Raw genomic sequence first — 56397 nt, 5'->3', positions numbered from 1 at the left:
GTCGATCCGCCGTTCGACGCGAATTTTTGGGGCAGCGTACTGCCGGTACTGACGACGAAGCTGTCCGCGAACGGCTGGCTGTATGTCGAATCCCCGCACGCGGCCGAGGCTGCGCCGCCGCCGGAATGGGCCCTGCATCGCGAGGGCAACACGCGCGAGGTGCGGTATGCGCTCTACCGGCGACGGGCCGAAACCGCTGTTCACCCCGGCACCGCTGCTACACTGGCGTCCAATCCGGCCGGGCCAGCCGCGATCGCCTAATTCTGAGCGAGCCAACTCCGAGCGAACCCCCCGCGAATGACCGCCCGCAACCGCATTGCCGTCTATCCCGGCACTTTCGATCCGATCACCAATGGCCACGTCGACCTCGTCGATCGTGCCGCGCCGCTGTTCGAACGGATGATCATCGGCGTCGCCGCCAGTCCGGGCAAAGGCCCGGCGCTGCCGCTGGAACTGCGCGTCGAGCTCGCGCGCGAAGCCGTGGCGCATCACGCCAACGTCGAAGTCCGCGGCTTCGCCGGCTTGCTCGCGCACTTCGTCGCCGAAGTTGGCGGCGGCGTGCTGATGCGCGGCCTGCGCGCGGTGTCCGACTTCGAGTACGAGTTCCAGCTCGCCAGCATGAACCGGCATCTCATACCCGAGGTGGAGACGCTGTTCCTCACGCCGGCCGAGCAGTACGGCTTCATTTCCTCATCGCTGGTCCGCGAGATCGCCCGCCTTGGCGGCGACGTCTCCGGTTTCGTACCGCCGGCGGTGGCCTCCGCGTTGCAGGCGCAGTGGCAACGCAATCCAGCTGCATGATGCATCTGCAGTAATCAATCACGCACACAACCACGCATTACCAAGACTGGGGAACGCCCGATGAAGATCTCGACCCGACTGCTGCTCACCGCCTGCCTCGTGCTGCCCTTCCTGGGCGCGTGCAAGAAGGAAGAAGCCGCGCAGGCAACCGCCAAGGCGGCGGTGGCGATGCCGGCCACGCCGACCGACGAGAATGCCTGGAACGCCTATCTGACCGATGTGGTGACCCGCAACCTCGACGGCGCCACCACGCCGCTGGTCTACACCCTGCCGGCCGACACGACCGAAGACTTCCAGGGCTTCTACGACCGCCAGCTGGAAAAGGCCGAGTCCGACATGATGCGTGGTGGCGTGGAAGGCACGCTGCTGGCCTTTGGTGGCCCGAACTCGGCCAAGACCGCCGATCTCGCTGCTGCCGCGTTCGCCAAGGCCTCGCCTGGCACCATGAAGGGCGTGAAGGTGCTCTTCATCGGCGCCGCGGCGGACAGCGACCGCGTCAAGGCGGCGGTGGAGCCGTCGGGCGCGAGCTACAAGTTCGTTGAAGCGAAGTGACGATCTGCCGCGCCCGCAGAGCGGGCGCGGCTTTGCCGGATCCGGCAAGCCGGAATCCATTTGCTCTTGCTGTTGCTATCGCCGAAGCAGGATCAAAATGGATTCCAGCACCGGCTGGAACGACGGAATTCCGTCGATAGAGGAGTAGAGGCGGCTAACCGCCCGATTTGAACCATGGCGCTGAAGATCAACGAGCTCTGCGTCAATTGCGATGTCTGCGAGCCGGCCTGTCCGAACCAGGCGATTTCGCAGGGCGAAACCATCTACGTGATCGATCCCGCGCGCTGCACCGAGTGCGTGGGCCACTTCGACGAGCCACAGTGCGTCGTCGTCTGCCCGGTCGAGTGCATCGATCCGGATCCCGCCTTCCCCGAATCCAACGAGCAGCTGCTGGCCAAGCTCGCGCGCCTGCAGGCGCAAGGCTGAGGTTCTCGCGTTGATCATCGGCGGAAGGAGCTGACACCGAAAGGAACCTGCCGATGCCGTTGCGTACGCTGCTGCTGTCCCTGTTGTTGCCGTTTGCGATGATGGATGTTGCCGTCGCGGCGCAGGCTCCGGCGTCACAGCACCCGCCGGGTGCGGCCATCGCCAGCGGTCATGCCCTTGCAACGCAAGCCGGCATGGACATGATCCGCGCCGGCGGCAATGCGTTCGATGCGGCGGTGGCAGTGTCCGCGGCGCTGTCGGTGGTCGAGCCGATCAGCTCGGGAATCGGCGGTGGTGGTTTCTTCCTTCTGCACGATGCGAAAACGGGCAAGGACATCTTCGTCGACGCGCGCGAAACCGCGCCCGCGTCCGCCACGCCCGCGGCCTATCTCGACGAAAAGGGCGAACTCAACCGCGATCGCGCCATGAATGGCCCGTGGTCCGCCGGCATTCCCGGGTTGCCCGCCGCGCTCGTGCATCTGGCTCAGCGCTACGGCCGCCTGCCGTTGACGACCACGCTGGCGCCCGCGATCCGCCTGGCGCGCCAAGGCTTCCCGATCTATCCGCGCCTGGAAAAAGGCTACGCCTCGCGCCGTGAAGTGATGGAGCGCTACCGCGGTACCCGCGCTGTCTTCCTGGCAGACGGTACCCCGCCGATGACGGGCGAAGTCCTGCGCCAGCCCGAACTTGCGCACACGCTCGAACTCATCGCGCAGAGGGGCTTCGACGGCTTCTATCGCGGTGAAACCGCTTCGAAGCTGCTCGCTGCGGTCAAGCAGGAGGGCGGCAAGTGGCGCGCCGATGAGCTCACCGGTTACCGGGTCAAGGAGCGTGAGCCGCTGCGGTTCCGCTATCGCGATTGGAACGTCACCACCGCGCCGCCGCCGTCGTCCGGCGGGATCGCGTTAGCCGAGATGCTGCAGATGCTCGAGGGTTGGGATCTGGCCAAGCTCGATGACGCCCACCGCCACCACGTCATCGTCGAAGCAATGCGACGCGCGTACCGCGATCGCACCATCTATCTGGGCGATCCGGACTTCGTGAAGGTGCCGGTGCGTCGGCTGATGGACGCGGACTATGCCGCGGGCCTGCGTGCGACGATCCATCCGGACAAGGCCACGCCGAGCTCGTTGCTGCCGGGCGTTCCCGCGCCGCTGGAAGACGACGAGACCACGCACTTCTCCATCCTCGATGCCGAAGGCAACCGCGTTTCGGCAACGCAGACCGTGAACCTGCTGTACGGCTCGGGCATGGTCGCGCCCGGTACCGGCGTGCTGCTCAATAACGAGATGGACGACTTCGCGCTGCGTCCGGGCACGCCCAATGCGTTCGGCGTGATGGGCTTCGCCGCCAATGCGCCGCAGGCCGGCAAGCGCATGCTGAGTTCGATGACGCCGAGCTTCATCGAGTCGAAGGACAAGCTAGCGCTGGTCGGCGCGCCGGGTGGCAGCCGAATCATCACCGAGGTGCTGATCGGCATCCTCGGCTACGACGCCGGACTCGGGGCGCAGCAGGTCGCTGCGCTCCCGCGCTTCCACCACCAGTGGCTACCGGACGCGATTTCGGCGGAGAAGGGCGCGATCGATCCCGCGACCGTCGCGACCCTGCAGGCAATGGGTCACACGGTGAACGCCGGCGAAGCGACCTGGGGCAATCTGCAGACCGTGTTGTGGGACAAACGCACCGGCCGACTGGAAGGCGGGAGCGATCCGCGTAACTCGGTGGGTAGTGCGGAAGTGCTCCAGAGCGACGATCACTGAACCTCCTGGATGCCGTGATATGCGGCGTCCACTTCGCGCATGCGCCGATCGGCGCGATAATCCTCACATGGCCACATTGGAAGCGCGGCAATGAAACTTTGGTCCCTGCTCGGCAACAGCCAGAAGCTCGACGGTGGTGCGATGTTCGGCAACGCACCGCGCGCGATGTGGGAAAAGTGGTCGCCGCCCGACGCGCAGAACCGCATCGACCTGGCCTGCCGCGCGCTGCTGGCGACGCCGCTGGCCGGCAAGACCGTGCTGTTCGAAGCCGGCATCGGTGCGTTTTTCGAACCGAAGTTGCGTGAGCGCTATGGCGTCAACGAAGAACGCCACATCCTGCTCGACTCGCTGACCGCAGCCGGATTCAAGCCGGAAGACATCGATGTCGTGGTGTTGTCGCACCTGCACTTCGACCATGCCGGTGGCGTGCTGGCGAAGTGGGAGGAGGGCGTCGCTCCCAGGCTGGTGTTCCCGAATGCCAGTTACGTCGTCGGCCGCGAGCACTGGGAACGCGCCCGCCAGCCGCATCCGCGCGATCGCGCCAGCTTCGTCGCCGAACTGCCCGGCTTGCTGGAAGCCACCGGCCGTCTCGAACTGGTCGACGGCGCGCATTCGAAGACTTTGGGCAATGCCGTGCGTTTTCATTTCAGCGACGGCCACACGCCCGGGCTGATGCTGGCGGAAATCGTTGGTCCGGATATGGTCAATGGCGAAGCGCATGGTGGCGTGGTGTTCTGCGCCGATCTGATTCCCGGCCGGCCGTGGGTGCATGTCCCGATCACCATGGGCTACGACCGCAACGCCGAACTGCTGATCGACGAGAAGAAGGCCTTTCTCGAGGACAAGCTCGCGCGCAACGTGCATCTGTTTTTCACCCACGACCCGGGCTGCGCATTGGCGCAGGTTGTGCGCGACGAGAAGGGCAAGTTCGCAACCGCGCACGAAGTCGCCGAGTTGCACGCGAGGGCGCTGGCGGCGTGAGCCCCTGGTTTGTCACGCCGAACGCAGCGAGGGGCCTGCTTTGCTTCACCTCCATGGTGAACAGCAGGTCCCTCGCTGCGCTCGGGATGACGACGGTATTGGCTCTCGCTCCGCTGGCCTCGGTGTGGGCACAGGCCGAGCCGGAAGGTTTTCCCGATCCCGGCCCCGCGCTGGTCGATCCGGATTTCAGGGTCAATACGCATGAGTTCGGCCTGGATCGTCGCGTCGAGATGTATCAGTGGCGCATCAGCGACCAGGGTTACGAGCGCGTGTGGCACGGCGCGCTGATCGATTCCGCAGGATTCGATACCGCGCACCAGAATCCATCCGGGTTCCCGCTCGATAACGAGCGCTGGTGGGCACCGCAACCGACGCTGGACGGCAAGCCGCTCGACGCCGATGTACTGCGCAGCCTGGGCGAGTGGCGCGTGTTGCGTCCGAACTTCTCACGCCTGCCGGCGAACCTTGCGGCGTCATTCCAGCCCGAAGGCGATGGGCTGGGCAGTGCCGAGAATCCGCTGGATCCGCAAATCGGCGATCTGCGCGTGAGCTGGCGCGAACTGGTGCTGCCGTCACTCACGGGCAAGGTGATGTTGCGCGAGGGGCAATGGCGGCGCGTGGAGGAGGCTCCGGAAGTGGCGCCAACCGAGGAGCCCGCATCCGCGCCCGCCAACCCGCGGCACCCTGAGCGCACGCAGCGGCTGTGGCCGGTCTTCGGTACAGGTCTGGCTGTGCTCATCGCGATCGTCGTGACGATACGGCGACGACGGCATCGGCGCGAATAAGTACAGCGCACCTGTGGATTTGCTGGCGACGGAAGGCAAACAGCTCGCGCGCCGCGGCGTGTTTGGGATCCCTGGCTGATTGGTCCTATCGCGGCGCGGTGCCGAAGATCTTGTCGCCCGCGTCGCCCAGGCCCGGGAGGATGTAACCGACTTCATTCAGGCGTTCGTCGATGGCGGCGGTATAGACCTCGACATCCGGGTGCCTGGCTTCCAGTGCGCGCAGGCCTTCCGGCGCAGCGACCAGGAACAGTCCCTTGATGCGCCGGCAACCTGCGGCCTTGAGCATGTCGATGGTCGCGATCAGCGTGCCGCCGGTGGCGAGCATCGGATCGAGGATAAGCGCGGTGCGTTCGTCCATGCGGCCGGTGAGCTTTTCGTAGTAGCCAATCGGCTGCAGGGTGCGCTCGTCGCGCTGCAGGCCCACGACACCGACTTTCGCGGCCGGAATCAACTCGAGCACACCCGGCAGCATGCCCAACCCCGCACGCAGGATCGGCACTAGGGTGACCTTTGCGCCCTTGATGCGCTGGATCTTTACCGGGCCGGCCCAGCCTTCGATGACGACTTCTTCGGTCTCGAGATCGGCGGTGGCCTCGTAGGTCAGCAGCGTGGCGACTTCGGAAGCGAGCTCGCGGAATTCCTTGGTACTGATGCCGGTCACGCGCATCAGGCCGAGCTTGTGCTTCACCAGCGGGTGGCGGACTTCGGTGATTTTCATGGGCGGCTCCTAGCGTGGGGCAAGCATGCCTGCTTTCGCGGGAGCGATACAAAGCCCTGACGGCACTAGGCTTGTAGAGCGGAGCTTGCTCCGCTGCTCCTGCGCTTTTGCCTTGTAGCGCCGCGCCTGCGCGGTGTGCTCTTTGTTTTTCGGGCAGATCGCACCGCGCAGGCGCGGCGCTACGAAAGCAGCGGAGCAAGCTCCGCTCTACAAAGCGATGAGGCGGAAAAGCAAAAGGCCGGCGAGAGCCGGCCTTTTGCTCGCGCGGAGGAGGGCGCTTACGCCGCGACCGCCTGCTGCGCGCGCGGACCTTCCTGCAGAGCGCGCTTGACCATGCCAACCACCAGGTCGATTTCCTCGCTGGTGATGGTGAAGGTCGGGGTGAAGCGCAGCGAGTTGACGCCGCCGTGGATCACGCCGATGCCGTGTTCGCGCAGCCACTCTTCGGTCGAACCCGTGCCGTAGCACTTGAAGTCGCTCGACAGTTCGCACGAGAACAGCAGGCCGGTGCCCTGGACCTTGGTGATCATGCCGCCGAGTTCCGCCTTGAGCTTCTCGAGCTTGTCGGTCGCTTCCTTGCCCTTGGCGCGGATGTTCTCGCGCAGCTCCGGCGTGACCTGCTTGAGCACCGTCACGGCGACGTCGAGGGCGCGCGGGTTGGTGGTCATGGTGTTGCCGTACAGGCCCTTCTTGTAGATCTCGCCGGCGCGCTTGGTCACCGCGAGCACCGACAGCGGGTACTGGCCGGCGTTGAGCGCCTTGGAGTAGGTCTCCATGTCCGGCGCTTCGACGTTCTCGAAACCGGGGTAGTCGATGATCGAGAGCACGCCGTTGGCGCGCAGGCCGGCCTGGATCGAGTCGACCAGCAGCAGGCCGCCGTGGGCCTTGGTCAGTTCGCGCGCGGCGTTGTAGAACGCGACCGGCACGCTGCGACCCGGGTCGCCTTCGCCCATCACCGGCTCGAGGAACATCGCTTCGATGAACCAGCCATTGGCGTCGGCGTCGGCGAAGGCCTTCTTCAGCGCGTCGACGTCGTAAGGCTCGACCGTCAGCACGGTGTCTTCGCCGCGGAAGCTGGCGAGGTGCTGCATATAGGTCTTGCGGGTGGAATCCGAATACAGCGCCGGACGCTCGGTGCGGCCGTGGAAGCTGCCCTTCACCACCAGGCGCTTGATCGCGCGGCCAGCGTGCTTGGCACCCGTGTCGGTCATGGTCTTGGCGTTGGCATCGACGATGCGCGAGGCCAGCGAGACCGATTCCGAACCGGAGTTCAGACACAGGAACTTCTCGTACGGGCAGGCGCCACGGTTCAGGCCGATGGCGGCGCGAATCGCCTTCTCAAAGCGCAGTTGCGACAGCGAGGCGGTCATGATGTTCGCCATCGCCTGCGGCTTGGCCATCGCGTCGATCACGGCCTTGGGCGTGTGACCGAAGCCGAGCATGCCGTAGCCGCCGGAGTCGTGCAGGACCGCGCCCTTGAGGGTGACGACCCAGGGGCCGCGGGCGACGAGGGCGACGTACGGATTCACGCCGTCGTCCGGGTAGAAGTTGACGTAGCCGGCCTGCACGGCGCGCAGCTGCGCGTCTTCGTCCAGGTCGAGCAGGTCGGCGAAGTCGGCCTTGATCGCCTGGTATTCGGCGACAGCGGCATCGATCGCTTCGACCAGGGCCGGGTGGGTGGCGGCGAACTGGGCGATGACGGCGTCATCCAGGCCCACGGTGCGGCGCTTGCCGGCATGGGCGCGCAGGGACGCGAGTTTGTCGGTAACGGCCATGGGAGTCTCCTGAAATGGGGCTAATCGGCCTATTATCGGGATAATTTCGTCGATCGGTAGTGGGTGTTTGGACGAAATATTCTTGTATTTCGTCAAAATGCCGAAAATAATTAGGCATTATGAAGATCACCCCCGCCGATCAGCAGCTCCTGACCGTCCTGCGCGAGAACGCCCGCGCCTCCACCGCCGAGATCGCCAGGCGCCTCAGGCTATCCCGCACCACCGTGCAGAGCCGGATCGAGCGGCTGGAGCGGGAAGGGGTGATCAGCGGCTACACCGTCCGGATCAACGACGATGCCGAACGCGGCCACATCCGCGCCCACATCATGATCACCGTGCTGCCCAAGCAGATGCCGGCCGTGGTGGACGCCCTGCGCGCGATGCCCGAGGTGCGCGCGTTGCATTCGGTCAGCGGTCCATTTGACCTGGTGGCGATGGGCGTGGTGCCGACTGTGGCCGAGATGGACGAACTGACTGACCGCATCGGCGCGATCGACGGGGTGGAGCGGACCACATCCTCGATCATCCTGTCGGCGAAGTTCGAGCGCTGAAATAAACGCTGACGTATGGATCGCGCTTAACGAGTTTCGTATGGACTTGGAATTTTGCGTGCCGTAGATTCGGCCTTGCGACCGGTTTGGTCGCCTAACCAAATGGATTGGATATGTCTCAGAACGTTGAGCAGCGCCTGTTGGGAAGGATGGTGGCAATGGATGTGACCCAGGACGCTGAGTCCGCATCGATCGAGCAAATGGCTGCGTCCACTTACGGCTACACGTGGATTGGCGGCTTTAGGGAAATCGATCGCGCCGATAACGGCGATCAAATTCCCTGATCGAGACGCAAAAGACCGAAGGCCACTCGCGTGGCCTTCGGTTCTTTTTATTCCTGTAAAAGAAACAGGTGCGGCAGCGGTACGTGCTCGGGACTGTCGTCCGGCGGAACATCCTTCACCGCATCAGAAGCCAGGAACTCGGCAAAGCTGCAAACGGGTTTGCCCGCTTCGTACTGGAACCGCCGATTTCGGCTGTGAAGGAACCGGGTGAAGCAATCGAGTAGGGGAACGTCCGGATCCTCCTGTTCCAGCCAGAGGAACTGCCCCATTTCATTGATCTCGAGGAAGATGTAATCGCCCTCTGGGGTCACGATCACGTCGATGCAGCCGAACACCAGACCCATGCGTTCGACCAGGGCCAGGCACTGCTGCTCGATATGTGCAGGCAATTGATGCCGCCGGGATCGGATCGGATTCCTCGAAACGTTGGCGCGCCAGTCGGTCAGGTAGTAACCGTCCTGTTGCGAGTCGATTCTTGACGCGAAGATGGAGCGTCCCATGACCGTGATCCGCAACTCATAGTCTTTATCCACCAGGGACTGGTAGATGCCGGGGGCCTGGGAAAGCGATATGTCGTGTTCGAGCAGAGCTTCGTTCAGGGGCGAAGTAAACGTCGAATACATTCCTCCATCGCTGTTCCAGACTGCGGGGACGTAAGGTTTGTAGATGACGCGCCCATCGTGCGCATTGAAGAACGCCCTGATGCGTTGTGGGTCGTTGGAAAGCAGGGTCTGGGGTATGCTGAGCCCGACCGCTTTTGCCTGCATCAACTGCACGGCTTTGCGATCTGCGCGGCGTTTGGCCTGCAGCGGGTTGATCCAGAAGCGATCATCCATATCCAGCACGTCCATCATGGATCGGACGTACTCGCCGGCTTCGCCTTTTGCGAATCGTATGTCGGCCGGATGCAGGTCAGATGAGGCCGACGGGTGGTACCAGCGGCGCAGCCATACCGCGTCGATATCCCTCACGTTGAAGGTGCGATAAGTGCGGGCGCAATACAGATCGACGTTGGCGGGCTGCGCTGCAGGCAGGCTATCGATCTCGATGCTGGCCGAATGCTTCTGCGGGAAATCGTGCGTGTACCAGAACACGCTGGGTTTGCCGAGTTTCTCCAGCCCCCATGCGGCTGCGCGCGCATGCACGTCCCAGGGGTCGGCTACAAACAGTGTTGTCATGGCAGTATCCATCGCCAGCGTTTTTAGGTAAGGGCGATCATGCCAGAGGTTTCGATTACCCTTCCACTGTCCGCATTCGACAACTGACGGCATTCAACAACTCAATGAGTCACCAGGGATGAGTCTGACAAGTGCGCCCGCATGGACGACGGCACGGCTGATATTCCGCCGGTTGCTTCCGACGTTATGGGCCTATCGGGGGCGCGTGCTTCTCGCGTTGGCACTGCTGCTGGCTTCCAAGCTGGCGGCCATTGCTGTGCCAATGCAGTTGAAGTGGCTCGTGGATCGCCTCGGTGCCAAGCCTGGGGTGGTTGAGCTCCCGCTCATGCTTGTGTTGGCCTATGGTGCAGCGCGGCTCTCGACGTCGGTTTTTGTCGAATTGCGTGGAATAGTGTTTGCCCGCGTAACCGCGCGGACGACCCGTCACGTCGCTTTGCAGGTCTTTTCGCATCTGCACGCACTGTCACTGCGCTTTCACTTGAATAAGCGAACGGGAGCCGTATCGCGGGACCTCGAGCGAGGCGTTTCCTCTATTTCGGATCTGCTGGAATGGACGCTCTATTCGATCCTGCCTACGCTCCTGGAGGTTGTGATCGTCTGCGGCATCCTGGTTGTGCGTTACGACGCAAGCTTCGCCTTGATCGCTCTGGGAACCATCGCTGCCTATGTGATCTTTACGATCGTTTCAACGCAGTGGCGTATGCGCATCTACCGCGCCGCGAATGAAGCCGACACGGAAGTGAGTGCTGTCTCGGTGGACTCGTTGATGAACTACGAGACCGTAAAGTATTTCAACAACGAACGTTACGAGCTCGAGCGCTATGACCAGCGTATGCGCGCGCTGGAAACTTCGATTGTCAGGAACTTGCAGTCTCGTGCCGTTCTCAATATTGGCCAGGAGGTCATTGTCGCGACCGGGCTGGCGTTGCTGCTTTGGCGAGCATCTGCAGGGGTCGTGGCCGGAACCATGACGCTTGGCGACTTCGTCCTCGTCAACGCATTCTTGCTGCAGCTCGCTGCGCCACTCAATTTCCTGGGGTTCGTTTACCGTCAGATACGCGAGACGTTGGGCAATCTGGAGCGGATATTCGCCCTGGTGGACGAGCCCTGCGAGGTTGTGGATTCAGTCACGGCAACCGAACTCGAATTGCATGGCGGCACGGTGCGGTTTGAGGACGTTGGGTTCCGCTATGAGGCCGGCCGTGGAATCCTGGACAACGTCAATTTCTGCATTCCCGCGGGCCACACTGTCGCAGTCGTCGGGCCAACCGGGGCTGGCAAATCGACGTTGGCTCGGCTGTTGCTCCGTTTCTACGATCCGACAGCAGGGCGCATTTCGATTGATGGGCGAGATGTTCGCGATGTAACGCAGAGCTCGTTGCGCAAGGCGATCGGCGTCGTGCCGCAAGACACGGTGCTGTTCAATGACACCATCTACTTCAATATCGCCTACGGACGCCCCGATGCGTCTCGCGATGAAGTGATGGCCGCAGCACAGGCAGCGCACATACATACCTTCATCGCGTCTCTGCCTGAAGGCTACGACACGCTGGTCGGCGAGCGCGGCGTGAAGTTGTCGGGGGGCGAGAAGCAGCGCGTCGCCATTGCCAGAGCGCTGTTGAAGAATCCAGCCATTCTCATATTCGACGAGGCTACGTCGGCGCTCGATACCCACACGGAACAGGTCATTCAGGAAGAACTGGCAGCGATTTCCCGTAGCCGCACTACATTGGTGGTCGCCCATCGTCTGTCGACCATCGTTGACGCCGACCTCATCCTCGTGCTGGCCAATGGCCATGTGGCTGAGCAAGGTACCCATCTGCAACTTCTGGAAAAGCAAGGCTTGTATGCCAAGTTGTGGGCCCTGCAGCGGCGCGAGCAAGTCAGGAGCGAGCACGAGCCGGAGATTGCCTGAGTTCAAGCGCCGCGGGCGCCAATGCCGAATCCAGGCGCCCTAGGGGCGTAGCGATTAAGATGATGGGCCGCCTGAGTTCGCTTCCCCCCCCTTGAAAAAGTCCGATTTCCACTATGACCTCCCGCCCGAGTTGATCGCCCAGGCGCCGTTGCCCGAGCGTTCGGCCAGCCGCCTGCTGGTGGTGCCACCGGGTGATGCGCCGTTCGCCGATCGTTCCTTCCGCGACCTGCCTTCGCTACTGCGCGAGGGCGACCTGCTGGTGTTCAACGACACCCGAGTGATCCCGGCGCGGTTGTTCGGGCAGAAGGCTACGGGCGGACGCGTGGAGATCCTGATCGAGCGGTTGCTCGGCGGATTCGACGCGCGCGTGCAACTGGGCGTGAGCAAGTCGCCGAAGGAAGGTGCACGCATCGCGCTGGATGCCGGCGGCGAGCTGGAAGTGCTGGGGCGCGAAGGCGAGTTCTACGTAGTGCGCTTCCATGTGCCCGAATCGCTGGAGCAGTGGCTGCTGCACGCCGGACGCCTGCCGCTGCCGCCGTACATCCAGCGCGAACCCGGTGCGGACGACGACGAGCGCTACCAGACCGTGTTCGCACGCGAGGTCGGCGCAGTGGCTGCACCGACGGCGGGGCTGCATTTCGACGATGCGTTGCTCGCGAGTCTGCGTGAGAAGGGCGTGCAGTTCGGGCATGTGACCCTGCATGTCGGCGCAGGCACGTTCCAGCCCGTGCGTGTGGACGACCTCGACCAGCACGTGATGCACAGCGAGTGGCTCAATGTCGGCGCGGAATTGATCGAACAGATCCGGCGCACGCGCGCCGCGGGTGGACGTGTGGTGGCCGTGGGCACGACCGTGGTGCGCGCACTGGAAAGTGCGATGTGCGATGGCGAGCTGCGGCCGTTCGCGGGCGAGACCCGCTTGTTCATCCTGCCTGGCTATCGGATCCGTTCAGTCGATGTGCTAATCACCAATTTCCATCTGCCGGAAAGCACGCTGCTGATGCTGGTATCGGCGTTCGTGGGCAAGGGGCGGATGTTCGCAGCGTACGAGCATGCGATTCGCGAGCGGTACCGGTTCTTCTCGTATGGGGATGCGATGTTGCTGCATCCGCAAGCCGAGGGCGCGGAGGCGCGCGCATGAGCGGGCCTGCCGATTGCCGGATGTCGTTCCAACTCCTGACAACCGATGGTGCTGCGCGCCGCGGCAGGCTTACCTTCCCCCGCGGCACCGTGGAGACCCCGGCGTTCATGCCGGTCGGCACCTACGGCTCAGTGAAGGGCGTGCTGCCCGAGCAGGTGCGCGAACTCGGCGCGGAAATCATTCTCGGCAACACCTTCCACCTGTTCCTGCGGCCCGGACTCGACGTGATCGCCGACCACGGCGGCCTGCACGGTTTCGCGCGATGGAACGGGCCGATCCTCACCGACTCCGGCGGTTTCCAGGTGTTCTCGTTGGCGCACAAGCGCAAGATCACCGAAGCCGGCGTGACCTTTGCAGCGCCGACCGATGGCAGCAAGGTCTTCCTGGGGCCGGAAGAGAGCATGCACATCCAGAAGGTGCTCGGCTCCGACATCGTGATGATCTTCGACGAGTGCCCGCCGGTGCATGTCAACGGCGTGGCGGTCACGGCCGACGTGGTGAAGCGGTCAATGGAGCTGTCGCTGCGCTGGGCCGAACGCAGCAAGCGCGCACATGAAGGCAATGATGCGGCTCTGTTCGGCATCGTCCAGGGCGGCGTGCACCACGACCTGCGCACGCGTTCGGCAACCGGCCTGAAGGAGATCGGCTTCGACGGTTACGCGATCGGCGGCCTCGCCGTGGGCGAAACCGAAGCCGAGCGCAACCGCATGCTCGATCACACCGCGCCACAGCTCCCCGAGGACCAGCCGCGCTATCTGATGGGCGTGGGACGGCCGGAAGACCTGGTGGAAGCGGTCGCGCGCGGCGTGGACATGTTCGACTGCGTGATGCCGACCCGCAACGCGCGCAATGGCCACTTCTTCACCGCGACCGGCGCGGTGCGCATCCGCAACGCCGTCTACGAGCGCGACAACCGCCCGATCGAAGAAGGTTGCGACTGCTATACCTGCCGCAACGGCTTCAGCCGCAGCTATCTGCGGCACCTGGACCGCTGCAACGAGATGCTCGGGCCGGTGCTGGGGACTTTGCACAACCTGCGCCATTACCAGCGCCTGATGGCCGGGATGCGCGAGGCGATCGCGGCGGGAACCTTCAGCGCGTTCCGCGAGTCCTTCTACGCCGCCCGGTCCCTGCCGGTCCCCCCGCTCGGGGCCTGACCCCAGCCCCGTGGCATAATCCGCCGTTATTTCGTTCCCGGACGTCCCTAGATGAACCTGCTCGACTTCCTGATCTCTCCTGCCTACGCCCAGACCGCGGCTCCGTCGCAGGGCGGCGGCCTGATCACCTTCCTGCCCATGATCGGCCTGATCGCGGTCATGTATTTCCTGATGATCCGCCCGCAGATGAAGCGGCAGAAGGAACATCGCGCCATGCTCGACAAGCTGTCGAAGGGCGACGAAGTCCTGACCAATGGCGGCATCGCCGGCGTGGTCACCGACATCGGTGAGAACTTCGTCACGGTGGAAATCGCCGACAACGTGCGCATCCGTATCCAGAAGGGTGCTGTTGCCAATGTCCTGCCCAAGGGCACCTTGAAGTCGGCCTAAACCGCCGCCACCACGCTTTACAAGTTGGCGGCCGGGGAGCTGCCACGGGATCTCTTCGATGCTGACTTACGCGCGCTGGAAATACGTCGCTTTCCTGATCGTCCTGCTACTGAGTGCCGTGTATGCGGTGCCGAACCTGTTTCCGCAGGATCCGTCGGTGCAGGTCACCGCCAACCACGGTGCTCCCGTCGACGAAGCGCTGCGCAAGCGCGTCGAAGATGGCCTGAAAACGGCCGGTATCGCCGTCAAGCAGGTTGAAATCGACAAGAAGAAAAACAACCTGCTGGTCCGCCTGACCAATCCGGACTTGCAGGTGAAGACGGCGGACGCACTGCGTCCGCAGCTGGGCAGCGATTACATCGTCGCGCTCAACATCGCCTCCACCGTGCCGGACTGGCTGGAGCAGATCGGCGCGCGGCCCATGTCCAAGGGTCTCGACCTGCAGGGCGGCGTGCACTTCCTGATGAAGGTGGACCAGAAGGCGGCGCTGGAGAAGCGGCTGGATGCCACCGCCGAAGACCTGCGTGTGCTGCTGCGCGACAACCACATCGCCTACACCTCGGTCGATCGTCGTCCCGACAACAGCCTCGCGGTGACGCTGCGTGACACGACTTCCGCCGGTACAGCAGCAGGCCTTATCACCAAGAACCAGCCGACCCTGCAGCAGCAGGCGCAGGGCAATCAGATCGTTCTTCAGGCGCCGCCGGCCGAACTGCAGAAGTACGCCGCCGACGCGATCGAGCAGAACGTCACGACCCTGCGCAACCGCGTCAACTCGCTCGGCGTCGCCGAGCCGGTGATCCAGCGCCAGGGCAACGACCGCATCGTGGTCGAGCTGCCGGGCGTGCAGGACACCGCGCAGGCCAAGCGCATGATCGGCGCGACCGCCACGCTGGAATACCGCGCCGTGGTCGAAGGCAATCCGATCGAAGCCGTCGAAAGCGGCAACATCCCGCCGGAAGCGCGCGTCTATTACCGTCGTGAGCGCGCTCCCGACGGCAAGCAGATTCCGATCCTGCTCAACAAGCGCGTGATCGCTTCGGGCGACCAGCTGGTGGGCGCGACTACCGGCTTCGACCAGAAGAGCGGGACGCCGACCGTGTCGGTGCGCCTGAACAGCGCCGGCGGCCAGCGCATGTTCGATTTCACCAGCGAGAACGTCGGCAAGCCGATGGCGGTGGTGTACATCGAGCGCCTGCCGGAAGTGAAGGTCGTCGACGGCAAGGAAGTGCGCAGCACTCGCATCAGCGAGGAAGTGGTATCGGTTGCCACCATCCAGGGCGTCTTCAGCAACGAATTCCAGACCACCGGTCTGAGCATGCAGGAAGCCGCCGATCTCTCGAAGCTGCTCAAGTCCGGTTCGCTCGCCGCGCCGATGGACTTCGAGGAGGAGCGCACGGTCGGCCCGAGCCTGGGTAAGGAGAACGTCGAACGCGGCCTGAAGGCGGTGCTGTTCTCGTTCGCCTTCGCGCTGGTGTTCTTCCTGGTCTACTACCGCATGTTCGGCGTGATCACCTGCATCGCGCTGCTGCTCAACCTGGTGATGGTGTTCGCGCTGATGTCGTTCTTCGGCGCGACGATGTCGCTGCCGGGTCTGGCCGGCATTGCGCTGACCGTGGGTATGTCGGTCGACGCGAACGTGCTGATCAACGAGCGTATCCGCGAGGAGCTGCGGTTGGGATTGCCACCGCAGACTGCGATCGCCACCGGTTATGACCTCGCGTCCGGCACCATCCTCGACGCCAACGTCACCGCGTTCCTGGTGGGTCTGGCCATGGCAGCGTTCGGTACCGGTCCGCTGCGCGGCTTTGGTATCACCACCATGCTGGGTATCGCCACGTCGGCCTACACGGCCGTGTCCGTCTCGCGCGCCATCGCCACGCTGATCTACGGTGGCCGTCGCAAGCTGAAGTCGATCTGGATCTGAGTCGGGGAAACTTTCGATGAAACCTTTCAATGTGTTCCCGTACGACAGCGCGATCCACTTCATGCGTGCACGCGTGGTGTCGCTGGTCATCGCGGCGCTGCTGATGTTCGCCGCGATCGGTGCGATGGCGGTCAATGGCTTCAACTTCGCGCTGGACTTCACCGGTGGCGTGGGCGTTGAGCTGCGCTTCGCCAAGCCGGTCGAGGTCGAGAGCGTGCGTTCGCGCCTGGCCGCTGCCGGTTACGACAATGCGCAGGTGCAGAGCTTCGGCACCGGTACCGACCTGCTGGTGCGCCTGCAGAAGAAGGAAGGCGGCAGCAGCGCCACGACCAGCATCGCGCAGGACGTCAAGCAGGCCGCATCCACTGCGGACAACCCGGCCGAGGTGCGCAGTAGCGCCGAGATCAGCGCCCAGGTCGGCAAGGAGCTGCGCGACAACGGCATCCTGGCGCTGGTATTCGTGGTCCTGGGCTTCCTGATCTACATCTCGTTCCGCTTCGAATGGAAGTTTGCTGTCGCCGCGATCATTACCACGCTGCACGACGTGGTGATCGTGGTGGGCTGGTTCGCGCTGAGCGGGCACGAGTTCGATCTCACTGTCCTGGCCGGTGCGTTGTCAGTGATGGGTTATTCGGTCAACGACACCATCGTGGTGTTCGACCGCGTGCGCGAGAACTTCCGTTCGATGCGCGCCACTCCGTCGGAAGTACTGAACGCCTCGATCAACCAGACGCTGTCGCGTACGGTGATCACCTCGTTCGTGGCCTTCCTGACCGTGCTGGCGTTGTACATCTACGGTGGTGCGTCGCTGCGCGGCATGGCCGAATCGCAGATCATCGGCATCATCATTGGTACCTTGTCCTCGATCTTCGTGGCCTGCCCGCTGCTGATGTGGCTGGGCGTGACCAAGCAGGACCTGATGCCGAAGGCGCGCGACGAGGCGGCGCTGGCGCGTCGTCCGTAAGCCGGTTCTTCAGCAACATTCGCTTCAACAAAAAAGGCCGCGCACTGCGCGGCCTTTTTCTTGGCTTGTAGGGCGGATCTTGCTCTGCCGCTTTGGCTTCTGTAGATCCGCGAGGTGCCCCTGCTTCGGTGGAGACGCCGAGCAGGCTCGGCGCTACGCAAGCGCAGCGGAGCAAGCTCCGCTCTACAAAGAACGATCAATCCAGCGCGTTCGCGTAACCGGTCACCACGATCTTGTTCTGCAGCGCGTCGCAGATCTTCAGGTTGCCGGCCACCAGCGGGCGACCCATCAGGCCGCGGGTATCCATGGGGCCGGTGGAGCGGCCACGGTAGTCGACGACCTTGCCGCCGGCTTCGCGCACCATCAACACGCCAGCGGCGATGTCCCACGGCTTCACGCCGGACTCGAAGTAGGCGTCGGCGCGGCCGCAGGCCACGTAAGCCAGGTCGAGTGCAGCCGAGCCGGTACGGCGGATGTCCTCGACATCCAGCAGCAGGTTGTCGATGCACTTGAGCTGGGCGCTGGCGTTCTTGCGTTCGCGCGGCGGGAAGCCGGTGACCAGCATCGCGCCGTTGAGATCCTTGCGCTCGGCGACGCGGATCTTCTTGTCGTTGAGGGTCGCGCCGCTGCCGCGGCTGGCGGTAAACAGGTCGTTGCGCAGTGGATCGAAGATCACGCCATGGATCGGTTCGCCGTTTTCGACCAGGGCGATCGAGACGCAGAAGTGCGGGAAGCCGCGCAGGTAGTTGCTGGTGCCGTCGAGCGGGTCGATGACCCAGGTGAAGCGACCCGAGCCCGACGCGCCGCCTTCCTCGCCGAGGATGGCGTAGTCGGGGGTGGCGCGGCGCAGCTCCTTGACGATCACGGTTTCGGCCTGGCCGTCGACTTCGCTGGCGTAGTCCAGCCGGTCCTTCTCGATCACGTTCAGCGCATCGAGCTTGTGCATGTTGCGCAGCAGGACGTTGCCGGCCGCGCGGGCGGCCTTGATCATGAGGGTGACGGCGGGTTTCTGCATGGCGGTACGAGCCTCTTGATCAGGGCGGGGGACGGGCTGGCGGTGCGAAAGAGCGTTCCCGGCGTCGGGGCCGGGGGCGCGGAGTTTACCATTGCCGCGCATGAGTACCGATTCCATGAGCAGTAATTCGAACAGCCCTTCGATGGCCGCCCCACAGATGAACGTCGCCGACCGCATCCGCATTGTCCTGGTCGGCACCCAACACCCCGGCAACATCGGGTCCGCCGCCCGCGCCATGAAGACCATGGGCCTGTCGCGGCTGGTCCTGGTGGCGCCCGAACGCGTCCCGGACGCGGACTCCTACGCGCTCGCGGCCGGTGCCGACGACGTGCTGGCCGCCGCCGTCACCCACGAGACCCTGGCCGAGGCGGTCGCCGACTGCCGCCTGGTTCTGGGCTGCACCGCGCGTAGCCGACGCATCCAGTTAGAGGAGCTGGAGCCGCGGGCCGCCGGGGCGCGCGCCGTGGCCGAGTCCGGCACAGGCGGGGAGATCGCCGTCGTCTTCGGCCGTGAGCGCACCGGTCTCACCAATGACGAATACGAGCTGTGCCATGTAGCCGTGCACATCCCGGCCAACCCCGAGTACAGCTCGCTCAACTTGGCCATGGCCGTGCAGGTCCTTAGCTACGAGATCCGTCTGGCCGCGCTGGCCGGCGCGACGCCGCAGGGCGAGGAGGAACTGCGCGAATCTCCCGCTTCCCACGCCGAAATGGAAGGCTTCTTCGCCCAACTGGCCGATACCCTGGACGCGATCGACTTCCACAAGGGCAGGGCGCCCGAATCGGCGATGCGCAAGCTGCGCCGGCTGTTCCTGCGGGCCCAGCCGGATCCCCGTGAGGTCCGGATCCTGCGCGGCGTACTGGCTGATGCGCAGCGGATGGCCCGGATCGCCGGTGAGAAGGGCGCTTGAATCCCCGGCCGGCGGGGTGGGAGTTCGGCAAGTTCCTTACCCCCGGCTTTTGCTTTAGTCTGCGGGTCGTCTTGACGCAGGTTTCACTCGTTTGAGCACTTGCCTCACCGCCCCTCTGCGACGTCTCGCCGTCCTGGCGTTGGCTTTCGTGCTCCTGCTGCCCCTGCCGGCCCTGGCCGGCGACCAGGGCGTCCTGGTGCTCGGGCGGATCAGCGACGACCCCAAGGCCCATTACGAGCAGCTCAAGTCGCTGCTCGACTACGTCGTGCCGCGGATGAAGGACGTGGGCATCCGCGAGGGCCGCATCCTCATGGCCAAGGATGCGCAGCAGATGGCCAGCTATCTGCGCCGCGGGCGCGTCGATTGGGTCACCGAGACCGCCGGCACCGGCATGATGCTGAAGCAGCGCGCCGACGCGAAGCCGCTGCTGTTGACCGAGCGCGACGGCACCAGCCATTACCACACCGTGTTCTTCGCGCGCGCCGACAGCGGGATCCAGTCGCTGGATGATCTGCGCGGGCACAGCGTCGCGTTCCAGCGCCCGACGTCCACCAGCGCCTACTTCCTGCCGGCGACCGAATTGCTTCATCGTGGCAATGCCCTGGAATTGCTGTTGTCGCCGACCGACAAGCTCAACTCGAGCGTGGTCGGTTACGTCTTCGCCCGGTCCGAACTCAATATCGCCACCTGGGTGCACAAGCGCCTGGTCGATGTCGGCGTGATGAGCAACCTGGACTGGAACAATCCGCGCCGGGTCCCGGCTGCCTTCCGCGCGGACCTGCGCGTGATCGGCGAAACCGGCAGCGTGCCGCGCGCGCTGGAACTGGTGCGCAACGATCTGGATCCGAAGGTCGAGGCGCGCCTGCGCAAGGTGCTGTGCGACGCCGCCAAGGACCCCAACGCGCGCGATGCGCTGCAGGGCTTCTTCCAGACCACCCGATTCCTACCGATGGACGCCAGCTCGCAGCACGCGCTCGACGATCTCGCCGACGGCGTAGCCCGTGTTCGCAGCGAAGTGGAATAAGGTGCGTCGCGGATGAATCTTCGCTACGGGCTGCAGGCCCGCTTCCTCGCTCTGATGGCGCTCGCACTGCTGGTGGTGCTGGGGCTGATGGTGCTGCTGTGGAGTCGTCAGACCCGCATGCAGGGCGAAGTGGAGACCGTTACCCGCGACAGCATGGAGCGCATCGTCAGTGCGAGCCTGCGTCGCCAGGGCGAAGGCATGGTGACGCAGCTGTCGGAGTCGCTGGCTAATCCGCTGTACTACTTCGACCTGGATGCCATCGGCGTGCTTGGTCGCTCGGCGCTTAACCAGCCGGGCATCCGCTACGTGCTGGTCTATGACGCCGAGGGCAACATCCTGCACGACGGCAGCGAGGAGATCCCGAGCTACGGCAAGCGCATGGACGACGCCATGGCGGGCCAGGCCGTCGCCGCGCCGCAACTGTTGACCCAGTTCGGCGAAGACCTGATGGACGTCGCCGCGCCGATCATGATCGGCAATGAACGCATCGGCGGCGTGCGCGTCGGTTTCGACCTGCGCGGATTGCGCAACGACCAGGACGCGGCCGTCGGCGAGTTGCGTTCGCGACTCAATGAACTCGGACGCCGCCAGCTGCTATGGGTCATCGTGCTCAGCGCCGGCTTGTTCGGGCTGGGCGTGCTGATGCTGGTCCTGATCCAGCGCTCGCTGGTGCGCCCGATCCGACAACTGGCCGACGCGGCGCACTCGATCGAACTGGGCCATTTCGAAGCGGCGCGTACGCCCGTCAGCAATCGCAACGACGAAGTCGGCGACCTGCTGCGCGCCTTCAACCGCATGAGCACCTCGGTGGCGCGCCACGATCGCGAGATCCGGCGCATGGCCTACACCGACGCGCTTACCAGTCTCGCCAACCGACTCGCCTTCCGCGAGACCCTCGACGAGCGTCTGTTGCAGATGCAGGGTGCCGGCCGTCAACTGGCGCTGTTGTTTGCCGATATCGACGACTTCAAGCGCGTCAACGACACCCTCGGCCATGACGCCGGCGACGAAGTACTGCTGCAGTTCGCGCAGCGCATTCGCGAGACCGTCCGGCGCATCGGTGGTGAAGGTGCGGCGCTGGCGCGCTTCGGTGGCGACGAGTTCGTCATCCTGGTGGAGCCCGACGCGCAGACCGGCCAGGACGCGCGCGAAGTCGCCAGCCGCCTGGCTGAAGCGCTGGTCACCGAGCTGGGACTGCCGATCACGGTGCACAATCGCCAAGTGTTCCTCGGCACGTCGATCGGCATCACCCTGTTCCCGCAGGATGCGGCCGGCGCCAACGCGCTGATGAAGAACGGCGACATCGCCATGTACCAGGCGAAGGTCGCCGGCAAGAATTGCTACCGCTTCTACAGCCGCGCAATGGACCAGGCGGTGGAGCGGCGCGTGCACCTCGAACACGAGCTGCGTGGGGCCTGGGACCGCGGTGAGCTGAGCCTGGTCTACCAGCCGGTCTATCGCGTCGCCGACAATGCACTGCTGGGTGCCGAAGCGCTGCTGCGCTGGCAACATCCCGAGCACGGCACCATCGCGCCTTCGGTCTTCATCGATGTGGCCGAACAGAGCGGCCTGATCGAAACGTTAGGGCCGCAGGTGCTGCGCGCGGCCTGCCACGATGCCGTGCGCTGGAGTTCACAGCGCGGCGACCTCGAGCCACTGTTCGTGTCGGTGAATCTGTCGCCACGTCAGTTGCGCAGCGGCGACTTGCCACAGATCGTGGCGAAAGTACTGCACGACACCGGGTTGAATCCGAAGCAGCTGCACCTGGAGCTGACCGAAACCGCGGTGCTGGGTGACGAGTCGCTCGCCAGCGCGCTGTTGTCGCAGTTGCGCAATACCGGCGTGCAGGTGTGGCTGGACGACTTCGGTACCGGTTTCTCCGGCCTGAGTCACCTGAGGCGCGTGCCGATCGACGGTGTGAAGATCGACCGCAGCTTCATCGCCGACATCCTGCGGGATCCGGATGACCTCGCGCTGACTACGGCGATCATCGCGATGGCGCACTCGCTCGGCATCATCGTCATCGCCGAGGGCGTGGAGCGCGAAGGCCAGTACGACCTGTTGCGCGAACGCGACTGCGATCTCGCCCAAGGCTATCTGCTCGGCCATCCGGTGCCGACGGCGGAGTTCACGAAGCTGCTGGGCGCTGTGTCCGCGTAATGCGGAAGCATTCGTAGCTGGCAAGGCCGGGTTGGCTTCACCAACCCAGCAGCGTGGATTTGGGCGCTGGGTTGATAACCCAAGCCAGCCTACGAAAGCAGATCAAGCCAATGCGTGGCCGCGGCCGCGAGACTGCCTGACAGCATGCCCACGACGGCGATGGCTGCCGCACTGGCAACCCAGGCCCCCGCCAGTAGTCGGCCGTCGCGTTCGAGCAACGCCAGCGCGAACAGCAACAGCAGCAACGCGAACAGCACATTGGTGAAGGGAATCGGCAACGACAGCAGCAGGCCGAGCAGGATCAGGTTGAGGCCGGTGAAGGCGCTGGCGATCGGATGATCGAGCAGCACATCCGTGCGTGGCTTCACCACCCGTTCCAGCCGCGCCAACCATGGGCCGATTCGGTTGCGGAACGTAGCCATCGCATGGCGGTGAGGACCACGCCGGCCCAGGAACTTTGGCAGCCAGGGTTCGTTGCGCCCAAACAGCAGCTGCACGCCGACCAGGATCACCAGCGGTCCGCTGACGACGCCGGCGACACCGGGGATGAAAGCGACCGGGATCGAGAGGAACAGCAGCATCCCGAACGCGCGTTCCTCCAGTCCCTCCAGCACGTCGTGCAGACGGATGACTTCCGCGGGATCGCCCTGTGCAAACCGGTCGAGCAGCACGCGCGTGCTGGCTTCGGGCGCTTCGACCCGCGGGCCGCGATCAGGCGGTGGTGTCATCGTCGTCGCTGTCTGCTTCCGTGACTTCGCGCTGCAGGAGCAGTTTGTCGATGCGCGGGCCGTCGAGGTCGATCACTTCAATGCGCCAGCTGGCCCATGCGAAGTTCTCGCCGACGTGCGGAATGCGCCCGTAGTGCGCGATCACCATGCCGGCCGCGGTATGGAAATCGTGCTCGTCCTCGCCCGGCAGCCGACCGCCCCCGATCAGCTCGCGCAGATCCTCTGCCGGCAACGCGCCATCGAGCAGGAACGAGCCATCCGCGCGCTCCACTACCGGCTCGTGGCCGGCGTCTTCGTCGGAAAGCCCCGCGCTGTCGTAGATGCGGCCCATTACGGCGCCCATCAGGTCATTGAGCGTCACCAGTCCGGCGACGTCACCGTACTCGTCGACGACCAACGCGAAGGACTGCTGCTCTTCGCGGAAGATTTCCAAGAGCTTCAACGCGTGCGTGGATTCGGAGACGAACAGCGGCTCGCGCAACTCACCGAACAGGTCGGGATCGGCTTGGCCGATGGTATCGAGCAGCGTCTTCACCTCGAGCACGCCCATCACATCGCTGTCGCTGTCGCGATAGACCGGGTAGCGCGAATAGGCGTGCTCGCGCATGGCCGCGAGGTTTTCCTCGAGGCTGGCCGCGGCGTCGAGCCAGGCGATGCGCACGCGCGGTGTCATCAGACTCTCGGCGGTGCGGTCGCCCAGGCTGAGCACGCGATTCATCATCTTGCGCTCGTCGGCGTCGATCACGCCCTGTTCGTGGCTTTCACTCACCAGCAGGCGGATTTCTTCTTCAGTGACACGCTCGTCATTGCCGGTGCTCAGGCCCAGCAGGCGCATGACGGTGCGCGTACACCACGTCAGCGCCATGACGAACGGCTTGGCCACTTTGGCGAAGAAGTCCATCGGATACGCCACGGCGGCCGCGATCTGCTCGGAACGCAGGGTGCCGATGCGCTTGGGCACCAGTTCGCCTATGAGGCCGAACGCGAACAGCATCAGCAGGAAGCCACCGGCAAAGCCGATCTGGCCGGCGTAGGGGGCCAACAGAGGCACATTGCGCAGCGGCTTGGCGATCTCGTCGCCCATGGACTCGCCACCGAAGTAGCCGATCAGCAGGCTCAGCAACGAGATCCACAGCTGCACCGCCGAGAGGAAGCTTTCCGGGTGCTCGGACAACTCCAGCGCCTTGGCGGCACGACGACTGCCCTGGGCCATCTGCTTGAGCCGGCTCTTGCGGGAGGTCATCACCGCCATCTCCGACATCGCGAAGAAGGCGTTGAACAGGATCAGGGCGAGGACGATCAGGAAATGCAGCATCCGGGCCGGTCCATGGAGTAGGGATCAGCGCTGGCGCGCACGGTCGGGGCCAGGCTGGCCGGTGCCGGAAACTGCGGTTTTGGGTCGTCGTCCATTGTCGGGGTGGCTCGGAGGGCGGGGAATGTTAACAGGCGGCCGGGGACAGCCCTGGCAAGGCGCCCATGGTGTAATGGGGACCTGGACGGAGGCGCACAAGGCGACCACCTCAGGTCAGGGAATGGCCGAAACCGTCACCGAGCGGTCATAATCGCGCCCGCCGTTCCGGCCCCCTTTCTTATTCCGTCTACCCGACGAGGCTTCCGCATGTTCTCCCTGCAAACCATTTTCGGCCAAGGCATGCAGTTCTATACGCTGCTCGAAGCAGCGGCGAATGCTGCGCACGACAGCACGAAGGCCCTGCACGGGATGCTCAAGGACACCCAGCGCTCGCCGTCGCTGGATGCCTTCAAGCTGGCGCGCCAGCGCGAACGCGAAGCCTCGGACAAGATCAGCCAGGAGCTGGTCAACAGCTTCATCACCCCGATCGAGCGCGAGGACATCGAATCGCTGGGTACCGCGCTGTACAAGATCCCCAAGCAGGTCGAGAAGTTCGCCGACCGCTACTCGCTCGCCATCACCCACCTTGAAGGCATCGACTTCGCGCCGCGCGCGGCGATGCTGGAGCAGGCGGCCGGCGTGGTGGTGAAGATGGTCCACGAGCTGCGCGACATGAAGCTCGAGCGCATGAAGACGCTCAACGACCAGCTGCGCTCGATCGAGATGGAAGCCGATCGCCTGATGCTCGAGCTGTATCGCGACATCTATTCCGGCAAGCTCGACCATCTGCAGATGTTCCTGCTGAAGGAATTCTTCGAGATCCTGGAAAAGGCCATCGACCGCTGCCGCGAGGCCGGTGTCGTGGCGTACGAAATCGTACTGAAGAACAGCTGAGGGTGAGCAGCGATGCTTGCGCGCCACTGGCGCGCTCGCTGCGAACGCCCCGCCAGGACGGCGGGGCCGGACCATCCGAAGCGGCACTGTCTCGCCATGGATGGCTGCGTGAAATTTTGAGAAAGGGCAATTCATGCTGACCCTCTTGTTCGTCGTCATCGTGATGGCGCTGCTGTTCGAGTTCATCAACGGATTCCACGACACCGCAAACTCGATCGCCACGGTGGTGGCGACCAAGGTGCTGTCGCCGGGCCAGGCCGTGATCCTGGCCGCCGCGATGAATCTGGTCGGTGCGTTCTGGGGGACGGCCGTTGCCAAGACGATCTCCTCGGGCTTGATCAACACCGACGTGGTCAACGTCACTTCGCAAGTGATCATCTGCGCGCTCGCCGGTGCGATCGTATGGAACCTGATCACCTGGTGGCGCGGCCTGCCTTCCTCGTCGTCGCACGCGCTGATCGGCGGACTGTGCGGCGCGGCGATGGCCGCCGCGCACAACAACTGGGCGGCACTGATCTGGTCGAAGGCCGGCGATGAAGGCTGGACCTCGAACAAGGGCCTGTTGTGGAAGGTGCTGGTGCCGATGGTGAGTTCGCCGGTGGCGGGCTTCCTGCTTGGCTTCCTGATCCTCGCGCTGCTGTACGCGATCATCGCCGGCATGAAGCGTCTCGGCGGCGTGTTGGCGCGCGCCGCGCGGCCGCGCTGGGTCAATGCCTTCTTCGGCAAGGCGCAGCTGTTGTCGGCCGGCTACATGGGCTTCGCCCACGGCACCAACGATGCGCAGAAGACCATGGGCATCATCGCGCTGGCGATCTTCGGCGCGCAGAACGCGGGCGTGCTGGACGGACTGCCGTCGTGGCTGGCGTTCCTGCATCCCGATGGCGGTGAGAAGGCCATCGACAGCTGGATCATGGTCTCCTGCGCGCTGGTGATGGCGGCCGGTACCGCCGCCGGCGGCTGGCGCATCATCAAGACGCTGGGCCACAAGATGGTGAAGCTGCATCCGATCGATGGCTTCGCGGCGGAATCGGCTTCGGCCACCATCCTGGTGACTGCGGCGCACTTCGGCATGCCGGTCTCGACCACGCACAGCATCTCCACCGCGATCATGGGCGTGGGCTACGGCAAGAACCCGCGCAAGCTCAAGCTGACCGTAATCGAGCGCATCGTGTGGGCCTGGATCCTGACCATTCCTGCCGCTGCCGGCGTCGCCTACGGGCTATTCAAGATGTTCGAAGCGATCGGCTGGGCGTAACGGTCGCGTACTGCATGCAATGAAAAAGGCCCGCGATGCGGGCCTTTTTCTTGATGCCAGGAGTGCGGATCAGAACAGGTCGCCACCGGCGGACATCAGCTTCTCCATGCGGTCGCCGAGCCCGCCGATTTCCAGGATCAGGCGGTCGACCTCGGAACCATCCAGGCCTTCATACGGCCGGTTCTCCACCAGCTGGAGGTGCGGCACGCCATCGAGATCGCCGATGGCGAGGTAGCCGACCACGCTCTGCCAGTTGAAGGCCAGCGCACGCTTCGGGTCCATTCCCGTGGTCGGCGCGATCGCGGTGCTCACCCGAAGGTAGGGGCGGCCGTCATCGTCGTCGAGCTCCGACAGGAAGATCGACTGGTGCCGCGCGCCCTTTTCCAGCGACAGCTCGATGCAGATCACGTCCTCTTCATGCAAGGTCGCGCTGTAGCCCGAGGTTTTGACGTGGCGGCGGATGGATTCGAAGTTGCGCACTTGTAACTCCTTGCTGGTGCCCTCCGGATTGCCGGACGGCGGTCTGCGACATCGAGGCTATGCTACCGCGATGGACATGGACACGACCAAACGCATTCTTGCCGCGATTCGCGCCATCCCCAAAGGGCAGGTGGCCGGATACGGCGAAGTCGCGCGCCGGGCTGGCCTGCCGGGACGCGCCCGACTCGTGGCGCGCCTGCTCAGCCAGAACGAGGACCGCAAGCTGCCGTGGCATCGCGTGTTGCGCTCGGACGGGCGCATCGCATTTCCCGAAGGCTCGGAAGGCTGGCGTGAGCAGAGTGTCCGGTTGCGCAGTGAAGGCGTGACCGTCGAGAACGGTCGCGTACGTGGCCTGCGTGCGGCGGTGACGGCGGAGGAAGCGCTCGACGCCGAGATCTGGGGCGCGCCGCCGGCAGCGAAGTCGCCACGCAAGGCTACGAAGGTTGCGAGAAAGCGCGCGCCCCAGCGTTGACGGGGCAGGGGTGGTGCCCGGTTACCCGTTGGTCGGGGGAAGCGGTGCCAATGCCGTTACCATGTGGCATCCCCCGAGGTGTTGCGATGTTCTCCCGACTCCCCCCTGTGACCAAGGGCCTGTTGATCGCCAACGGCCTGATGTTTTTGCTGCAGTCGCTGTTCCGCGACGAGTCCTTCAGCGCGCTGATGCTGTGGCCGATCGGTATCGACGGCAATCCATTCGCTTACGGGTTCATGCCGTGGCAGCTGCTGACCTACGGCTTCCTGCATGGCAACTTCATGCACCTGGCCTTCAACATGCTCACGCTGGCGATGTTCGGATCGCAGGTCGAGTACGTCTGGGGTCAGAAGCGGTTTCTGAATTACTACCTCGTGTGCGTTGTCGGCGCTGCGCTATGTCAGCTGCTCGTGGGCTGGTGGACGTTGTCGCAGGGTGGCGAGGCCTACCCGACGCTGGGTGCATCCGGTGGCATCTTCGGCTTGCTGCTGGCGTACGGCATGTTGTTTCCGAATCAGCGAGTCATGCTGCTGTTCCCGCCCATCCCGATGAAGGCGCGCACCCTGGTCGTCATGTATGCGCTGGCGGAGCTGTTATTCGGTTTGAACGGCTGGCAACCCGGCGTGGCGCATTTCGCGCATCTGGGCGGCATGTTGTTCGGCTGGTTGCTGATCCGTTACTGGAGCGGCAAACCGCCGTTTGGCCGACGTCGCCGTACGCCACGAATGCGGGTGGTTCGCTAATTCGTATGCAAGAACGGCGCGGATTTCCGCGCCGTTTTTTTGTTTGTTCCCTTGTTGCGTCAGTAGATGCCGTTGCCGCGCACGGTATCGGTGGAACGCGGGGACGTGACTAGGCAGGAGCCGGATGGGTTTCCGGGAACATCGCAGCAGCCGATGTTGCTCGGGCAGCCTTGGGACTGCCAGATCAGTTTTGGGGTCTCCCGACATCCCAGGCCATGTCGGGACTCGGGTAGGGTCGACGACTTCGAGCCCAGACATACCAGATTTGCGGATACGGGCGTTGTAACCGTCTGGATGATGTGACGCTCGCGCGCCTGCGCTGGCAGGGCTGCGCGTGCGGGTGCGACTGCCTTCTGCTTGACCGTCGGCTGCGCTTGGTAAGCCTGTGCCGCGAAGGGCAGCAGCAGGCAAGCGATCATGGCCCTTCGCATGAGCGCGCCGTGCAGTTGCTGGCGTCGGATCGGTGAGTGGAATGCCTTGGGCATGATCACTTCTTCCTGGCGGGAGCGGACGACAGCGGGTTCATCGCCGGCCACAGCACGGTGCGCTGCTCTGCCTTGGCCTGCATCGTGGCACCGGCTTTACAGGCAAACACCTCGCCGAAGCCGGCGAGATTCAACAGGGGCCCGTTTGCGCGCCATTGGCCGGGTGCATACACGGTGCTGGCCGCGCGCTGCGACGCGGCTTCCCGGGTCAGCTGTTGCGGCCATAGGCGTGCCCAACCGGTAAAGAATGCCTGGCGCGCCTCCTTGCTGGCTGCGGGTTGCGCGGTGTTGAGTGCGTTCCAAGCCAACTCCAGGCCGGCTTGATCGGCAATCGCCACGTCGCGCACCTGCGCGCCAGTGAGCTTCGCGCCCAACACGGCGTCGGTGTAGCCGCTGTATTGGCCAGCGAAGCGATTGCCGAGGGCTTCCCAAGCGCCGGCTTCGACCGGTGTCCACCAGTCGCGCAGTTCGCCTTTGGCATCGACCAGTCGCCCTTTGTTGTCGATTGCATGGCTCAGTTCGCGACCGACCAGTGCGCCAAACGTGCCGTATTGCGTGGCGATGTCGGCGCTCGGGTCGAGGACCGGCGCCTGCAGCACCGCAGCGGTGACGACCAGGCGATTCCCGGCGATGTCGTAGGCGAGGGCTGGTTGCTGCGGCAGCACGTCCCAGCGACGGTCGGCGTTGCCGCGACCGATACGCCGCATCTCCTCGCGATGACGCCAGGTCGAAGCGATCAACATGTTGCCGCCGAAGCTCCCGCGTCCCATTGGCTGCACGCTGTAGTCGAGATCGCGATTTGGCGCGCCGATTTCGATCTTCAATGCCGCGAGCTTTGCCGACGCTTCGGCTTTGGCCTGCATTCCCAGCCGCGGATCGCTGACGACGGCCGCCTCGATCGCGTGGCGTACCTGCGTGGCGATGTCTTCGGCACGCGAGCGGGTGCCTGGCAGGAGATAACGGGCTACGTACTCGCGACCCAACATGGGACCCGCCGCGAGGTCGATTGCATCGAGCACCTGCTGTTGGCGCGACAGTGGCATGAGTTGCCCTGCCAGCACACGCCCACGGAAATCGAAGCTGGTGTCGCGCCAGGGCTTGGCCAGATAGGGCGCCATTGCATCGCCGACGCGCCAGCGCAGATAGATCTTCCACTGCGCCGGCTTGAGCGAGCCGACCAGGCTGTCGAGCTGGGCGAACAACTGCGGATTCGCAATCGATACCGCGTCGTCGTTAATGCCTTGGGCTTTCAGGAATTCGGTCAGCTGCAGCTTGCGATAGGACTTGGCCAGGTTGGCCACGGGCATCGGTGCGTAATTTGCGCGCGGGTTACGCAGGTCGAGCAGCGGTTTGCTCGACTGCGCGATGCGCGTTTCCAGATCGATCACCTGCTGGGCTTCGGCGGCGGCTTTGTTCGTCGGAGTGCCGGTCAGGATCAGGATTTTCTGCACGTAGCCGTTGTAGAGGCCGAGCAGCTTGCGCGTGTCGGGATCGGTGCGCGTGTAATACGCCGGATCCGGCAGTCCCAATCCGTCCTGGCTGAAGTAGCCGATATGCCGGTTGAGATCATTGAGATCGACATCCGCGCCGAAATTGAAGACTACCGGGATGCCGACCTGATGCAGCGCCGCGATCGAAGCAGAAACATCGCCTGACTTCCTGATCGCATTGATACGGGCCAGCAGCGGCGCGATCGGATTGGCACCATCGCGTTCCACCGCGGCTTCGTCCAGACCACTTGCCCAGAAGTCGCCAAGCAGCTTCTGCACGTTGCCTTGCGGTGCGGTCATGGCCGCATCGAGCAAGTCGATCTGCTGCTGCCTCGCGCGGTCGCCGAGTTGATCCATCGCCGACAGAGATGCGACACCAGGCGGCAGAGGATTGGCCTTCAGCCAGGCGCCGTTCGCATAACTGTAGAAATCGGAGCAAGCATTGTTGCCCGTAGCGGACGATGTCCTGGCTTTGCTGGCTTTCTTCTTCGCGGCGTCGGCAGGCGTGGCGACTGCCGCAAGCAGGGTGAGCGCAACGGCGCAGGCAACCGGTCGGATGTGGGACATCGCGGGCTTCCGTGTCAGGGGACGCCCGAGTGTAACAAGGGGACTGCGAATGCCATGGTCACCCGCGTGAAGCGGGTCGTCGCGCTGATAAGCCGTTGCGCGACGCAAAAGAGAAGGCCCGGACGACGAGGTGCCGGGCCTTCGGATCAGCCACCCGCAAGGGGTGGCCAATGCCTTCGTGAAGCGATTACCAGATGACTACCTGCTTGTCGCTCTCTCGCACCATCGGCTGGCCGGGCTTGCACGAGAATGCCGCGGCAAAGATCGGCATGTTCGACGGCGCGCCGATCGCACGGAAGTTGGCAGGCGCGTGTTCGTCCGTCGTCAGGCGCGTTTCCAGCTCCTGCGGCGTGAAGTTGCGACGCCACACCGTGGCCCAGTTGAGGAAGAAGCGCTGGTCGCGGGTCAGACCGTCGGTCTTCGGGTCCGGCTTGCCCGCAGTGGCCTTCACCATCGCGTCGTACGCGGTAGCCAGGCCGCCCAGGTCGGCGATGTTTTCACCGAGCGTGTGCTTGCCGTCGACGTGCTTGCCGGGCATCGCTTCGTAACCATCGAACTGAGCGACGAGCTTGTCGGTGCGGCCGGCAAATGCCTTGGCATCGGCCGGAGTCCACCACACCTCGAAGTTGCCGGTCGGTCCAAAGCGGCTGCCCTGGTCGTCGTAACCATGGGTCATCTCGTGGCCGATCACCGCGCCGATGCCGCCGTAGTTCATTTCATCCGACGCGTTGGCGTCGAAGAACGGCGGCTGCAGGATCGCGGCCGGGAACACGATCTCGTTGGCCGACGGGTTGTAGTAGGCATTCACCATTTGCGGCGGCATGCCCCATTCGGTCTTGTCGACCGGCTTGCCGATCTTGCCCAGGTCCCACTTGTAGTTGAACTCGTTGGCCACCAGCACGTTGCCGATATAGCTGTCGCGCGAGGTGTTCAGGCCGGTCCAGTCGCGCCACTTGTCGGGGTAACCGATCTTCGGCGTGAAGGCAGCCCACTTCTCAAGCGCCTTCTTCTTGGTCTCGTCGCTCATCCAGTCGAGCTTCTCGATGCGCGACTTGAGCGACTCACGCAGGTTCTGCACCAGCGTTTCCATACGTGCCTTGGATTCGGCCGGGAAGGCGACCTTGACGTACAGCTGGCCCATGGTTTCGCCGGCCTGGCCTTCGATCAGGTCGAGCACGCGCTTGCCGCGCTCCTTGAGTTCCTTCTGGCCGCGCAGCGTCTGGTTGTAGAACGCGAAGTTCTCCTGCACGAACGCATCGGAGAGGTACGGCGAGGCGCTGTCGACCGTGCGGAAACGCAGGTAGCTCTGCCACTGGGCCGGCGACACTTCGTCGAGCATCTTGCTGACTTCCGCGTGGAAGGCCGGGATCGCCAGCGAGAACATCTTCGGCGCGGCCAGGCCCTGCGATTCGAAGAACTTGGTCCACGGGAAGTTCGGCGAAACCTTGTCGGCGTCGGCCAGGCTCACCGGGTGATAGAAGAGCTCGGCGTCACGCGACAATTGGGCGCGCGACATCGACGCCTTGGCCAGGCGGGTTTCGAACGCAACCACGTCCTTGGCCTGCTTGGCGGCATCGGCCGCAGCAACGCCGGACAGTTCCAGCACCTTGGCGACATGCTGCTCGAACGCGGCAACCTTGTCCTTGTTCTTGGCGTCGGTGTAGTAGGTCGAATCCGGCAGGCTCAGGCCACCCTGGAAGGCGGTGGCGATGTTCATGCTCGAATCCTTAAAGTCCGGCGACGAACCAAAACCGAACAGATTGTTCTCGCCCTTGGCCGCGCTCTCACGCAGGTAATCGGCCACGGCGGCCTTGCTGTCGAGCGTGGCGATCGCGTCCAGGCGCGACTTCAGCGGCGCGATGCCCTGGGCATTGATCTTCTCCGCGTCCATGCCGGTGGCGAAGATGTCACCGACGATCTTTTCGACGCCGGCGGCCTTGGTGTTCGCCGCGGCCTGTTCGGCCAGCTGGCGCTGCACGCCCTTCGAGCGTTCGTTGAGCATTTCGAACGCGCCCCACGAGGTGCGGTCGCCCGGAATCGGGTTGGCGGCCAGCCACTTGCCGTTCGCATAGCCGCCGAAGTCGACGCAGGCGTCCTTGCTGGTGTCGAGATCGCCGATGGCGAAGCGATTAACCGGCGGCAGCTTGCTTTCGTCGAGCTTGAGGGTGGACTCGGTGCTCGCCGCGGCCGCTTCGGTCTTGGCTTCTTCTTTCTTGGGGCAGCCGGTTAGCGCGACGGTAATGGCAAGGGGCAGGGCAAGCAGACCTGCGGTGATACGGGTGGACTGGACTTTCACTGAATCTCCGGGCCCGGAGAGGGCATGGCTGGGTTGTGGGACGCCTGCAGGGCGACAGCGGACTTTAGCCGTTCCCGGGTGCGGGCTCGGGTGTCTAAGGTCATGCGCGCCAGGGCTTGGGGCCGTGTTTTTCGCGCCTCTGGTGCCGTCAGACACCAAAGGGGCGTGGGAGGCACAAATTTCTCGCCAAGCCAGGCGCGAACGGCCTCACCTCCGATGAACGGCTGGAGTGCTCACTCAAGGCCCTACATGGACCAACTGAACACTGCCGACAGCCGCTTTGAACCGATAGTCAGTATTGCGATGGCGCCATCGGCCGAAAGTTGAAATGGCGCTACGCCACTTCCGCCGGAATAGCGTAGTGAAAGTCGTTGCCGCTTGGGGTCAAACACATCAATCGAGACGTGCTCGGTCGGCAGAACGATGCCGATGGTATCGCCAGGGGCATGAAACCTGATCCTGGCAATGGTGGGTCGCTGGTCTTGACCTATTTCCATGTCGACCCAGTAACCACCTCCTTCAAATGCAAGTGAGGAAGTAGCGCAGGCCGGCATGGGGAACAGGAACGCGGTTATGAGTGCCAGGACGAATGCAAGGGTTGCGATTGACTTCATGCCGGCACCCGATGCTTGAAATTGATTGTCAGCCGAGCCTTGGCCCCGCGAATGGACTACCGGAACTGGTGGGCAGAGCGTGCATTCCGATGTTGCGAAAACCAGCCTGCATAGCGCACGCACGTCCGGATCAACCGGTCGACGCCGTATGCCGCCAGCAAGAGTGCCGACACCAGGAGCAAGGACACGGGGCTGTGCGAAAGCATCGAGTCCAGAATCATGATGGCCATCCTCAACCAGGCGCCAGGATATCTCCCAGAGGCCGCGTCTGCATTCAGTAACGACTAGCGGCATTCAAGGGCCTGGGTCAGCTGGGCACCAAGCGCTTTTCGGCACGGCATGAGTTGTCAGGCGCACCATGCGTGCCAAATCCATAGGCCGGTTGCGCCAATCGCAACGGCCCAGATGGCGACAATAGCCACGGCCATGGCGCGGCTGCTTGGTCTTGCTGCGGCATCGCGGGCCTTGGTTTGTGACGTGGCCAGGACGTCCGCGGGGATGAGCCGCAACACGAGCATCAGTCCCAAGGGCACGATCACCAGGTCGTCCAGATAACCCAGGACCGGAATGAAGTCGGGAATGAGGTCAATCGGACTAAGAGCGTACGCCGCCACGCCAAGCGCCAACAGGCGCGCCAGCCAGGGAGTGCGCGGATCACGGGCCGCAAAGTAGACGACGAGAGTCTGCTGTTTCAGCTCTCTTGCCCATTTGCGAAGACGTGACATATACGCTCAGAGATCGAATCTAGGCCGCGAAGCGGTATCGGCCAGGCATCAGCCCGTAGCCGCTCACTGCCCAGCCGGCGGCTCCCACAGTTCCACCTTGTTGCCTTCCGGATCGATGACCCATCCAAACTTTCCATGCTCGGACGTTTCGGTATTGTCGAGAACATCGCAACCTTCGATCCTGAGCGTCGAAAGCAGGGCATCGAGATCGGCCACGCGAAAATTGATCATGAAAGAGGCCGTGCTCGGCGTCATATACGTCGTATCGGCCGAAAATAGACTCCAGATGGTCATTCCCGGTTCGCTGCCATCACCGCCCCAATTGAAGATGGCGCCATTCCAGCCGGCTACATCTAGGCCGAGGTGATCCCGGTACCAGGCGCTGAGCGCGGTCGGGTCCTTTGCTTTGAAGAAGATGCCGCCGATTCCCGTTACTCGCTTCATCGCTGTACTCCAAGTGTGATCTGGTCATGCCGCCAAGCGGCTCTGAAGGGTTGGCCGCGCTATCGGACGGCAGCCAGGTCAAAGTGTGGGTTCTCGATAATGCCCAATCGGTTGCCGAACGGATCCCTGACCGCGCCAACCTTGATGCCGCCACCTACATCCGTCACCGCATCCAAGGGCGTTGCGCCGAGTTGAATGAGGCGAGCAAATTCCGAAGTGGCATCCGGCACGCCCCACAAAGGCTGCGGGCCTGAAACGCTGGATTCTCCGTCGGGGATCAGGCCGAGCTCAAATCCGCCAACGTTGAATCCCACATAGAACGGTTCGTCGAAATAGGGCGCGACGCCAAGCACCTGCGCGTACCACTCCTTTGCGGCGGTCAGGTCTTTGACGGGATAGATGGCCGAGCGAAGTCCGAGAATCACGATTTACTCCAAAACGTTGCGTACGTCTCTATGGCTGACATCAGGATGGTATGGCGAATGGCTGGTCGCTACTGAAGCATGCGATGACGATGAAAGAACTTTACCAGTCTGAAGAATGCCGGCGCCGACCTGGTCCGGCCGCCAAAGGGCAGAAGCACGATAGAGATGGCGACGGACGTCGCGACTGTTATCAGGAGTGCGGGAAAAACGAATGCCGCCGAGAGCACGGACCAACCCGTCATCATCGACGTGGTGACGAACAGCAGCCCTTCCCGGAACGAGAGTGAAGAGCTGGAGCATTGGCGGTTGGATAGAACAAGGCACAGAGCCAAAAGAAGGCTGCAGCAGAGCGGAGCAATCCAGAGCTCCAGGCTGGCGGACTTCCAAGGCGTCGCAAACAGGTAGGGCGCAGCCAGAAGCAGTCCAACGAAGATGCCGAGGTAGACGTTTGGGAATACCCCAAACCGAGGACGATCGTTCATGCGTAGTTGATGCCGGAAAGCCGAGCAAGCGACGGGACTTCTACTTGTGATGCCCCACCAAGCCGAGCCGCAAGCCCGGCTGGATGAATTGTTGGTCGGCTTAGTGAGCGGTGAAAGTGAACTCCTGTTGGACCGTCGTTTCAATGGGCGCGCCAGCCGTCACGGCGGGGCGATAAATCCATTTCCGGATCGCAATGATGGCGTGATCCGCAAACTTCTGGTCGGGTGTGCTTTTGACCACAAAGTCCTTCGTCCTGCCGTCGATGCCGATCGTGTATTGAATGACAACCTTTCCAGAGCTCCCAGAAAGCAACAGAGAGATAGGAAAGACAGGAGACTTGCCCTTGATCAGCTTCGGCGGCGTGTCCCATTCGGGGTCTTCTGCGACTTCCATCTTGTCCGGATCGATGGTGCTGTTGGGTCGTGTCACCAGCTCTGCAGCGTTGACTGCCTGAAGCTGCAGCAGTGCTGCCAGCACCATCAGCTTTCTCACGTTCGGGAAGTATTTCATTGCCGTCTAGCGTCTGAATTGGGTCAAGCCGCGAAGGGGCTCAGACTTGAATGAATTGCTGAAGGTTCTTCACAGCACCATGGGTATGAGTGCCTTGGTGCGAGCTTGGTAGAGACGATAGGACTCCCCGAAGTGCTCAGCCAGCCACGTCTCCTCTAGCCGCAGTTTGCGCCAGAACGAGCTGAGCACGATGGCGACCGCGAGGAGTCCGCGCCAGTCGCCGACCATGATGGCGTTGCCAAGGAATAAGAGCAGGAAGCCCGTGTAAATGGGGTGCCTGACAAATCGGTAGGGACCTTGCGTAATCAGAGTGTGGTCCAGCTTAAGTTGGACTGTTGCGCTCCAGTTGCGGCCCAGGAACGCGCGGGAATAAATGCAAAGTGCCGCGCCGAATACCGCCACCGAGAGTCCAACTGAGCAGACAAGGGTGGTGTGGGCTACGAACTGCTCGCGTAGCAGCGAATGGCCAAACCAATGACCAGGGCCAAGAAGTAGTGCGGCAATCACGAGCGGAAACCAATAGACCGCAACTCGCTTTCCGAGAGACTCCTGTCGTTCGACGCGCTTGGCTGAGCGCGATGACCAAAGCCAATAGCCGATCACTACAAGCCAGGTAATGCGAAGTCCGTGTTCAAAAAACGGTGTCAATGAACTCTCCTGCGGCATCTGGTGCCTGAATTAAGCCGAAGACCTTGCACGGTAACGCCAGCGAAGGGCGGGTGAAATGACCCGCCCGGCCATAGCCCATTGAGTCATAAATGCCACATTGAACGGAAGGGGGGGCGGGAAGCACGTTGCCACCGGCTGTTGCCACCAGCTAAAGCAGCGAACAGGTAGGCCGGAAACTGGGAGCGCGCCGCGCACTATGGATGTCGACGTGGTGCAGAAAAAATGTGTGCGATGGCAAGATCTCCGAAATCGGAATTCATCGACTACCCCCGCGGCTACAACGATGCGCCGCGAACCAGGCATGACAAACAGCGTTGTTAGTCATCGATTGCGGCCTAAAACCTGAACTAAACCGAGCCGCGAATCGGCTTCGGCTTGAATGAATTGTCAGGTCTCACTGGCGCTTGCTCATGGTTAGGTAAATGGTGTTGCCACGAATTCGGTGGAGGTCCAGGAAGTACGTAGCATCTGGAGCCGGTACTACGAGCCTCCGACCGATCTCAGCCTTGTTGAAGTGGTAGACATCCCCGGTCTTGGCTGAAACAGTCAGTGTGACAGTGGTCTTTGCCACTTGAGTTACGTGAACTGTAAAGCGACCGTCAGTTGTGGTGAATGAAGCTCCAGCCCTTATGGCGACCTCAGATGGGGCCATTGACACTTGGGGCAGAGGGAGCTGTCCAACTGTGTTTGCCCCCCGCTCTGGAGGCGATAGAGCGAGAAGCTGGACGATGCCCCATGCACCAGCGACGACAAAGACGAAGCTCAGGAGCGCCTTGAAAATCTGGCTATGAGGTCGACCGAACATATCCTTCCTTGAGGCCTAACGTTTGAACTAAGCCGCGCCACGAAGTGGCGTCGGCTTGAATGAATTGTTGAGCCCTTTTAGTCGCATCCGTATGGGCCATAGTCATCTGGGTAGAGTTCGCGATGGCGGACTCTACGGAGCCCGTTAGCGGCATGCATAACCGGGCACGTCTGCGAGTTGTGAGTCCCGAGCAGGTGGCGCTCCAGCCCCAGGGGATAGCTGAAACCAATTCCTGCGACTTGTGGAGCCTTGCCGCATAGCGGACATGGTGCTCTTCCGTTTGAACCAGGAGTGGTGAGGTCGATAACCAGTTCAGCTGTGCCGCGCTGCCATTGATGAGATCCTTCTCGAGGCAAGTCATATGGTGGATCCACTATGGCCCGGAATTTTTCGGGGATGAGATCAATGATGGTGCGGCGCAGGATGTACATCTCAGTGCGCATTCGCTCCATTTTTGCTTCGGGCAGAAGAGCCGGATCGAAATATGTGCGATTTCGCGGCATGCGCGAAACTCCTTGGGAAGGGGCCTGACGCCTGAACTAAGCCGAGCCACGAAGCGGCTTCGGCTTGAATGAATTGTTAGGCGCCATGGCTAGATACCACGAGTGCCGGCGACCAACTCCCCGTCCACGAACACACGGTAGCTCTGAGGCTTGATGCCAGCAGCCAGGAGTGGACGAGTCTTTTCGATCCGAACCTGATGTCCTGCAATAGTGTGGTGCCAGGTGCGGTCAAGGCGGAACGAGAAGTGCGTACTGATCTGCAGCGGATGCTGGAGCCATACGCTCTCTCTAGGAGTAACCAACTTCATACCGCCAAGCAGCCAGCCACGGCGCAGCGTCGCCGGGACATTTCCGATCGAGAAGCCAATTTCCATGTGATCTCCCTTGTGGCGCCTAACGCCTGAATTAAGCCGAGCCGCGAAGCGGCTTCGGCTTGAATGAATTGCTAGGCCACATCTGACAGGATCTCAGCGGCCTCTGAAAAGATCGCTTTGAACTCCGTGAGCTCCTTGTCATTGGCAAGCCCGAGGTGCGAAGCATAAGGCGATAGGCGCAGTTCGCAGACCTTGAGCCGCGATGCCAGCGACTGAACGCTTTCCAGCGGAGCATTGTCATCGCCTTCGCCGTGGTGGATGTAGACAGGAACGGTGCTGGAGAGATCGATCGCCGACCAGTCACCCAGTAGCACCCGGAAATCGCCCCACACGCCATGTGCGAGTTGTGGCGGCACGCCCCACTGCCCGAGTTGTGCCACGGCTTGATCGTAGTTGCTGGTGTGAAACAGCTCGATGAGGGCCTTAGTGTGGGGCGAGGCAACCGTTTCTTGGAACACGGCTGGGTCGCCCATGGAGGCCAACAGGTAGCACGCGCCGAATAGGTCTGGATTGTTAGTGGCCAAGTGAAGGGCGAACGGCCCGCCGCCGCTACCGCCCATTACGACCGCATGAGTAATTCCCGTCTTTGCCAGGTAACCGAGTGCGTGAGCCGCACAGGACTCAAAAGAGGGCTCGGCAGTTGTGTCGATGTACCAAGAGCGAGTTGGACAGATCAGACGGATGCCGAGGTCTGAGGCAAGCTCGGAGAGCTCCGCAACGCTATCGCCGGTATGCGGCGTGCCGAGAAGGAACAGCAGCGGTGTGCCGTCGGGTTTTCCGTATTCGAAGAACTGCATAACTGTCCTCTGTGGCCTAACGCCTGAATTAAGCCGAGCCGCGAAGCGGCTTCGGCTTGAATGAATTGTTAGGCCGCGTCACGACGGTACAGCCAGCGCCAGGCGAACGGCACAGTAACCACGCTGACAGCGCCCAACGCCAGGTTCCATTTCCCTCGATGATTAGATGGGCCAGCTGGCAGCCTGCTAACTACGGCAACGAAAGACGACCGGGCCCATGTTCCAAGGGCCTGGTTTGCTGTCAGCCTGGACTAGACCGTGAAGCACGCTATATCCCAAGCCAATTTCAGCGGTTGGGAATGTGTTGCGCAATAGATCAAAGAAGGACCAGCCGAAGTTGTAATACGTATAAATGCCACCCTGCCTGACGCCGTCGCCGTGATACTCCGAAGGCAGCAGTTCGACCAGATTGCCGTTGGCATCGTGAAAGCCACGCACGACTGTCTCGGAAAGTGATGTAAAGAATGGTGCCGTAAAGATCATGGGGCAGCGCGATGCTAAGACACGCCGGCACTCTGTCAGTGCGAGTCCAACATCATGAATATGTTCAAGAACATCCGTATGCGCTATGTATCCCAATGCGCCATCTGAATAAGACAGGGCAGTAATTGATTCGTGCCGGACCAAGCTAGGGATTGGAAGTTTCCCCGGACGAAGCCACCAGTGGAGCTGGCCAGGGCTGCCTGTCGGTCCAAGGTACTCGGATCCAACAAGTTTGCGATCCAACTTCTTCAAGCGTCGATATAGCCGTGAGTGGCGTTCAAGAATGGCGCCGCCAGCCAGTGGAGGAAGCGACGACTCCAGCAACGCCAAAAGCAGCGTCCGCTGCCGTGCAGTCAAATGGCAGCGCTTACAGACTAAGCCTTCTCGGAGGTTAGGCCTGTCTTCGAATCTTGCGCCGCTACTTACTCGAAAGACCGTGTCGACCTTGCAGACCGGACAAACGCCGTTGATAGTTTCCTGCGAAGCAATGAAAGCCTCTGCAGTGCAGTCTGCCACCACCCTTCGCTCGTGCTCAAGGTAAGAGTCCTTGCAAGAGAACCATGTAATCAATTTTTCATCAGTCATCATCAACTTCTTCCAAGATGGTGATGCCTCTCACTGCATATCAAGTGAGCGCGCGTATCTTTAAAGTGCGCGGTGCCTCGCGCGGAAATGCCCGATGTTCGATCGGGGTCGAAATTTAACAAAAGTAGATTGTATGAGGAAACTACTTCTTGCTCCGCTGCTATTCGTGTTTTCATTCGGCGTAAGCGCAGCGACTTTGGAGTCGAAATATCTTCAACTGGGAAGCGATGTACAGGTGTCTTCCAATCAGGCATTAATTCAGACGTCCGTTACTCTCTCCGCTCCAGCGTGGGTATACATACAAGCAGATGGGCGCTAGCGGACGCTGCGAAAGCGGAGAACGAGATAGCGGCAAGAGCAACAGGGAACAGCTTTTTCATACGACCTCCTTGTTGATGAGAAAGTGGCCTAACGCCTGAATTAAGCCGAGCCGCGAAGCGGCTTCGGCTTGAATGAATTGTTAGGCCACTACGGCGCGCTGGCCCAGCTTGAACATCTGTCGGCTGGCTTGATGTATTGGCCGCGCCAATTGCCCCACCATGGATCCCAAGTCCGCAGGCCGGAAAGAATGTGGCCATCGACTAGCGAAAAGGTAATGGAATAGTAGTCGTTGTAATAGCTCTGAGGATCGTACTTTCCGGTATAGAACGTGAGAGATACATAGGCCGGAAATCGACTCAGGTCGTGATACCAAGAGCCACTCGCCTCTATACGGCTCACGGAAGAGAGCTTCTCCAGCACGCAGGGGTTGAGCCTTGTACTGAATCTTGGGCTGGATAGTTGGATCCCATTTATCTTTCTGGGATCGGGAGATGCACGAGAAATGCCGACGCTTACACGGCCGAAGGAAGCGGGAAGGTCTGAAATCGTGCCATCGGGAAGAATCTGCAGTATCCGATCCTCATGCGCGATTGCCGGAAGGGACGCGAGAAAGAGGGCTAGAGCTGCGATGATCTTCAACATGTGGCCTAACGCCTGAATTAAGCCGAGCCGCGAAGCGGCTTCGGCTTGAATGAATTGTTAGACCTGTGTCCTGTCACGGTCGGAATACGGGCTCTTGAGCCAGTAATGGCAGTGATTGCAAATGTCCGTCGTTTCGGCCACGTCTCCTCGCAGTCTGGCGCTGAAAGGAACCTTCTTGCAATTAGGGCAGGTGAGTTCCGATTTGCCAATAAAGCTGGCAATAACCAATGCCGCTGCGACACTAAAGAACAGCAGGGTACTGGTTGGGGATGGTGCCAGAAATTGCCACGCTCCTAGAAGCGCGAGCGCGCAGAGCAAGTAGGTTTTGATCCGTCCAAAGCCGCGATCGTGTTCCGCGATTTGCGCGGACCACGAATCAATGACTTTTGGGTCGAAAACTGCTCGATGGTTGTTCACAGGTCTAACGCCTGAATTAAGCCGAGCCGCGAAGCGGCTTCGGCTTGAATGAATTGTTAGGCCTCACCCGCGTGGCTAGCCTAGTCATTGAGATTTGCAATTAGCGGAAAGGCCTCGCTTAGCTCCTCATGGGTCCAGCCTTGATTGCGCATGACGTTGTACTGCATGGCATGCAACTGCCTGACACGCTGATCTAGGCGGTTGCCGAGTCTGCTCTCTAGCAGCTCAAGCTTGACGCGGGCCATCTACGAGTTGAGGAGGGCCCCGGCAGCAAGCAGGAGAATCAATACAAGAAGAACGATCTCAAGCATTTCTATGAGTCTCCTTATGCTTGCTGTGAGGCCTAACGCCTGAATTAAGCCGAGCCGCGAAGCGGCTTCGGCTTGAATGAATTGTTAGGCCTTCTGCCGGGAATACACACTAGCCGGCGGAATGCCAGGTACAACGGATACGACCTTTATTGCACGGCAAGTAAGCTCACTCTCCAGCCCGTAGGCACTGCCGAAGTTGACCCGCAACATCCCGCCGGGCTCAGTCTCCGCGATGCCCAGCTCGGACAGTGCATTTTGATGGTTGAAACCATCCAGGGCTAGCTCATCCAACTCTCGGAAGAGAAGAGTAACGATGGAGTGCTTGTGGTGGACGTAGTAGCCATCTGAATCGACCTGATTGGTCGTCTCAAAGACATGAACGTCCGCCGAAAGCGAGGGCCCGCTGCCAGGCTCAGAAAATCGACGGATCGAAATCTCAAGCACCTCAGCATCATGGAATGATGGCCAGTATCCGAACAGCGACGTGACTGCCTCAGAATTTTCTATCCGATCGATCGGTGTCGTCATAGAAGGCCTAACGCCTGAGTTAAGCCGAAAACAATCGCGTAGCGATTGGTTTTCGGCTTGAACGAATTGTTAGGCGGTGACTGCCCGGGGTGTATCCACGACCGTAAGGTCACCGCCGCCTTGGGAAACTCTACCGAACAGGGAGCCCGAGCGCAGCGGCCGAGGCTTGCTCTGGATGGCTTGATGCGAAATGACGCCGAAGCGGCGGCAATGGCGAGTAACCCGACGCTTGACCATCGCTCCGGTAGAGCGGAGCGGCTTGCAACCGATAGCGTCTACAAGACAGGCGTCCGGAGCCGACACGGGACGCAGCGCGGAACCAACCGAAGAAGCATGCGAGGGAATAGAACCTCCCGCAGCACCGCCTAACGCTCGAATTTAGGCGAGCCGCGAAGCGGCTTCGCCTGCAATGAGTAGTTATGCGGGGCTGGTGACGATACTGACGCCATTGACCGAAGTCATCCCGTAACCTCGCGTTGGCCGATACGGTACCAGCTTGCCGGACGGGGCTGTACCTGAGCGCTCAACGGCAGGTGGTAGCCGAAGCCCAATACCAATCGAGCGTGGTGACGTATCCGATCGGAGCCGAAGCCACTGACTGACCTGTGGCAGCAGCAATGAAGATTGCTATCCGGAGCCGACGGTTGGTGTGCGGTGATGGTTCCGAAGGAACGGCCAGCGGCAACGCCGACCCCAGCACCGTATAACGCCTGAATTAAGCCGAGCCGCGAAGCGGCTTCGGCTTGAATGAATTGTTATGCAGCCACGGAGAACAGGGAGCCGTGGACGCTGAAGAGATCTTAGCCCGGGACAATCGGGATGCGGCAATCACTGGACGGAAGCGCGGAGAGCGAGTGGCCGGTGCTTGCTCATCCGGCGCCGGAGGCGCCGCCTGGATGAATCCAGCCATGTGACCGCAAGCCCAGCGGCGCGAGCGAAAGAGGTCGAGTGCGGGCTTTGCGAGCTTTACCTGCAGCGCTTCGGCGCTGGCGCGCATCGCCAGTCTTTTGACCACGCATAACGCCTGAATTAAGCCGAGCCGCGAAGCGGCTTCGGCTTGAATGAATTGTTAGGCCACTCAGTCATACGTGGCCTCAGCCAAGATCTTAAGAATTTCCGGCTTGTTGCGGTACTTGTGCTTTACCAGCTGCAAGTCTTTCTCAACGTGGTCACAGCGCAGCTTACGAAGCTGCTCTGTCACCCAGCGATCGCGCTCGTCGCCGGTCCCATTGAGTTCTCCGCCGAAGTGAATGCATGCGAGGTTACGCTCGGCCACCTTGGCCGCGTCGCGTGGCAATTCCGGGAAGCCCTCAACCATGCGGTCGCGAGCGGCAACATTTGAGATCGCGGTGAGGGCCAACACTAGACCCAATAACTTATAAACGTTCACGAGTGGCCTAACGCCTGAATTAAGCCGAGCCGCGAAGCGGCTTCGGCTTGAATGAATTGTTAGGCCGCGCACCAGTCACCGGAGCAACCCGCATGACCTCATAAGGACTGGCGCGGCCAGGAAAAGCCGATGGCGGATAGTAGGCCACTGTGTACTCAACGGTGCCCTGGCAGGTTTGCAGAAACCATTGCTCGGACCGGAGGCCATTGTTACCCGAAACAACAGAGCCGACCTTGAGTCTCTCGACAGCACAGGAAGGACCGAAGTCCGCTTGGATTAAGCGTAGCCAAGTAGCCTCCAAAGTGTCCGCTGCACGAGCAGGAGCTATGCCGCAGAACAGCAAGGAAGCAAGAGCCAGAGTCTTCATGAAGTGCGTCATAGCGGCCTAACGCCTGAATTAAGCCGAGCCGCGAAGCGGCTTCGGCTTGAATGAATTGTTAGGGCTCAGCCGACTTGCCACAGAGTAGTGCCGGTGTGAGCCCGATCAATATAGTAATGGTGGTTTTGCTGGGAAATTGCATCAGTCGCGGCCAACGCATCAGCGCGGGTCGTTGCGTCAGTGTGAGTGCCAAGTGCACGTAGAGCGGGAAGTGCATCTTGCCGAAGCGAGTACGCCAATATTGAGCAGGCATGCTCTCTGACCAAATATGCAGGATCCGCAAGAGCGGCGATGGCAAGCGTCGAGACCTCGGGATGGGCCCGAGAATAGCGAAGTAGCCGAAACAAGATGGCGGCACGGCCGCTGGCGCGACGAACAAGTGGAAACGCTGCTACCAGTAGTGGGATGAGTGGCTCCTCACCGAACTGCTGAAATAGGCGCTGCTCGAACTGGCCGACCTCAGAGGCTTTGGTCTGTCCGTAGCCATCCGCTATTTGTTGAACAGCTGGGAGCTTCATCTGAGCCCTAACGCCTGAATTAAGCCGAGCCGCGAAGCGGCTTCGGCTTGAATGAATTGTTAGGCACCGACCCGCGGCACCCAGTACATGACGTTTTGTACGCCGCGATTCTCCGCGACTCCAGGAGCATCCGATAGATCACGAATGCGCGCCTCTACACGACTGGCCCCGAACGTGCGAACGCAAGGCTCTACAAAGTATCTGTTTGCACTTGGGTTTCGTTCAAGGAGTGCGGCGAGCAAAAGAGGATCAAGCAGCGCGCCCGGGACAGGCGATGCCATTGCCATGACTTTTGCCACAAACCATTTGTCCCGGCCTTGAAGCGCTGAGATAAACCAAGAGAGTGACTCGGGATTGTCTCTGGGAAGCTTGGACGCCGCATAGCCAACGAGCGTGCGAATTGATTCGTTGCTGCCAGAACTCACAGGAGCCTTTACGAGCTCTTGGTATTGCCCTGCCAAATTGTCCCAATCAATGCTCATTTCGGTGCCTAACGCCTGAATTAAGCCGAAAACAATCGCGTAGCGATTGGTTTTCGGCTTGAATGAATTGTTATGCAGCCAGGGCAACCGGGAGCCTTGGGCGCTGAAGAGATCTTATCCCGGGACAATCGGGATGCGGCAATCACTGGACGGAAGCGGGGCGAGCGAGTGGCCGACGCTTGTGCTTCCGGCGCCGAAGGCGCCGCCAGAGTGAAGCCAGCCATGTGACCGAAAGCCGAGCGGCGCGAGCGAGGGAGATCGAGTGCAGGCTTTGCGAGCTTTACCTGCAGCGCTTCGGCGCTGGCGCGCATCGCCAGTCTTTTGACCACGCATAACGCCTGAATTAAGTGGAGCCGCGAAGCGGCTTCCACTTGAATGAATTGTTAGGCCGGATGACGCGAGGTGGATCACGTCGCCCCGCCTGGAATGTCGGAACTTTACCCGAAGAGCCATGTGGTACTGAAGGCTGTATAGCGCGGACAGAGCTAGCTGATGAGCCGGCAGATGAGGAGAGGGCGGGGCACTAGCCGCTGCTGTTGCTCGGCGGAGTGGGCCGGCATAGCTCGGGCGCGGAGTGCTTGCCGAAGCCGCAGAGTCGCCGCGGCCTTTGCGAAAGTGTTTGCCGCGGTATCGCCGAACGTGGCGCTGCAGCCAAGCGCTCGTGTGATCTGCCCGAATACGGCCTAACGCCTGAATTAAGCCGAGCCGCGAAGCGGCTTCGGCTTGAATGAATTGTTAGGCGCAGAGCGACGGCGCCCAATGTGCAATGCATCAATCAATCTTAGGGCGTACTGCACGCCAACCTACAGTAACGGCCAGCACCAAAAGGCTCATCCCGATCGAAAGAGGAAGGGCTGGAGTGTCTGAGGCTCCCCTAAACCGGTACCAGGTGGGATTAGCCAATGCGTACTCCAAATGCACTGGTTGATTATTTTTGAGGCCTGCCACAATGGATGAGGGTACCTTCGTTGTCCCAATCACCGTTCCGAAGGAGCGAGTGGAAAAGGATACGGTCGCCTTGTAGCGAGGCCCCTCGATCAGTGGCAAGGCAAGACCTCGTTCTGCCACGCTCATTTCCGTGAGGTGCTCGAGCTTTGCAATCGTTTCAGATCGCGGCTCGGCCTCAAACGAAGCATTGGCCGAGTACGTCGTATATGCGGCCCCAAAATAGATGGCAGAAACGATTGCAATCAGTGCCGCAACGGTCCAACGAAGCATATGTGGGGTCCTGCGCCTAACGCTTGAATTAAGCCGAGCCGCGAAGCGGCTTCGGCTTGAATGAATTGTTAGACGTCATCTGCGCGACTCGGCATCTATGTATTGAATCGGGGAGACAGACACGCTCTTGAAGATGCCTTGAGAATCTGTGTGAAAGAAGGCCTCGTAGCCCTTCATGCTATTGCCAGCGGTCCAGACCCACCAAGTGCAGTGAATAGTGTGAGATGTGGTACCCATGGCAGCGCAATCATACGACCCTGTTGAGGGTAGACCCTCGGGCGAAATCGCTTTTCCGCTGAACTTGTCCCGCAGGCCGTCCGCTATGGCTCGCGCGGTCAATTGGTCCGGGCTTTGGATATCAGAGAGGCCTGCTCCTGCTGCTAAGTCCTCCCAAGCATCAACGCAGGAACAGGAAATTGGCGACCAGACGGTGGCGGCGCCACCGATACAGCCCGCAAGGAGCAGTGGCGTGCTTTTTACTAGGCTGCGGGAAAGTCTCATATGACGTCTAACGCCTGAATTAAGCGGAGCCGCGAAGCGGCTTCGGCTTGAATGAATTGTTAGGCCCCGCCCGACCACCAGGACTCACTGTACTCACCGACCGATACGACTAGCTGGACGGATGACCCAAAGAGGTCGAAGTACTGGTGCCCGGAACCGGATGAGGCCAGGGCTTGGAGCTTACCTTGAACGGCTGGCATCGATTCCGGGGAGCAGAGCCACACGAAGCCAGTGGCCTGAGGTTGGGAAATGCGGGAGGCGAATAGCTGAGCTGGATTGCGCGCGGATATGTGCGCGATGCTGTGAACCGGCCAGTCCGGTGCGTCCGATGCAGCGAACTCTCCGAGACGAGCGGACAGATCCGCGATATCAGCTGGTGAGCCCGATAGGAGAAGTGTGTCTGCACCCTTGAACAGGTGGAACAGACCTAGTTGAAAGCTCATAGGGGCCTAACGCCTGAATTAAGCCGAGCCGCGAAGCGGCTTCGGCTTGAATGAATTGTTAGGCCGCAGCCTACTTTGCCCGACGTCTAGTTACCAAGTGGGTTTCGGCGCCCGGTACTCGGGGCTCTTTGACCATATGAGCTCGGAGCTATCCGGCTTACCCAAACCAACGGGGCACCGTCCGTCGCCGTCTCCGGTCATCCCGCCGTCCGGGCTGCAAATATGCTTGCCGTCGGCGGCATAAAGCTCATTGAACGCATCACAACAATCGGAAGAAAAGTAGTAGGCATCCCTCCCGCCCAATTTCACCCTCCATACTGAGGCTGGAAGCTCTCCAGACCCGTTGCTTGCGGCGAGTAGCTTGATCCGAAGCCAAGCCGGCGCATCGGCTTCGTATGAGCCCTTGGTCGCGGTGTCACAACCCGCCACAAGAACGGCTAGCACCAACGACGTTGCCAAGGTCTTTGTGAGCTGCATTGAATCTCCTGCGCGGCCTAACGCCTGAATTAAGCCGAGCCGCGGTGTAGAGGAGACGGTTTCTCCTCTGGCTTTAGGCGGATGCCTAGTGAAGCTTTGCTACTAGGGTGGAAAAGCTCGATACCGATCGGTCCTTCCGAGACAACAGTTACACCGAGCGGCGAGAGCACTTTGAGGAAGAACGCTTTGCTCGCAGCATAGTCGCTGACTCCGAATACGACGTGGTCAAACATGAGTGCTCCTGAAGATCTTCGTGCGAGGCCTAACGCCTGAATTAAGCCGAGCCGCGAAGCGGCTTCGGCTTGAATGAACTGTTAGGCCTCAGCTGGTCAGCTGGACCCACGATTGCTCTCGCCGAGCTTATGCGCCTCAAACGTGGCCGCCAAGATGCGCTCGCGGTCCGCGTGAACAAATTCATCTACCAGTCCAAACGCGGAGTAGAGGACTTGATGCGGCTCCTGCGCAGGATCTCGCAAGTCTGCGAGGTACATGCCCATACCGCTTTCAAATCGTGGGAGAGCACGGATGTGCCCTGCGCCGGTATGCAAGATGATGTGATTCAGCTCGACGATGAAGTCGGCGATGATTCTTTCGTACTCTTCGCGAGAAATCATATGAGGCCTAACGCCTGAATTAAGCCGAGCCGCGAAGCGGCTTCGGCTTGAATGAATTGTTAGGCTGCATCGCGGGGCCTCTTGAAGCGAATCCAAGTGATCCAGTCGCGGACAGCCAAGAAGGCCAGCCAGCCGCCAGGCACCAAGAATAGGAGCAGTGGCCAAGCCTGATGCATTGAAAAGAATGCGTGTTCTTTGTAAGGGCCGCTGCCGGTGAGTGCGCAATAGGTCAAGAATGCAAGACCGCCAAGGCAAACGACCGCGCAGGCACACCAGAGCCCTGAGACAGTCCAGTAGCCGAGCGGATTGAGCTTGCGCTTGGTAATGGCGCCAATCGGACCCGCGGCACGCCCCGTGAACAGCATGAAAGCCGTGCGATCGATAGCCCAGATTGCTAGGAACAGAACTGTGAGGTACCGGAACATTTGGTATGCAGCCTAACGCCTGAATTAAGCCGAGCCGCGAAGCGGCTTCGGCTTGAATGAATTGTTAGGGCCCGCCGGTAGACGTTTCGGCCACGTGGTGCTCGTGGGCTGCGACTACGGTAGGACCTGGGTTGAGGATGTAACGGTAGATCTCGTGCTTGAACTGGACAAGGTCTGAAAGCTCAGGGTCAATCGCGCGCCATGCCCGGTATTGCTCGGCGGAGCAGCGGACAAGCTCTACTAACTCAGATTCAGGCAAGACAGATACTAGAGCGGACAGATGCAGAGCAGCTTGCTCAGTCTCTATTTCTAGCGCGATGTGGTCATGTGCCAGGCTTTCGATGGACTCACCTGCAGCGGCAGACTCCAAGAGTTGGCGTGCGCGCAGATGGCGGCCGTAAGCAGCATGCTTGTGCCGATCAAATGCTTCTTCAATGCTGGACTGGCTGCTCATTCTCCGCGGGGCCTAACGCCTGAATTAAGCCGAGCCGCGAAGCGGCTTCGGCTTGAATGAATTGTTAGAGATCGTGCGGGAGGAATGAGTCATACGACTGACCGCTGCGATTTGTAAAAACAATTGTCCAATCTGGAAGGCCGCAAAAGTTGCTCGCAAGTATTTGGGCAACGGTGCGGCCGATCTCCTGCTTCATTCCCGCAGGTACGTCATCCGGATAGTAGTCTCTGGCCCCAACATAGATAAGCAAGGATTCTCCTCCATCTTGTCGCTCCGTAAGTACATCCTCCCAGCGTCCTTGTCGGATGGCAGAAGACGTCAACGCAGACACAATTTGCTGGCAAGCGAGGACAGTGATCACGATCTCTAACGCCTGAATTAAGCCGAGCCGCGAAGCGGCTTCGGCTTGAATGAATTGTTAGGCCCCTTTGGACCACATTGGAGTCAGCGCTGTAATTTGCGGCGGGCCAGAGAGAAGTGGCTCAACGTCTTTCAGGTAAGCAGCGTAGCTGTCCGTCTTTAAGAATTCTTGTGACGCTTCAGCGCTTGCGTACTGTTGGAAGGCGCAAATTGAATCTGGGTCAGCGTTGTCAAAGCAATAGAAGTACGCGGTGTGTCCCGGATTGGCTGAGATGGCTGGCGCCATGTGCCTTTCCCATACCTCCCGAACCTCATCCCGCTTCCCAGGCTGAGTCTTGTGCTTGATGATGACTGCAAAAGAGGTCATTGAAATTCCATTTGTAGTGATGTTGGGTAAGGGGCCTAACGCCTGAATTAAGCCGAGCCGCGAAGCGGCTTCGGCTTGAATGAATTGTTAGGCCGCTCTCACGATTGCAAGAGTCGCCTTGCGGACGACAGGCAACACGAGCAGCAGCACCGGAAACGCAATAATCCACGAGATGCACCAAGCGGAAAGCCACTTGGATAAGAGCTGTGGCGACATGCCGATGCCCTTGAACGTGCTAATCAAGGACACGATGCAGGTCATGAAAATGGACAGCAACAGCGGCATTACCACCGAGCCGTACCGCGCAGGGAGCTTGGGAATGCCGAAGAAGATGGTGGAATTGTTTGAAGCGTTCATGGTGATCTCCTCGATCCGGTCAAGCAAAGGCGCCTCTCGCCCAAAGACGGACGAGCAGCCCCGGCAGTGCCGGAGGTGATGGGCGCGTTGGTTGACGTGAACGCTTACGGCCGACGCGGAGCCGCGTGGACGGAGTGATGCTAAACCGGCTGGCGACGGACTGGCAAGCGGCCTAACGCCTGAATTAAGCCGAGCCGCGAAGCGGCTTCGGCTTGAATGAATTGTTAGCGCCCATCGCTGCAGAAGCCAGATCGCTTGTCCAAGTTGCGGCAGGCGTGAGTGATGAGTCTCGGTTTAGGCGTTGGGCTCCATCCGCATGTGACGTCGCGATCATAGTCAAGTGACCAGATCCGGCCAGCGGCGTCACGTGCTATTCCGATGTTGCCGAGCTCATGGCTTCGTGAGATCCGGAATGGCGCGCCGCTATCTATTGCGGTTCTAAGGCAGGGCGACATCGGATCTCTGCGGACGGGCCCGATGGAGAATTCGGGGCAGGCGACGGCCGCGGGACCGGCTAGCTCAGCCAGACGTCGCTCGTAGTACGCCTTATCGATGCCGGGCCCCGTTTCCGTTCCCGGGCTCCACAGAAAGAACCAGACAACGGCCGCAACTAACGTCAGCGAAAATACAAATGTAGAGGCCGCGATGGCATAGCTTCTCATGGGCGCTAACGCCTGAATTAAGCCGAGCCGCGAAGCGGCTTCGGCTTGAATGAATTGTTAGGCCGCAGCCAGCTCACCGGAGGCGTGGCCCAACCTGGATAGGAACATGCTACTCAGCGACGGTCGGAAAGTCAGGATCGGCGATGTAGAAGTTGCCCTGATGAATGGCTGATCGGCTCTGCAGGCAGCCAAGATGGCAAAAGAATGTCTGCTCCTTTTGCTCTTTGCGAGGGCGATCAATCCTGCCAACGACCTGTAAAGCGCATGGGTCAAGGCCGCCAGGATTAATGGCCTCGCCGCAGAAAAGGCAGGTGTAGACGACTGGCTCTTCTTGCACTTCGTGACTCACCTTGTATGCGGCCTAACGCCTGAATTAAGCCGAGCCGCGAAGCGGCTTCGGCTTGAATGAATTGTTAGCGCCCATCCGTGGGGCACTCCACTGCGATGTCCTTGTCTTGGCCAAAGCCACCGAGACGACCATCTGCGCCTAGTGAAAAAAGAACATAGCCACAATCACCTGGAACCTGCCGATAGTAAAACTGGCGCTGCCCGCGATCCTCAAGCCCTTTTGCATAGGGCCCAGGGGCTTTTGGATCTTCGAGCTCCGCTAGAGTTCTGGGTAATCTTCCATTGTCCTCACGAAAGAGCTCAATCTTATCTGCAAGGTATTTGGCGTAGGAGCGCGTATAGGTTGCCGCGTCGTCGTGAGAGCCGCCGAACAACCGTGCCATTGCAAGAATGGCAAATAGTCCAACAACACCAAAAATCGGAACTGAAAAGATCTTTCTCATGGGCGCTAACGCCTGAATTAAGCCGAGCCGCGAAGCGGCTTCGGCTTGAATGAATTGTTAGCCGCCACTAGGAAAACCAATAGCTGCGCATGGCGGACAAGAACTCAGCATCAATAGGGTAGCCCGACGCCGACCCAATAACGGAGTCGATTCCGCACCTGGGGCACAGGGCGGTAGTTCCAGCCGAAAGTTCTAGCTCCTCCGGAGTGCCCTCAGGCCAGTCGACCCAATCCTCAATTGCTGAGGATGGAAAAGTTTCCAGGCAATAGAAGCATCCACACAATGGACTCGACTCAATCTCCTCGCGGTGATTGGAAGACTTGGTGTGGGCGGCTATGACGTTCGAAGTGGTAGAAACCATTAGCGGCTAACGCCTGAATTAAGCCGAGCCGCGAAGCGGCTTCGGCTTGAATGAATTGTTAGGGCTCACTCGCGGCGGGATTGCAGTCGCTAACGCCGCTATTTGCCGAGCCAAACATCAAGAATGCGGCTATTGGCAAAACTAGGACTGTAAACGCAAGGAGCCCGGCTAAGAGCGTATGCCATGAGAAGCGCGATGGCACTAGGCTGACACCGGTTGCAAAGAAGGTCGCGGCTGCGCACAGCGACGTGAACCATGGAAGGTCGAATTGCCTGGCGGCAGCCATGTCACCGACACCGGTCTTTCCGTCAAAGAGGCAGCCCGATCTGTAGGAGAAGTAGCAGGCCACTGCGATAGACGCTGCGGAAAGAATGAAGCAGCAAATGCCTAGAGTCCGGCGACGCATCTAGTGAGCCCTAACGCCTGAATTAAGCCGAGCCGCGAAGCGGCTTCGGCTTGAATGAATTGTTAGGCCGTAGCCCGGGCAACTAGCCAATCATGGCTGGTCTCTTGGGTGGCCACAGTGCACACACCTTTTGGCTAGCAGATTGTGGTGCTGATCCATGAAAAATGGTTGCCGGCAACGCGGGCAGGGAAATCTGGCGATACGAGTGCCGGCTATGGTGATGGCGATGATCCAGCAGGAGCCAAGTACTTTGAGTGCAGTGTCAGGTGCTTTTCCGAGTAGATAGCTGCCTAGTATTGTTAGTCCAATAAGGACATAGCCACTAGCAATTACTCCGAAAAGCCAAAGGACTCGTGAGGTGTAGGCGCTCCAGGGATTTGAGTTATCTTCCATCTTGCTGCTACGGCCTAACGCCTGAATTAAGCCGAGCCGCGAAGCGGCTTCGGCTTGAATGAATTGTTAGGCAGGCCCCGGAGAGTGCCCCATTGCCTTTGCATACCCACGAACAACATTCGGCGTGTTGAGGGACTCCACGGCGCGCATCTCAAGGCTCTGAAGGTGATCACTGGGGTCTGTGCTGCCAACGGTTAGAAATGTTTGCTCATCGAATATTCCCGCCTCGCGGCAGTCCCTTAGCGCTAGAAACAGCGCATGGAACCGGAAATCCCTCGCCGCCGCCCAAGCTTCATCGCTCGTGTAGGTTTGGTCGGCGAGGGTGGCCAAATGAGAACTGATGGGGGAAAACAGATCGTCATGCGCGGAGTCGAGCCACTCGACAAAAATATAGCCTATGTCTGCGTAATCCAATTCGCTTTTCTCAACCCATCCGACGGAGCATGAGACGTGGAACAAGGTGCGAAGGTCGTCATCGGTCCCTAATGCGAAGCCAAACAGCGGGCCATGCGCCTTCAGTGTTGCGACCGACTGCCGAATTGCCTGCGCCGTCGCTCTGCGGATGTCTTCTTGGTTGTCCATGAGAATAAGTGCCGGCCTAACGCCTGAATTAAGCCGAGCCGCGAAGCGGCTTCGGCTTGAATGAATTGTTAGAGCGCATCCCCTCAGTCTCCAATGAACTTGATATAGGTGTGGACTTTGCCGGGGGAACGCTCAATCAAGCGAACAACCTTCTCTAGTTGGGTCCGAACCTGAGGATCCATGGGGCGGGACATTTCCTCATTGAGCTCGCGAATCAGCTCCGGGATCTGAGCCTGATTGAAAACGGCGTCGCCACATGGGTCGACGAATCGCAGGCACACAGAGCTGGATAGGCTCGGCCAGCGGGAGGTCGCCAAACGGCTAATAAGAAAGGACGGATCGAAAACCTCCTGGATAGGCTGGTGGTTTTCGTCTACCCATGCCACATCAATGCCCATGCGCTCTAACGCCTGAATTAAGCCGAGCCGCGAAGCGGCTTCGGCTTGAATGAATTGTTAGGCCTCAGCGGCCGGCCAGTACACATGCAGACATAGAGTGGCATTGCCAAGGACAAGTCTAGGTGGCAGGAAGCGAGAAGGTCATACGGTGACATAACCCTCCGCCCAATCATCGGCGTCTAGGGTGTACTCAGTAATGTGGAACCCAGCCCAGTCGTCGCTGCCGGGCTCTACGACGTTTGGAAGGTCACAGAAGCCTGGCTGGCTCTTGAGGCGAGTCACGGCCGCCAGCGCGGAGGCCTTTGACCGGTACACGCCAATCATCTTTACGTTCTCATCGCCGGGACCAAAGACGTGCACGTGTTGAACGACAAAGACACTTTTCATGAGGCCTAACGCCTGAATTAAGCCGAGCCGCGAAGCGGCTTCGGCTTGAATGAATTGTTAGGCCCGCTTGCGACGAAGGCAAGTTATAGCGACGAGCCACGCCAGAAAGGGTAAGCCAACAAAAAGGGAGTTGATGACTACGATGTTATCTAGGTAGGGCCAGTCACGAGTTATGTAGAGGGCAACAGAAGCAGCGATAAGGTATGCGCCGAACACTACGAGTGATCGGAGTGCCGAAAGTCTGAGCATCACCAACGAACCCAGCACTAGACCCAGCAAACCGACCTCAAGCCAGATTAGTGAGAGCACGTCGCCTCCACTGGCTAGCGCCAGCTGTGGCGTGGAAAGTAGAACTAAGAGTGCTATGCCTTGCCGTACGGTCATGTCGCGGGCCTAACGCCTGAATTAAGCCGAGCCGCGAAGCGGCTTCGGCTTGAATGAATTGTTAGGCCCCAGCCAAGCCAACAGGATTGGCAAGCTGTTGCCGTCTAGGTCACTACAAGCCACGCCAAGAGTTATCGGATTTGCCACAGGGGCATTTGATCGTCCAGGCAGTACCATGATCCTCGACCCAGAGCGTCTGGCCACAGTAGGGACAGGCTTGATCAATGGGCAGATTGTTCTTGTGCTGCAACAGCGCGGTTAAGGAAGGTCGAGCGTGAGGAGGCAGCGACTTGCCTTCCGCCAGCGTCGCCACCTCCGCTTCAATTTCTTCGCGAGTAGCTGTCATGGGGCCTAACGCCTGAATTAAGCCGAGCCGCGAAGCGGCTTCGGCTTGAATGAATTGTTAGGCAGCATCCGTGTTGCCCGTGTTGCCATACCCCGAGATAGAAGCCACTACCGGAAGCGGTGCCGGGTTGTCTGTGTAGCTGTACCGCATCAGCGACCATGTGGGCAATTTGACCCGGCCCAGGGCTGCAAAAATCCACAGAAGCGCATCCGCACTCGCACCGGCCGACGACCTGAAGCGCCCGGATCGACGAGCCAAGTGCAGCCGCGGACTCGTCAGTTGCCGCCACGGCAAGCGCACGCTCAATGACAGCCACTTCTGCTTCTGAGATTTGCCTGACGGTCGCTAGAGATCTGGACATGCTGCCTAACGCCTGAATTAAGCCGAGCCGCGAAGCGGCTTCGGCTTGAATGAATTGTTAGGCGCCATTGCCGGGTAGCCTGACGCCGACTGTGTGATTAAAGCGGACGATGGCTACGGCCGACAAGGTTGCGCCGAACATAAAAGACATCCCGAGTGCCAACGTAAGGCCAACTGCCACAAACATTGCGCGGGCGACACCAAGTCGCATGCCTGGGAGGCGGGCGTGGCCCCAGACGACCCATGCAACGGTACCAAGCCAAGCGACTAATAGCGCAACCATAAGAAAAGGGAATGCCCTAGGTGCCAGGGACATTGCGGCGGCAGTGGCCGGCGCCGCGAAGAACCAGCATAGGCAAGCAATCCAGAATCTGGCGCGAGGAGATGCGGACGCCCTGTCAGATACTAGTAATGCTCCAGGTGCTAGGTAGGGATTCTCGACCACTTGTTGAGTTTCCATGGCGCCTAACGCCTGAATTAAGCCGAGCCGCGAAGCGGCTTCGGCTTGAATGAATTGTTAGGCCCCGTCGA

The 56397-nt window shown here is 61.2% G+C and carries 59 protein-coding genes (1 of these 59 only partly in view); 22 read left to right on the top strand and 37 right to left on the bottom strand.

The genetic code is table 11. The features are described from left to right. The 7 genes from rsmD to ACYVGK_RS13830 form a co-directional block, all read left to right on the top strand. Positions 1-261 carry the end of a 16S rRNA (guanine(966)-N(2))-methyltransferase RsmD gene (gene rsmD, locus ACYVGK_RS13860; protein ID WP_460734687.1) on the top strand. Its footprint begins 408 nt before the window's first position, so the window shows 261 of its 669 coding nt (coding positions 409-669); its start codon lies off the left edge, out of view; the stop codon is at positions 259-261. Between the two features lie 36 nt (positions 262-297). Next, positions 298-801, top strand: a complete 504-nt coding sequence (coaD, locus tag ACYVGK_RS13855) for a pantetheine-phosphate adenylyltransferase (protein WP_460734685.1) — start codon at positions 298-300, stop codon at positions 799-801. A gap of 60 nt (positions 802-861) precedes the next feature. After that, positions 862-1353, top strand: a complete 492-nt coding sequence (locus ACYVGK_RS13850; RefSeq protein ID WP_460734683.1) for a hypothetical protein — start codon at positions 862-864, stop codon at positions 1351-1353. Between the two features lie 174 nt (positions 1354-1527). Next, positions 1528-1779, top strand: a complete 252-nt coding sequence (locus ACYVGK_RS13845) for a YfhL family 4Fe-4S dicluster ferredoxin (protein WP_187711589.1) — start codon at positions 1528-1530, stop codon at positions 1777-1779. 53 nt (positions 1780-1832) lie between these two features. Continuing rightward, positions 1833-3539, top strand: coding sequence for a gamma-glutamyltransferase (gene ggt / locus ACYVGK_RS13840; RefSeq protein WP_460734681.1), 1707 nt, complete (start codon positions 1833-1835; stop codon positions 3537-3539). Positions 3540-3629: 90 nt separating this feature from the next. After that, the gene (locus tag ACYVGK_RS13835; RefSeq protein ID WP_460734679.1) at positions 3630-4520 is read left to right on the top strand and encodes an MBL fold metallo-hydrolase; all 891 of its coding nucleotides are present in this window, start codon (positions 3630-3632) and stop codon (positions 4518-4520) included. A 56-nt stretch (positions 4521-4576) separates the two neighbouring features. Then, the gene (locus ACYVGK_RS13830; RefSeq protein ID WP_460734678.1) at positions 4577-5305 is read left to right on the top strand and encodes a TMEM43 family protein; all 729 of its coding nucleotides are present in this window, start codon (positions 4577-4579) and stop codon (positions 5303-5305) included. An 85-nt stretch (positions 5306-5390) separates the two neighbouring features. Here the strand turns inward: ACYVGK_RS13830 and upp are convergent, their stop codons facing one another. Both upp and ACYVGK_RS13820 read right to left on the bottom strand, forming a co-directional pair. Beyond that, positions 5391-6023 carry a uracil phosphoribosyltransferase gene (gene upp, locus ACYVGK_RS13825; protein WP_460734676.1) on the bottom strand — a complete coding sequence of 211 codons (633 nt, stop codon included), beginning with the start codon at positions 6021-6023 and terminating at the stop codon, positions 5391-5393. Positions 6024-6301: 278 nt separating this feature from the next. Then, complete coding sequence (locus tag ACYVGK_RS13820; RefSeq protein ID WP_460734674.1) at positions 6302-7798, bottom strand: aminotransferase class III-fold pyridoxal phosphate-dependent enzyme; 1497 nt, start codon at positions 7796-7798, stop codon at positions 6302-6304. 119 nt (positions 7799-7917) lie between these two features. Between ACYVGK_RS13820 and ACYVGK_RS13815 the strand changes: the two genes are divergently transcribed. Further along, on the top strand, positions 7918-8349 hold the full coding sequence (locus ACYVGK_RS13815) for an Lrp/AsnC family transcriptional regulator (RefSeq protein WP_460734672.1): 432 nt from the start codon (positions 7918-7920) through the stop codon (positions 8347-8349). Positions 8350-8462: 113 nt separating this feature from the next. After that, positions 8463-8633 (top strand): hypothetical protein, encoded by a 171-nt coding sequence (locus ACYVGK_RS13810; RefSeq protein ID WP_460734670.1) that lies wholly within the window; start codon positions 8463-8465, stop codon positions 8631-8633. Between the two features lie 47 nt (positions 8634-8680). Here ACYVGK_RS13810 and ACYVGK_RS13805 read toward each other — a convergent pair whose 3' ends face one another. After that, positions 8681-9811, bottom strand: a complete 1131-nt coding sequence (locus ACYVGK_RS13805) for a hypothetical protein (protein WP_460734668.1) — start codon at positions 9809-9811, stop codon at positions 8681-8683. A gap of 118 nt (positions 9812-9929) precedes the next feature. On the opposite strand from ACYVGK_RS13805, the gene ACYVGK_RS13800 reads away from it, so the two are divergent. The 6 genes from ACYVGK_RS13800 (at position 9930) to secF (ending at position 17305) form a co-directional block, all read left to right on the top strand. Continuing rightward, complete coding sequence (locus tag ACYVGK_RS13800; RefSeq protein WP_460734666.1) at positions 9930-11726, top strand: ABCB family ABC transporter ATP-binding protein/permease; 1797 nt, start codon at positions 9930-9932, stop codon at positions 11724-11726. A gap of 91 nt (positions 11727-11817) precedes the next feature. Beyond that, positions 11818-12867: a tRNA preQ1(34) S-adenosylmethionine ribosyltransferase-isomerase QueA gene (gene queA, locus ACYVGK_RS13795; RefSeq protein ID WP_460734664.1), complete on the top strand. Its 1050-nt coding sequence runs from the start codon at positions 11818-11820 to the stop codon at positions 12865-12867. A gap of 20 nt (positions 12868-12887) precedes the next feature. Next, on the top strand, positions 12888-14024 hold the full coding sequence (tgt, locus tag ACYVGK_RS13790) for a tRNA guanosine(34) transglycosylase Tgt (RefSeq protein WP_460734662.1): 1137 nt from the start codon (positions 12888-12890) through the stop codon (positions 14022-14024). Between the two features lie 51 nt (positions 14025-14075). Further along, positions 14076-14414 carry a preprotein translocase subunit YajC gene (yajC, locus tag ACYVGK_RS13785; protein WP_460734660.1) on the top strand — a complete coding sequence of 113 codons (339 nt, stop codon included), beginning with the start codon at positions 14076-14078 and terminating at the stop codon, positions 14412-14414. Between the two features lie 58 nt (positions 14415-14472). Further along, positions 14473-16341 carry a protein translocase subunit SecD gene (gene secD / locus ACYVGK_RS13780; protein ID WP_460734658.1) on the top strand — a complete coding sequence of 623 codons (1869 nt, stop codon included), beginning with the start codon at positions 14473-14475 and terminating at the stop codon, positions 16339-16341. Between the two features lie 16 nt (positions 16342-16357). Further along, positions 16358-17305, top strand: a complete 948-nt coding sequence (gene secF, locus ACYVGK_RS13775) for a protein translocase subunit SecF (RefSeq protein ID WP_460734656.1) — start codon at positions 16358-16360, stop codon at positions 17303-17305. A 196-nt stretch (positions 17306-17501) separates the two neighbouring features. On the opposite strand, the gene ACYVGK_RS13770 is transcribed toward secF, so the two are convergent. Beyond that, entirely contained in the window at positions 17502-18320 is an 819-nt protein-coding gene (locus ACYVGK_RS13770) for an inositol monophosphatase family protein (protein WP_460734654.1), read from the bottom strand. A 157-nt stretch (positions 18321-18477) separates the two neighbouring features. On the opposite strand from ACYVGK_RS13770, the gene ACYVGK_RS13765 reads away from it, so the two are divergent. The 3 genes from ACYVGK_RS13765 to ACYVGK_RS13755 all read left to right on the top strand — a co-directional run bounded on the left by ACYVGK_RS13765 (position 18478) and on the right by ACYVGK_RS13755 (position 22414). Then, positions 18478-19230, top strand: a complete 753-nt coding sequence (locus ACYVGK_RS13765) for an RNA methyltransferase (protein ID WP_460734949.1) — start codon at positions 18478-18480, stop codon at positions 19228-19230. A 148-nt stretch (positions 19231-19378) separates the two neighbouring features. Beyond that, the gene (locus ACYVGK_RS13760; protein WP_460734652.1) at positions 19379-20254 is read left to right on the top strand and encodes a phosphate/phosphite/phosphonate ABC transporter substrate-binding protein; all 876 of its coding nucleotides are present in this window, start codon (positions 19379-19381) and stop codon (positions 20252-20254) included. Positions 20255-20266: 12 nt separating this feature from the next. Then, on the top strand, positions 20267-22414 hold the full coding sequence (locus ACYVGK_RS13755) for a putative bifunctional diguanylate cyclase/phosphodiesterase (protein ID WP_460734650.1): 2148 nt from the start codon (positions 20267-20269) through the stop codon (positions 22412-22414). Between the two features lie 89 nt (positions 22415-22503). On the opposite strand, the gene ACYVGK_RS13750 is transcribed toward ACYVGK_RS13755, so the two are convergent. Next, positions 22504-23142: an exopolysaccharide biosynthesis protein gene (locus ACYVGK_RS13750; RefSeq protein ID WP_460734648.1), complete on the bottom strand. Its 639-nt coding sequence runs from the start codon at positions 23140-23142 to the stop codon at positions 22504-22506. Next, entirely contained in the window at positions 23126-24457 is a 1332-nt protein-coding gene (locus ACYVGK_RS13745; RefSeq protein WP_460734647.1) for a hemolysin family protein, read from the bottom strand. Before ACYVGK_RS13745 ends, ACYVGK_RS13750 begins: the two co-directional genes overlap by 17 nt. 303 nt (positions 24458-24760) lie before the next feature. On the opposite strand from ACYVGK_RS13745, the gene ACYVGK_RS13740 reads away from it, so the two are divergent. Both ACYVGK_RS13740 and ACYVGK_RS13735 read left to right on the top strand, forming a co-directional pair. Continuing rightward, on the top strand, positions 24761-25387 hold the full coding sequence (locus ACYVGK_RS13740; protein ID WP_460734646.1) for a DUF47 domain-containing protein: 627 nt from the start codon (positions 24761-24763) through the stop codon (positions 25385-25387). Positions 25388-25520: 133 nt separating this feature from the next. Next, positions 25521-26642 carry an inorganic phosphate transporter gene (locus ACYVGK_RS13735; RefSeq protein ID WP_460734645.1) on the top strand — a complete coding sequence of 374 codons (1122 nt, stop codon included), beginning with the start codon at positions 25521-25523 and terminating at the stop codon, positions 26640-26642. Positions 26643-26711: 69 nt separating this feature from the next. Here ACYVGK_RS13735 and ACYVGK_RS13730 read toward each other — a convergent pair whose 3' ends face one another. Next, the gene (locus tag ACYVGK_RS13730; RefSeq protein WP_460734644.1) at positions 26712-27122 is read right to left on the bottom strand and encodes a type III secretion system chaperone family protein; all 411 of its coding nucleotides are present in this window, start codon (positions 27120-27122) and stop codon (positions 26712-26714) included. Between the two features lie 70 nt (positions 27123-27192). Between ACYVGK_RS13730 and ACYVGK_RS13725 the strand changes: the two genes are divergently transcribed. Both ACYVGK_RS13725 and ACYVGK_RS13720 read left to right on the top strand, forming a co-directional pair. Then, entirely contained in the window at positions 27193-27594 is a 402-nt protein-coding gene (locus ACYVGK_RS13725; protein WP_460734642.1) for an MGMT family protein, read from the top strand. A gap of 86 nt (positions 27595-27680) precedes the next feature. Continuing rightward, positions 27681-28337 (top strand): rhomboid family intramembrane serine protease, encoded by a 657-nt coding sequence (locus tag ACYVGK_RS13720; RefSeq protein ID WP_460734640.1) that lies wholly within the window; start codon positions 27681-27683, stop codon positions 28335-28337. A 59-nt stretch (positions 28338-28396) separates the two neighbouring features. On the opposite strand, the gene ACYVGK_RS13715 is transcribed toward ACYVGK_RS13720, so the two are convergent. The 30 genes from ACYVGK_RS13715 to ACYVGK_RS13570 all read right to left on the bottom strand — a co-directional run bounded on the left by ACYVGK_RS13715 (position 28397) and on the right by ACYVGK_RS13570 (position 54776). Beyond that, the gene (locus tag ACYVGK_RS13715) at positions 28397-28822 is read right to left on the bottom strand and encodes a hypothetical protein (RefSeq protein ID WP_460734638.1); all 426 of its coding nucleotides are present in this window, start codon (positions 28820-28822) and stop codon (positions 28397-28399) included. Between the two features lie 2 nt (positions 28823-28824). Further along, the gene (locus ACYVGK_RS13710; RefSeq protein ID WP_460734637.1) at positions 28825-30879 is read right to left on the bottom strand and encodes a M13 family metallopeptidase; all 2055 of its coding nucleotides are present in this window, start codon (positions 30877-30879) and stop codon (positions 28825-28827) included. A gap of 187 nt (positions 30880-31066) precedes the next feature. Beyond that, positions 31067-33175, bottom strand: a complete 2109-nt coding sequence (locus ACYVGK_RS13705) for a M13 family metallopeptidase (protein ID WP_460734635.1) — start codon at positions 33173-33175, stop codon at positions 31067-31069. Between the two features lie 245 nt (positions 33176-33420). After that, positions 33421-33789, bottom strand: a complete 369-nt coding sequence (locus tag ACYVGK_RS13700) for a hypothetical protein (RefSeq protein ID WP_460734634.1) — start codon at positions 33787-33789, stop codon at positions 33421-33423. A 347-nt stretch (positions 33790-34136) separates the two neighbouring features. Next, positions 34137-34514 (bottom strand): YkvA family protein, encoded by a 378-nt coding sequence (locus ACYVGK_RS13695; protein WP_460734632.1) that lies wholly within the window; start codon positions 34512-34514, stop codon positions 34137-34139. Positions 34515-34577: 63 nt separating this feature from the next. Further along, positions 34578-34958: a VOC family protein gene (locus ACYVGK_RS13690; protein ID WP_460734630.1), complete on the bottom strand. Its 381-nt coding sequence runs from the start codon at positions 34956-34958 to the stop codon at positions 34578-34580. A 59-nt stretch (positions 34959-35017) separates the two neighbouring features. Beyond that, positions 35018-35383 carry a VOC family protein gene (locus ACYVGK_RS13685; protein WP_460734628.1) on the bottom strand — a complete coding sequence of 122 codons (366 nt, stop codon included), beginning with the start codon at positions 35381-35383 and terminating at the stop codon, positions 35018-35020. Between the two features lie 68 nt (positions 35384-35451). Next, complete coding sequence (locus ACYVGK_RS13680) at positions 35452-35865, bottom strand: hypothetical protein (protein WP_460734626.1); 414 nt, start codon at positions 35863-35865, stop codon at positions 35452-35454. Positions 35866-35965: 100 nt separating this feature from the next. After that, on the bottom strand, positions 35966-36376 hold the full coding sequence (locus ACYVGK_RS13675; protein ID WP_460734624.1) for a TonB family protein: 411 nt from the start codon (positions 36374-36376) through the stop codon (positions 35966-35968). Between the two features lie 69 nt (positions 36377-36445). After that, entirely contained in the window at positions 36446-37024 is a 579-nt protein-coding gene (locus tag ACYVGK_RS13670) for a methyltransferase family protein (RefSeq protein WP_460734622.1), read from the bottom strand. A gap of 903 nt (positions 37025-37927) precedes the next feature. Continuing rightward, complete coding sequence (locus ACYVGK_RS13665) at positions 37928-38353, bottom strand: hypothetical protein (RefSeq protein ID WP_460734620.1); 426 nt, start codon at positions 38351-38353, stop codon at positions 37928-37930. An 89-nt stretch (positions 38354-38442) separates the two neighbouring features. Next, positions 38443-38727, bottom strand: a complete 285-nt coding sequence (locus tag ACYVGK_RS13660) for a hypothetical protein (protein ID WP_460734618.1) — start codon at positions 38725-38727, stop codon at positions 38443-38445. A gap of 71 nt (positions 38728-38798) precedes the next feature. Beyond that, the gene (locus tag ACYVGK_RS13655; protein WP_460734616.1) at positions 38799-39524 is read right to left on the bottom strand and encodes an alpha/beta fold hydrolase; all 726 of its coding nucleotides are present in this window, start codon (positions 39522-39524) and stop codon (positions 38799-38801) included. A gap of 186 nt (positions 39525-39710) precedes the next feature. Then, complete coding sequence (locus ACYVGK_RS13650) at positions 39711-40592, bottom strand: methyltransferase domain-containing protein (protein WP_460734614.1); 882 nt, start codon at positions 40590-40592, stop codon at positions 39711-39713. Between the two features lie 468 nt (positions 40593-41060). After that, a complete protein-coding gene (locus ACYVGK_RS13645) occupies positions 41061-41555 on the bottom strand; it encodes a hypothetical protein (protein ID WP_460734612.1) in 495 nt (164 codons plus the stop codon). Positions 41556-41612: 57 nt separating this feature from the next. Continuing rightward, entirely contained in the window at positions 41613-41972 is a 360-nt protein-coding gene (locus ACYVGK_RS13640; RefSeq protein WP_460734610.1) for a hypothetical protein, read from the bottom strand. Between the two features lie 395 nt (positions 41973-42367). Further along, positions 42368-42811 carry an Imm50 family immunity protein gene (locus ACYVGK_RS13635; protein WP_460734608.1) on the bottom strand — a complete coding sequence of 148 codons (444 nt, stop codon included), beginning with the start codon at positions 42809-42811 and terminating at the stop codon, positions 42368-42370. Positions 42812-43889: 1078 nt separating this feature from the next. Further along, positions 43890-44201, bottom strand: coding sequence for a hypothetical protein (locus tag ACYVGK_RS13630; RefSeq protein WP_460734607.1), 312 nt, complete (start codon positions 44199-44201; stop codon positions 43890-43892). A gap of 956 nt (positions 44202-45157) precedes the next feature. Continuing rightward, on the bottom strand, positions 45158-45667 hold the full coding sequence (locus ACYVGK_RS13625) for a hypothetical protein (RefSeq protein WP_460734605.1): 510 nt from the start codon (positions 45665-45667) through the stop codon (positions 45158-45160). 684 nt (positions 45668-46351) lie between these two features. Continuing rightward, positions 46352-46798: a hypothetical protein gene (locus ACYVGK_RS13620; protein ID WP_460734603.1), complete on the bottom strand. Its 447-nt coding sequence runs from the start codon at positions 46796-46798 to the stop codon at positions 46352-46354. Between the two features lie 1034 nt (positions 46799-47832). Continuing rightward, entirely contained in the window at positions 47833-48219 is a 387-nt protein-coding gene (locus ACYVGK_RS13615) for a DUF6970 domain-containing protein (protein WP_460734601.1), read from the bottom strand. A 329-nt stretch (positions 48220-48548) separates the two neighbouring features. Then, positions 48549-48833, bottom strand: a complete 285-nt coding sequence (locus ACYVGK_RS13610) for a hypothetical protein (RefSeq protein ID WP_460734599.1) — start codon at positions 48831-48833, stop codon at positions 48549-48551. A 59-nt stretch (positions 48834-48892) separates the two neighbouring features. Next, complete coding sequence (locus tag ACYVGK_RS13605) at positions 48893-49258, bottom strand: hypothetical protein (protein WP_460734597.1); 366 nt, start codon at positions 49256-49258, stop codon at positions 48893-48895. A 64-nt stretch (positions 49259-49322) separates the two neighbouring features. Continuing rightward, complete coding sequence (locus ACYVGK_RS13600) at positions 49323-49712, bottom strand: hypothetical protein (RefSeq protein WP_460734595.1); 390 nt, start codon at positions 49710-49712, stop codon at positions 49323-49325. A gap of 418 nt (positions 49713-50130) precedes the next feature. Continuing rightward, positions 50131-50439: a putative quinol monooxygenase gene (locus ACYVGK_RS13595; protein WP_460734593.1), complete on the bottom strand. Its 309-nt coding sequence runs from the start codon at positions 50437-50439 to the stop codon at positions 50131-50133. A gap of 87 nt (positions 50440-50526) precedes the next feature. Then, positions 50527-50796: a DUF2798 domain-containing protein gene (locus tag ACYVGK_RS13590; protein ID WP_460734591.1), complete on the bottom strand. Its 270-nt coding sequence runs from the start codon at positions 50794-50796 to the stop codon at positions 50527-50529. 1075 nt (positions 50797-51871) lie between these two features. Beyond that, the gene (locus ACYVGK_RS13585; RefSeq protein ID WP_460734589.1) at positions 51872-52249 is read right to left on the bottom strand and encodes a type II secretion system protein GspG; all 378 of its coding nucleotides are present in this window, start codon (positions 52247-52249) and stop codon (positions 51872-51874) included. A 1226-nt stretch (positions 52250-53475) separates the two neighbouring features. Further along, positions 53476-53991: a DUF4303 domain-containing protein gene (locus ACYVGK_RS13580; RefSeq protein ID WP_460734587.1), complete on the bottom strand. Its 516-nt coding sequence runs from the start codon at positions 53989-53991 to the stop codon at positions 53476-53478. 83 nt (positions 53992-54074) lie between these two features. Next, positions 54075-54389 (bottom strand): hypothetical protein, encoded by a 315-nt coding sequence (locus tag ACYVGK_RS13575; protein WP_460734585.1) that lies wholly within the window; start codon positions 54387-54389, stop codon positions 54075-54077. 141 nt (positions 54390-54530) lie between these two features. Then, on the bottom strand, positions 54531-54776 hold the full coding sequence (locus ACYVGK_RS13570) for a DUF7336 domain-containing protein (RefSeq protein WP_460734583.1): 246 nt from the start codon (positions 54774-54776) through the stop codon (positions 54531-54533). Between the last annotated feature and the right edge of the window lie 1621 nt (positions 54777-56397).

The organism is Lysobacter tyrosinilyticus (genome assembly GCF_054779815.1).
The sequence above is the reverse complement of the archived record's forward strand: the minus strand, read 5'-3'. Positions and strand labels throughout refer to the sequence as shown.

Coding starts and splice junctions, on each gene's coding strand:
- coaD (WP_460734685.1), top strand. CDS start 298: ATGACCGCCCGCAACCGCATTGCCGTCTATCCCGGCACTTTCGATCCG.
- ACYVGK_RS13850 (WP_460734683.1), top strand. CDS start 862: ATGAAGATCTCGACCCGACTGCTGCTCACCGCCTGCCTCGTGCTGCCC.
- ACYVGK_RS13845 (WP_187711589.1), top strand. CDS start 1,528: ATGGCGCTGAAGATCAACGAGCTCTGCGTCAATTGCGATGTCTGCGAG.
- ggt (WP_460734681.1), top strand. CDS start 1,833: ATGCCGTTGCGTACGCTGCTGCTGTCCCTGTTGTTGCCGTTTGCGATG.
- ACYVGK_RS13835 (WP_460734679.1), top strand. CDS start 3,630: ATGAAACTTTGGTCCCTGCTCGGCAACAGCCAGAAGCTCGACGGTGGT.
- upp (WP_460734676.1), bottom strand. CDS start 6,023: ATGAAAATCACCGAAGTCCGCCACCCGCTGGTGAAGCACAAGCTCGGC.
- ACYVGK_RS13820 (WP_460734674.1), bottom strand. CDS start 7,798: ATGGCCGTTACCGACAAACTCGCGTCCCTGCGCGCCCATGCCGGCAAG.
- ACYVGK_RS13815 (WP_460734672.1), top strand. CDS start 7,918: ATGAAGATCACCCCCGCCGATCAGCAGCTCCTGACCGTCCTGCGCGAG.
- ACYVGK_RS13810 (WP_460734670.1), top strand. CDS start 8,463: ATGTCTCAGAACGTTGAGCAGCGCCTGTTGGGAAGGATGGTGGCAATG.
- ACYVGK_RS13805 (WP_460734668.1), bottom strand. CDS start 9,811: ATGACAACACTGTTTGTAGCCGACCCCTGGGACGTGCATGCGCGCGCA.
- ACYVGK_RS13800 (WP_460734666.1), top strand. CDS start 9,930: ATGAGTCTGACAAGTGCGCCCGCATGGACGACGGCACGGCTGATATTC.
- tgt (WP_460734662.1), top strand. CDS start 12,888: ATGTCGTTCCAACTCCTGACAACCGATGGTGCTGCGCGCCGCGGCAGG.
- yajC (WP_460734660.1), top strand. CDS start 14,076: ATGAACCTGCTCGACTTCCTGATCTCTCCTGCCTACGCCCAGACCGCG.
- secD (WP_460734658.1), top strand. CDS start 14,473: ATGCTGACTTACGCGCGCTGGAAATACGTCGCTTTCCTGATCGTCCTG.
- secF (WP_460734656.1), top strand. CDS start 16,358: ATGAAACCTTTCAATGTGTTCCCGTACGACAGCGCGATCCACTTCATG.
- ACYVGK_RS13770 (WP_460734654.1), bottom strand. CDS start 18,320: ATGCAGAAACCCGCCGTCACCCTCATGATCAAGGCCGCCCGCGCGGCC.
- ACYVGK_RS13765 (WP_460734949.1), top strand. CDS start 18,478: ATGAACGTCGCCGACCGCATCCGCATTGTCCTGGTCGGCACCCAACAC.
- ACYVGK_RS13755 (WP_460734650.1), top strand. CDS start 20,267: ATGAATCTTCGCTACGGGCTGCAGGCCCGCTTCCTCGCTCTGATGGCG.
- ACYVGK_RS13750 (WP_460734648.1), bottom strand. CDS start 23,142: ATGACACCACCGCCTGATCGCGGCCCGCGGGTCGAAGCGCCCGAAGCC.
- ACYVGK_RS13745 (WP_460734647.1), bottom strand. CDS start 24,457: ATGCTGCATTTCCTGATCGTCCTCGCCCTGATCCTGTTCAACGCCTTC.
- ACYVGK_RS13740 (WP_460734646.1), top strand. CDS start 24,761: ATGTTCTCCCTGCAAACCATTTTCGGCCAAGGCATGCAGTTCTATACG.
- ACYVGK_RS13735 (WP_460734645.1), top strand. CDS start 25,521: ATGCTGACCCTCTTGTTCGTCGTCATCGTGATGGCGCTGCTGTTCGAG.
- ACYVGK_RS13725 (WP_460734642.1), top strand. CDS start 27,193: ATGGACATGGACACGACCAAACGCATTCTTGCCGCGATTCGCGCCATC.
- ACYVGK_RS13720 (WP_460734640.1), top strand. CDS start 27,681: ATGTTCTCCCGACTCCCCCCTGTGACCAAGGGCCTGTTGATCGCCAAC.
- ACYVGK_RS13715 (WP_460734638.1), bottom strand. CDS start 28,822: ATGCCCAAGGCATTCCACTCACCGATCCGACGCCAGCAACTGCACGGC.
- ACYVGK_RS13710 (WP_460734637.1), bottom strand. CDS start 30,879: ATGTCCCACATCCGACCGGTTGCCTGCGCCGTTGCGCTCACCCTGCTT.
- ACYVGK_RS13700 (WP_460734634.1), bottom strand. CDS start 33,789: ATGAAGTCAATCGCAACCCTTGCATTCGTCCTGGCACTCATAACCGCG.
- ACYVGK_RS13695 (WP_460734632.1), bottom strand. CDS start 34,514: ATGTCACGTCTTCGCAAATGGGCAAGAGAGCTGAAACAGCAGACTCTC.
- ACYVGK_RS13690 (WP_460734630.1), bottom strand. CDS start 34,958: ATGAAGCGAGTAACGGGAATCGGCGGCATCTTCTTCAAAGCAAAGGAC.
- ACYVGK_RS13680 (WP_460734626.1), bottom strand. CDS start 35,865: ATGAACGATCGTCCTCGGTTTGGGGTATTCCCAAACGTCTACCTCGGC.
- ACYVGK_RS13675 (WP_460734624.1), bottom strand. CDS start 36,376: ATGAAATACTTCCCGAACGTGAGAAAGCTGATGGTGCTGGCAGCACTG.
- ACYVGK_RS13665 (WP_460734620.1), bottom strand. CDS start 38,353: ATGCCGCGAAATCGCACATATTTCGATCCGGCTCTTCTGCCCGAAGCA.
- ACYVGK_RS13660 (WP_460734618.1), bottom strand. CDS start 38,727: ATGGAAATTGGCTTCTCGATCGGAAATGTCCCGGCGACGCTGCGCCGT.
- ACYVGK_RS13655 (WP_460734616.1), bottom strand. CDS start 39,524: ATGCAGTTCTTCGAATACGGAAAACCCGACGGCACACCGCTGCTGTTC.
- ACYVGK_RS13650 (WP_460734614.1), bottom strand. CDS start 40,592: ATGACTGATGAAAAATTGATTACATGGTTCTCTTGCAAGGACTCTTAC.
- ACYVGK_RS13645 (WP_460734612.1), bottom strand. CDS start 41,555: ATGTTGAAGATCATCGCAGCTCTAGCCCTCTTTCTCGCGTCCCTTCCG.
- ACYVGK_RS13635 (WP_460734608.1), bottom strand. CDS start 42,811: ATGACGACACCGATCGATCGGATAGAAAATTCTGAGGCAGTCACGTCG.
- ACYVGK_RS13620 (WP_460734603.1), bottom strand. CDS start 46,798: ATGCTTCGTTGGACCGTTGCGGCACTGATTGCAATCGTTTCTGCCATC.
- ACYVGK_RS13615 (WP_460734601.1), bottom strand. CDS start 48,219: ATGCAGCTCACAAAGACCTTGGCAACGTCGTTGGTGCTAGCCGTTCTT.
- ACYVGK_RS13610 (WP_460734599.1), bottom strand. CDS start 48,833: ATGATTTCTCGCGAAGAGTACGAAAGAATCATCGCCGACTTCATCGTC.
- ACYVGK_RS13605 (WP_460734597.1), bottom strand. CDS start 49,258: ATGTTCCGGTACCTCACAGTTCTGTTCCTAGCAATCTGGGCTATCGAT.
- ACYVGK_RS13600 (WP_460734595.1), bottom strand. CDS start 49,712: ATGAGCAGCCAGTCCAGCATTGAAGAAGCATTTGATCGGCACAAGCAT.
- ACYVGK_RS13595 (WP_460734593.1), bottom strand. CDS start 50,439: ATGACCTCTTTTGCAGTCATCATCAAGCACAAGACTCAGCCTGGGAAG.
- ACYVGK_RS13590 (WP_460734591.1), bottom strand. CDS start 50,796: ATGAACGCTTCAAACAATTCCACCATCTTCTTCGGCATTCCCAAGCTC.
- ACYVGK_RS13585 (WP_460734589.1), bottom strand. CDS start 52,249: ATGAGAAAGATCTTTTCAGTTCCGATTTTTGGTGTTGTTGGACTATTT.
- ACYVGK_RS13580 (WP_460734587.1), bottom strand. CDS start 53,991: ATGGACAACCAAGAAGACATCCGCAGAGCGACGGCGCAGGCAATTCGG.
- ACYVGK_RS13575 (WP_460734585.1), bottom strand. CDS start 54,389: ATGGGCATTGATGTGGCATGGGTAGACGAAAACCACCAGCCTATCCAG.
- ACYVGK_RS13570 (WP_460734583.1), bottom strand. CDS start 54,776: ATGAAAAGTGTCTTTGTCGTTCAACACGTGCACGTCTTTGGTCCCGGC.